Here is a 56,934-nt window from a genome sequence, read left to right as displayed (position 1 = left end):
GGCCATCTCGAAGAGCTTTGCTTCGAAGCATCAGCTCGTAGGCCTTCATCTCATCTGCTGGTTTTTGCGATGATCGGTCGGCAACGTTGTGTTGAACACGTCCCGGAAGGACCGCAACGATGTTGCGGGCCACCTCGTCCTGAACGGACAGGATGTCTTCCAACTCGCGATCATATCGTTCTGACCATAGCTGCGAGCCCGTACTTGCTTCCGCGAGCTGTACGGAAATTCTTACCCGACTACCGGCCTTTCGAACGCTGCCTGTTACGAGATAATCAGCTCCCAATTCTGCTGCGATCTCTGCCGGATCGGTTTCCTGTGTTTTGAAACGGAAAGATGCGTTTCTGGAGACAACCTGGAGAGTACGAAATCGAGACAACCCGGTGATAATGTCTTCCGCGATGCCATCGCTGAAGAAGGCCTGCTCCGGGTCGTCACTTAAACTGTGCAGTGGTAAGACTGCGATGGTGGCTTTGCGGGGTGTAGCTGCTGGCTTCGCGTCAGGCTGTGCTTGCTCCGCCCCTCCAATGCGCCAGGCCCTAACAGGCTCAGCGATGTTCTTGATGATATGTGTGCCTGCATCCTCCCACACGACCGAAATGCGGTTGCCAACCACGCGATAGACAGCGTCCGAGACGAGCACACCTCCCGGCGGGGCAAGTTGCTCTAAACGCGAAGCAAGGTTAACACCGGAGCCAAAGACATCATCCTCTTGCTTGAGGATGTCACCAAGATTGATGCCAATGCGGAAAAGTAACGGGTCTGGCTCTTCCAAGGGTGATTGTTGCCATTCAACGGCGCAAGAAACCGCGTCTGAAGCACTAGTGAAGCTGGCCAAAAGGCCATCACCCATTAGTTTGACAATCCGCCCGTGGTGACGATTGATCAGTGGTGCAACTGTACCATCTATGTGAGCGGTTAACGCCGCAAGCGTGCCGGCTTCGTCTCGCTCCATTCGACGAGTATAGCCGACCATATCGGCGACCAGAATTGCCGCAAGCTGTCGCTCCAAAGTTGCCTCCCTTACTCTGCATAACGACCAGCGTGGTATTAGGCCATCGGTAACTGAATGGTCACATCTATTGATCGGAAGAATTGCGCTCGTTGAGAGCGCTCGTCCGGCACCGGCGTACACAAACGCAGCGAATGACCGGAATGCGGGCTGCGACCGTAGAATTTGAAATGTGTGCCGAGAATCTGGTTTGGGCCGCTTGTTGGACGTGATCACCGATGATGGACTTAAGGTCATAATGGTTGCACAGACAATCGTCGCCCATGGTGTGCATCATCAGTATTTTTTCCGCGATTTATCCGATCAGTGTACCAAGACCGGCCGCTTTGATGGCGGCATAGGCATGCACCGCGATGGCAGTGTCCTGAGCTCCGGTTCCGGTCAGGTCGCAAACAGTAATGGCCGTTGGATCCCGCTGGAAGGCATGCGGCGCTGAGGTGAGCGAACCAAGTTCCAATATGGCATTCCTATTAGAACCCAAATGCTGCAGCTCGCCCCCAATGCGACATTGAGCCTCGACGTCGCAGGCGAGTACATCGCAGCTTTCCAGGATCTTAGTATCCAACTCCTGCTTGTCCGGCAGGTCAGAACCCATGGCCGTTATATGAAGCCCGGGATGTAACCAATCAGCCTGTAAGAGCGGCTCTGTGGCCTGGGTGGTCGTCACCACGATCTGCGATGCGCAGACAAGCTCTTTCAGACTGACACGGGGCTCAACTGCGATGCCAAGGCGTTTCGTCATTTCACTGCAATATGCATTTACCCGTTCTGCGTTTCGACCATACACTAAGAGTCGCTCAAAGGTTCTGACTAGGGCGAGGCTTTCAACTTGGTATCGCGCCTGGACACCTGTTCCAACAACACCGACGGTGGCGACGGCATCAGGCGCAAGATGTTTTGCCGCGACTGCACCCGCCAGACCCGTACGCAAATCCATCAAATAGCCGTTGTCGAGAAAGACGCAGTCAAACAATCCTGTCCGCGCGTTCACCAACGCCATGATGCTGCTGCAGCTGGGAAGCCCATGTGTTGGATTTCGAAAAAAACCGCTTGCAACTTTGACGGCTAAATGGTCAAGCCCCGCAACAAAGGCGCCTTTGGTGTCAACGGCGCTGTCCGCATCCACATCGATATGCATTACCGGTGGCATTGAAACGCGGCCTTCTGCCAACCAGGTGAAAGCTTGTTCTGTCGCATGCAAAGCAGGTTCATCAACCTTCAGACAGGATCGCAACTCGGTTTCAGTTACAAGCAATGTCGGCACTCTAATGTTCCCTTTAGCTAATCTGCTCAAAATAGCCGAGCTTCAAACCAAAGTCAGGACGCTGCGCCAAACCGATCGTCTGTGTATTGCGCCACATCCAACACATTGGGCTCTCAGCCGTTCGACGTATGAGTGGAAACAGGGAGCCCACAAGCGTCCAATGCAATCAGGATGAGAGGGGAAGTTCGAAATATGACCTCCAGTTAGCCAATCAATTTTGATACGAGCAAAACAGAGCAAATTACCAGTTTGGCAAGTTGATCTGCAGCCGTTTCGAAAGGCCAAGCTCATGAACAGTTCAGCAATCACGCCTGAGGGGATCATTAAGTTCTGGTTCCCCGAAGGTCCTGCGCCCGAACCGAAGGAGCACTTGGAGCTTTGGATGTGGCGGATGCGTGGTGGCGCCAATGTCGAAGTTTTGGAGAAATACTCGGAAGTCACGCAATTGGCTGCGGACGGGGAATTTGATTATTGGGCTGAGACTCCGGAAGGCCGATTTGCGTTGATAATCATCTTGGATCAGTTTCCACAAACTGTTTGGGCAGGCACGGCCAAGGCGTTCTCGCAGGACCCGAAAGCCCTGAAACTCTGCCTAGAAGGGTTCGAAAACGGACATTTTGATGCGCTCGAAAACGTGTGGTACAAAACCGCATACAAAATCCCACTTGAGCATTGTGAATGCACCAATCATCTTGCCAATTTGGATCGTGCGGCGGCAATTGCAGAGGCTCTCGCAGAAGAAGCCCCCGCGCACCTGAAAGAATTGTACGAAAGGGCCACACAACAACCCAAACTACATCGTGCAGTAGTGGCAGCTTTCGGTCGTCATCCACACCGAAACGAAGTTCTGGGTCGTCAATCAACGGAGGCAGAACTTGAATATCTGGCAAAGGGGGAATTCCCACACCAGACAGACCTTGGAGAACAGTACAGGGACTTAATGTAGATACCCAGGATCAGATGCTTCCGGTTGAGATTCCAGCCTTTTCTCATTCCATGATTGTTCGCACCGAAATCGCACTCAAGTAAAAGGCTGCCAAGTCCGCGCGGCTTGAGAGCGATTGCAACGAGAATCCAAAATGCAGGGTAATGCAACGCCTCCCATTGTTTGGCGTGATGCGCCCAACTCTGGCGCACCTCCTTCCCAGACCCAGCCGGAAAGGAGTGTGAGAGACTTAGCCCTCTGCCATGTCAGCAGCTTCGCCGCCAAGCTCGGCCCAGAACTCCTCGCGCTGGTTGGTATTCGGGAAGGTTTCATCTGGGATCGGGACATCGAGAAACGCGCGCGCAGCTGCCAGCCTTCAGTGGCGTTAAAAACCAAAAGCCGATTGGCGTGGAACAGTTCCCGTACTCGCTAATTGTCCCTGATGTAAGCGGCAACCCGGGCATAAGTTTTGCAGACATGCACAGCGCGCTGGCCCACGCTATGGCCAGATACGGAGAAAGTCTCGCGATCCTGACAGAAACACAATCGGGTATTTACGGCAGACCTCCCACATCCAATGGAAAGCGCGTGGGATTCGATTGCTAATTAGGATTGGACGGTAGCGCTGCAACAGCTCACTCCGGTCAGGGCGAATCTCGCTCGCCTGGGCAGCAGCTGCGCATAGCGCGACGTTTTGGAACTGACTTACCTGAACGGCCGCTTCGGCCCGCATGTCGACATTGTTCGAAGTTTAGCATCGGAGATGAAGAAGCCACTTTGGGGCAGCACAATAGGGATGTATGTGTAGAATTGTATTGAGGAAGCCGGGTGTCCCTAGTGTGTTACAAAGAGCGCCCTTGATCGATTTGGGAAAAAGATGATGAGTAGCGATTCCGAAACCTTCCAAGGAATCTGTTATTGCGGCGCATGTAGTGTTTCTACTGCCGGTAAGCCGATGGTCATGGCATATTGTCATTGCCACTCTTGCAGAAAATGGCATTCGGCGCCGGTCAATGCCTGGTGCCTCTGGTCGGCAGACAATGTCTCGTTGTCAGGACCGACGGTTCACTCGGACAAGAATGATGAAAGCCATCGTGTTTCCTGTGGTAAATGCGGGGGTGCATTGGTGAATATCAAACCCGGAAAGGACATCGTCGCGGTTTACGCAATGTCGCTAGCCGAATCTGGTTTGAGCTTCGAGCCGGCCTTTCACATCTTCTACGGCGAGCGTGTTTTTGACATCGCCGATGGTCTGCCGAAATGGCAGACGGTCCCAATATCGTTCGGTGGGGATGGGGTTGCTGTGGATGAACCGGATAAAACCGGTTGGATTTCCTTGAACACACGAGCCGAAGGGTGAAACGCAAACTCACCTCGATCTTGGCTGCCGACATCGTCGGCTTCTCGCGGCTTGTGGAAGCCGCCGAGGAAGCCACGCTGGCGCGTCAGAAAGAACTGCGCGTGTCCGTGTTTGATCCCGGCATCAAGCAGGCAGGTGGTAAGATCATCAAGTCAACGGGCGACGGATTTCTGGCCGAGTTTTCAAGCGTAGTGGAAGCGGTACGGTTTGCGATAGCGGCGCAAGAAGCAATTCGCTCAGAGGAAGAATCCGCTCCTCAAAATCGGCAGATCAGTTACCGCATGGGACTTCACATAGGCGATGTAGTTGTTGATGACGGCGATATCTATGGTGACGGTGTGAATCTCGCAGTTCGCTTAGAGGGCGCAGCCCCGACGGGCGGGATTTGCATCTCCGCTGCCGTTCGTGACCAGATCGTTGGCGTAATGGACGAGCTATTTGCGGATGTCGGTGAATTGACATTAAAAAACATCTCGCGCCCGATCCACGCCTTTGTTTGGCACCCGGACCAAGATGGTGCGCAGGACAGTGTCAGCACACCACCCATCGGTGGTACATCCAGGAAACCGACCATAGCCCTCGCGGCATTCGAAGCCCTTGGCAGCAATGATGATGCCAAGATGCTGGCAGAAGCCTGCAATCACACCGTTGAGGCGGCGCTTGCCAATCTGACGGGATTGGATCTGATCGCTCTCAACGCGGACCCGGACCATATCGCTACGGCGGTGTTTCAGGCCTCTGGAAACCAGGTCCGCGCCACACTCAAGCTGCGAGAGACGAGTACATCGGCAACCTACCTGACCCAACGGATGAACGGTGATCTTTCCGATCCTTTCGTGGCAGAAGATCTGTTGTCGGGCGAAATTGCGACAACGATCCGTTACGGAATTCTGCAACGAATTGCTGAGCGCGCAGCTGAGACAGAGACAAACGACCCCGAGGCAATGCTGAATCTTGCGGGGCACTACATGATGGGATCGCAGCCTGAAGAATGGGAGGCTGCGGGCCGTCTGTTGGACAGGATCCTGACACTCCAGCCACGCAATTTCATGGCCGTTGGGATGAAGGCGAACACGTTGATCGGCGAATTGGTATGGGGTTACCGTCCGATACGCCCGGAGGATATCGAAGCCGCCGACGCAGGGCTGAGTAAGGCGGTTTCGCTGAATGATCAAAGCGACTACGTACACTTGATCCGGGGGATTTATCACTACGGTATTACCGGCGATTTGGATGCGGCGGTGCGGTGTGTTGAACGTGGGTTCGAAATCAGTCCGCAGTTTGCCCAGGGGCATATGGTGCTGGGCTGGATTCAGAACCTGATGGGCCAACCAGAGTTAGCGCTGAAGTCCATCAAAAAGGGCTCATTTTCTCTGGCCAAGAACCGGATATATCACCGTGTCCCACAAGCGTTGGCCCAGACATATCTGGTTATGGGCGACTTCGAGAATGCCATCGCCAATGCCAATCGGGCTCTACAAAACTCGCCGGGGTTGCCGGTCGCACAATTATATCTTGCCAGCGCGGCTGGTCAGGCTGGTTTACCTGATCAAGGAGTAAGGGCGCGGGAGGCCCTTTTGGCATCAGATCCGGACTTGCGGATCAGCGGCGTGCGCAGTTTCCATTTTCAGGATCCGGCACGTTGGGACGCTATTCTGGATGGGCTTCGCGCAGTGGGGCTGCCTGAATAGAAGCTCAGACGAGGGGGAATTCGATAGCACGCGCACGCTGAGCGAACTCGCTCGTTTTGTTGCCACTTTGAACCACGGCATTCAGATTGCGTCCCGTGCTCAGGCTGGAGAAGAGAAGCTGGCCGCATCGCGCGGACGGTGGAAGACACCGTTTACTGACTTAGAGTCAAATTACGGGAAAGCCTGACGAATGGCAGATCTGTCCCGCGAGTTGTGAGATTGATCAAACGGCAATTTTGCGAGAGCAGCGAACGACAGGTCCTACGGGTCACGCAGCAGCACATGATGTCTTTGGCGAACCACAATCGTGGTTTCCCGTTTGATCCCCTCAGCGGTAACGAGAGATTTTCACTGTGTGTACGACAATGAAGTGAAAGTCCAATTTGGTTGCGCCCGCATGGACGGGCAAACACAGCGTTAATGGGCCGTTCGGCATGTCATGGTCACCGGGGCAGGGGCTTATACTGCCACCGCTCCAATGTCAGAACTAAGCCCTATACGGGCTTTGCCAACATTTCGAACCAGCATCATCCCCGACCATTTCAGTTCGAGTTTCAATCCTTATCGGGCAAGTCAACCTCGCCTTCCCAGTCAGAAATACGGTGCGGTAGCGCCAGGAGTTTTGACGCCACACGTGTTTTGGTCGTCCCACTTCCAGCCATCCCCGAATATTTGCCGGTAGAGGAAACGATCCGCCAGTTGTTGACGCCGAAGGAAACAACCTCCCATCTCATGGTGAACGTGTCCTCTTCTTCACCATTAACACAGACGCCACCGCCGCTGACACCGCTGGGTCCGCCGAAACCCGAGCCCACGCACCGGACAAAACCAGGATCGATAGGTCCCTCGTCAACGGTATAAGTCCCATAGTTGTCCTCTTTCCAGAACACGTCTTCGCCCGCGGAAATTTGCTCTTGGTTGACGACATAGAAGTTCGTTACCGATACTTTCTCTGCAGCAGCCAGGCAATGAGGTGCAATGAGAACTGCGGGGATTAGCATTGAACGCAACATGTTGTTTCCTTCGACAGTGGGGCAACGCCAGCATGATAGAGCCTACGAAATTTATTGCTAGGAAAGGAACGCATTGGCGGTCCTACAAAGTCTACTTCGTCCGCTAACGGTGAGTTCAATCTACTTTAGTTTTCGCGGTCACGGCGAATGTCCGCTAAGCGGTCTGCGACCGCAGCATCGCGACCACGTGTTCAAGGTCGGCTAAGGGCCGCAGAAAACATCTGACCCTTCTGGTACAACCTACCGGCTCCTTAAAACCTCCCTCGGACTAACGCCTAGAGTTTGTCGGAACATATAGCTGAACGCGCTCATAGATTCGTATCCCATATCGAAGGCAACCGAGGTTACGCTCTTACCCGCCGCGAGCAGTGATACGGCATGCAAGACCCGTGCATGGCGCAACCATTTCGACGGTGGCATGCCTGTTTCTGCGATGAACAGTCGTTCGACGGTCTTTCTGCTCGCGGAGACGCCTGACAACCAAGCTTCGACTGAGCGAATGCTGCCTGGGTCGTTGAGGGCATCACGCGCGACGCCGAGTAGCCGCGCATCTTTCGGCAAAACAAGTGAGAGCGACACGTCCTTCGCTGCGAGTAGCTCGTGTCGAAGCAAGGTCTGCAGCGCTGTGTTGTGCTTAACTGTTCGTGTACTTGTAGCTTCTGGCATCGCCGCAACAAACAATGCATCCAGAAGTGGTGTCATGGCCACGACCCGGCAATCTGGCCCAAGCCACTCTGCCTCTTCGCGATTGACATCGACATAGTGCATGACGTTGTTCGCCCCATAGCGCATCCAATGTTCCTTGTCCGGGGGAATCCAGATCGCCATAGCCGGACTGAGCAGCAGGACCCGGTCCGGGGTTCCGACATACATCGACCCTGAGGCCGCGGAGATGAGTTGACCAAAATCGTGGGAATGCCAGTCGTAGCATTCGCCTGACGCTGGCTCAATCGTTTCCCCGAGATAGCGGGGTCGATCAGATGTTGTCAGCTTGCTGTCCTTCATTGACGAATCCTCGATAACAATTGTCTCCCTGTCGACAGACAGACATATCACCCTTCGCTAACAATCGCCAATCAGTCGGGCACCGTGCCTGAAGTTTCGCACTCAATGGGTTAGGCACTATGACAGAACGATCTCTGATGGCCTGGTTTGCCGCAGGACACTTCGCCATCGACTGGCCAATCGCAGCGCTATGGTTGATCGTGCCGGCCGCTGGCCTCCACATGGACCTTTCCCCCGCTGAGGTCGGTCTACTGTTCACGCTGCTCAGCGTTGGTGGTGCTTTGGCCTATCTGCCTGCGGGCCTCATCGCAGATCGGGTGTCGAGCCGGGGTCGTCTTCTTGTCGGTACCTTTTTCTGGGTCGTCGTGGGATATGCGCTCGCAGCAAAGGCGCTAGGATTTTGGAGCCTTGCGATCCTTCTGGCACTCGCTGGGATGGGCAACGCGGCCTGGCATCCGATTGCAACCGGAGTACTGACCGACGACAACAAGACAACGCGCGCCCGCGCTTTGGGAATACATGCGGTTGGAGGGTCTTTTGCGGAGGTGTTCGCGCCACTGTTGATCGGGTTGCTGTTATCGGTTGTGGATTGGCGCGTTGCTCTGGCGCTTTCGGTACTTCCAACCGCCTGTGTTGGCGTTTGTTTTTTGTGGGTCGCGCGGGCGGTTCCTTTATCCGAAGCTTCGCGTATCAGTAGAAAGGAGCTATTGCTGCTTCTGAATACATGGCGCAGTCAAAGAGGGGTTCGCCTCGTTGCCATGGTCTCATTCAATAACATGGCACTGATTGGTCTGATGAGCATGATCCCGCTCTACTTGGCGACGGTTCACGCACTTACACCCGAAAAGATTGGGGTTATCTTTGCAGCTATGCTTGTGGCCGGGGCGCTCGCCCAGCCGTTGGTTGGATCAATTTCCGACAAGCTCGGCCGCTTTCCGGTACTCGCAACTGGAAACGGGTTTGCTGCCCTGGCTATCGGTTTACTGGTGTTCGAGCCCCCGTTCTTGGTCATGATTGCAATCATGGCCTTTGGGGTTGCCTCGCTGGACGCAGTTCGAGCGACAATGCTGGCAGCCGCAGTTGATCACTCGGATCGCAACGAAAGTACGACGCTGGGTTTCGCGTTCACTTTGCTGGACGGGGTAGGCGCGTTTGGAGCGGTTTTGGCCGGGATCGTCGCTGGCATATCCTGGGGTGCCATGTTTGGCCTTTCTGCGGCGTTTGCCGGCGGTGCGGCCGTTCTTGCCATCGGCACTCTGCCCGCTTCAGCACGACCCAATGATTTTCCATCAATTGATCCGCTTGGTAGAAATCGCATGACTATCGAAGAGGCTAAGGCCGAACATGCGCGGCGATACTGGTTTATATGATCAAATGCGCGAACCGCCGCGACTAAACGCGTCAAGCGACGAATGGGAACAAATCACAAGGATGCTTAACTATGATTGCCTACATCACAATAGGTGCCGATGACATGAAGAGCGCTGAACGCTTCTACTCCGCGTTTCTGCCAGATCTCGGATATCAGCTGGAACACTATCACGGTGACCTGAGCTATGCGCTTCCTACAAAGCCGGGGCAGGCGCCAAACCTCCCTGAGTTCTATGTCAAATCTCCTTTTGACAGGCAGCCCGCATCAACAGGAAATGGCACGATGGTCGCGTTCGAGGCGCGCAGCCAACAACAGGTTCGTGATCTTCATGCCGCTGCACTTGAGGCGGGTGGAAGAGACGATGGAGCGCCGGGCTTCAGAGAGGCCTACGGACCGAACTTTTTTGTCGGCTACCTGCGCGATCCTCAAGGCAACAAGATCGCGTTATTCTCCAGCGATCAGAGCGAACCAGGAAGAGACGGATGAAGGAAACTGTCTGGTTGGGCAGGCAATACAACGATGGGCTTGGCCTCGGTCGCATCGTTTGCTATCTACTTTGCACGGTCGGCAGAAACCGAGGCGTCGCTGCTCCTCTGGGAGAGCTAAACCTGCCAAACAGATCGAACGGCAATGCATTCACTAACACAGTTGAGAGCGCCGCTTCGTTAAGCCAGCGACCGACGATCCAGCATTGGCGCTTGATGTGGAAGCCCCATGCCTAAAATCTCTCTGCCGTTACACGCGGACGACTTGACCGTGTTTGTGCGATCCCTCGCCAAGCAACTCGGTGACGCAAGCCCGCCGCACCTCGTGCTCATGAATATGGCTGCGCGTGCCGCAGGTTTTCAAAACGTCCAACACATGCGCTCGGTCCATGCCGCTGGTCAAAGGCTTGCACGCGCAACCAACGGGCAAACTGTTGATGCGAGAGCCGTTGAGCGCGCCTTGCATCAATTCGACGCCAGCGGATGTCTCCTTCGCTGGCCGTCAAGACGCAGCGTACAAACTCTTGCTCTCTGGGCGCTCTGGGCAAGGCTCCCACCGGCACAGTTGATGATGGAGCAGGAAGTCAACGAGCGTCTGAATCTCGAACACGCGTTCAAAGATCCAGCAACCCTGCGGCGAACAATGATTTCTGCCGGGCTTCTGACGCGTCAAAACGATGGTACCGACTACCGACGCATCGAACAGGAGCCGCCAGTCGAGGCGAAAGCTCTCATTCAAGCACTGAACGTGCGGCGCCGAAACCGTGCGTCAAAAGCAGAGGAGGTCGGCCATGCATAGAGGATCTTGCCTTTGCGGCGCCGTAAAGATCGTCGTCGAAAGTGACCTGCCGCGCCCCACCGCGTGCCACTGCCAGCAATGTCGCAAGCATTCCGGTCATTTTGAGGCCTCCATAGATATTCCCCGTACGGCACTTCGGATTGAAGGCGAGGATGCAGTGCGCTGGTACCAATCTTCTGAAAAGGCGCGACGGGGCTTTTGCGGCACCTGTGGATCAACACTGTTCTGGGATCCGATCCACCATGACTGGACGGCTGTCGCCATGGGCGTATTCGATGGTCCAACGCATACGTCCCTCGCGATGCATATCTTCGTGTCCGAGAAAGGGGACTATTACGAGTTCGCAGACGGACTCCCTCAAAACGAACGTTAGCGCGAAGCAGAATTGGTTTTCGGAAACAGAGATGAGACAAAAGTTGATTTTGCTGACAGGCTGTTCTGGTGGCGGGAAGTCAACGTTACTTCAGGCCCTCGGCGAGCGCGGACACGCCACGGTGACAGAGCCCGGTCGACGGATTGTTGCGGATGAATTGGCCCGATCGGGTCACGCTTTGCCGTGGGTCAACATGCACGCATTCGCATTGCGTGCCATTGAGGTTGCAAGGAGCGACTTGCACGCAGCGCGTGAGTTAGAAGGTTCTGTCTTTTTTGATCGCGGGTTGGTCGATGCAGCTGTTGCTTTAGCGAGTTCCGGCGGACAGGACCTATCAGAAACACTCGGAAAAACGCGGCAATATGCGAAGCAAGTTTTCGTGGCTCCGCCATGGAAAGAGCTTTTCACGCAGGATGGTGAGCGCAGACACGACTTCTGCGCAGCAGTTCAGGAGTATCACCGTATTTTGTGCGCACTAGATACCCTTGGCTACTTGAGAACGGAGCTGCCAAGGGTATCAGTGCAACAACGCGTTGAATTCGTTCTGAGCATATGCGGTGCAGCTTAAACCAGTGGTCCGCTTCTAACCCATCAAGCTCTCGACTTTGCACCCGCAGCGAACGGCGGCAGTACGGGCTTCACCGCAGCGAGTATCTGTATGGGCGAAGGTCGGCTAAGGGCCGTTTACAGTCGTTCTTGAACTTCGATCCCCAGAATTGTGGGTAAATGCCGGGAAATCTCGCGCCAAGATTCACCTTCGTCGTGGCTGGCAAACACTGAACCACTGTTTGTGCCAAAATAGAGTCCAGGCGGATCATCCGTATCGCCGGCCATCGCCTGACGTAGAACGGTGAAGAAGCAACCCGTCTGTGGAAGCCCCTTTCGCATTGCCTCCCATGTCTCACCGCCATCGCGGGACCGCCATACTGCAGCAGCCGCGTTTGGCGGATACCGGCCCACCGAATCTCCGTTGAGTGGCAGGGTCCATATCGTTTTGGAGTCGCGCGGATGCACACGGATCGGAAAGCCAAACGTCGAAGGCAGACCATCCGTTATGTTGTACCAACTGCGGCCACCATCCGATGAACGCCAGACACCATGGTGGTTCTGCTGATAAAGTAAGTCGTCAGCCCCGTTCGCGCGCATCATGTTGTGTACGCAGTGTCCTGTCTCGCAATCACGAGGCGCTGCAGGATGATCGTGGTGACCGCAGTCTTGTGTATTTGATAGCCTGTTACGCCGTTCCCAGGTTTGGCCACCGTCTTCGGAAGCAAATACACCAGCCGCGGATATTCCGACCCAAAGTTTCTGAGGATTGTCGGGATCAGAAATAATTGTGTGCAAAGTCAGCCCAGCTGCGCCCGGGTTCCAGCTGTCGGCTGACTCATGCTCGCTCAGGCTGCGTAAATCTTCCCATGTCTTTCCGCCGTCTGAGCTTTTCAGCAGCTTTGCAGGCTTGGTTCCGGCATAGAGGTTCCCGTCGGTGTAATGCAAAGACCAAATTTGGGAAAACTTGTCTTCAAACGGGAGCTGTTCATCTATCCAACCAATCATTTCGGCGAAATCTGGATCATTGGCAGCCCAATTGTCCAATTCACCTTTGCTGAGCCGCGTGACATTCCACGTTTTGCCGCCATCGTCTGAGCGCCAGACGCCTGCGCCATTCCAATCGCTGCCGCCGCCGGCCCAGATTGTCCCCGTTTCCGGATCGCTCGTAAAATGATTGATGGGCCAGCCGTCGCAGTACGGACCATCAACTATCCATGGACCTTCCGCACCATCGCGCCGAAGCAGAAAAGCGCCTTTTGTTGTGCCAATAAGAATTGTTGTTTCTGAGGACGACATTGCTTTCACTCCACGTTGCCTGAACAGGCTGCTTGCCGCCCGCTAGACCTCGACCAGTGATTGGAAACTCGCAAAAATCATGCGTTTGCCATCAAAGGGCATTGGATTGTTCTCCATAGACGCCTGCATCTCGGACATGACCTTTTCCATGTTTGCATCGTGGGTCTCCTTGTCGGGCCAGATGACGTGCGAATAGGCGACGGTTTCATCCGGTTCGCACTTCACAGCCATTGGGAATGACGTGACTTTGCCGTCCGGAACATCATCGCCCCAAGCGTCCACGGCGGCGAGTGCGCCATGCTTTTTGAACAAAGGCGTCACTTCTTTGGAATGTGCAATGAAGACATCCTTGTTCGCCGTGGGGACGGCATAGGCTGCAACAGTAATATAGGTCACACCAAACTCCTTGATTTATGATGCTGCAAATGCGGCTTCCAATTTGGAAATGTCGATCTTCTTCATCTTGTACATCGCTTGGCGCGCTCGCTCTGCAGCGGCCTGGTCTTTGGCAGCCTGCATATCAAGCAGTACTTGCGGGTAGATTTGCCAGGACAGGCCCCAACGATCTTTGAGCCAACCACACTGAGCTTCCTCACCCCCACCCGAGGTCAGCGCCGCCCAGAGACGGTCGATTTCACCCTGATCCTTTGCAAGCACACTGATCGAAGCCGCTTCGGTCAGCTTAAAGTGAGGACCACCATTCAGAATCTGAAACGGAGCACCTGCAAGTGTGAAGTCCACCAACAACGGCTCCTCCACGTCCGGCGTTAGAACGGTTTCCAACTGGCTATCAGGCAGCAATGACACGTAAAACGCCGCTGCATCCGCGCCGCCACTCTCAAACCAAAGGCAGGTGCGGACCTTTTGCATTATGCAACTCCTGTTTTCTAAGGGTATCCGTTCCAGTTGGAAGCGAGATACTACTGCCATTCCTGACCACCGTTGAACGCGATCTGAGGCCGCCCGATTCAAGCGCCTTGATCCCTTGTCAGGCATAATCGGTGAGCAATCTCATTGCGCACCAACTCAAGAATCTCTGTTCCACAAACAACACAATATTGACAGAAACGTTGATGTCAACGTAAACGGAAAATATGAGATCCGACTTGCCAATTGAAGTTACCCATGAGGTTCGGGATCGGTGCTTGTGTCTACACCTTCAGCGTGCCGCACGGGCAATTGCCAGGCGATTTGATGACGCTCTGAGACCGCTGGGTTTGACCCACGGCCAGTACTCACTTTTGATGGCGTTGAATCGCCCGGGGGCACCGAGACTTGGCGAATTGGCGAAGTTCCTGGCCATGGATCGCACAACCCTGACTGCAAATTTGAAACCATTAGAGCGTCGGGGGCTTCTGAATATGCAACCGGACAGCAGCGACAAACGCAGCAGGCGCGTCGGTTTGTCAGACGCGGGCCGTGACCTACTGGTTCAGGCCGTTCCTGTCTGGCGAAAAACCCATGACGACGTTGATGCACTACTCGGAAGAGACGACACGCAGCTTTTAAAGGCTGACTTATTGTCCCTGTCTTTTGGGGAAACCTAAATGGAACTTCTGGAATAGAAACCCCAAAGCCGGATTAATACCGCAGAATTTAAGTTCGCCAAGGTTCCGATTTTTTTTGTCGCGGCGAATGGCGACTTGGCTGGCTGCATCCGCGGTAACTGAGAGCCGGGTCGAGTGAGCGCTTTGGGCTACTAATTCGGCGATCCACATCTAGAAGATTGGGAACCAAGTCGTGAAACCTTCGATTTCCAACGCAAGATGGGTTGTTTAGGCACACTTGAGTGGCAATCATTGGAAACAGAAAAATCTCAAATGTTGGAGCTGTATATGATCAGAACTGCATTCGTTTCTTCATTATTGTTAATTTCGTCCCTGTCGCCAATATCCGCAGACACGGCCATGGAGTGCGGTGTACAAGTCTCCAGCCAAGTTGAGATTGCCTCCTGCGTCGATGCGCAAGTCCGAATTCTCAATCAAGCGCTGGATGAGGCAATTGGTTTTGCACAAGACGCAGCCAGTGAGTTGGACCGTGTGAACGAACGCGATGTTGCTCTGCCCGCCTTGGAAGCGGCGCAAACGGCTTGGGTTGCTTATCGTGATACACAATGCAGCTATAGTGCTGCATTGTTCGGTGGTGGGTCCGGGGCTGGTATCGCTGAAGGCGCGTGCCATGTTGAGTTGACCCGGTCACGGATCGCTGAGCTAATGGACTCCCTTCCATGAGTCCGCGTCTTCTCCAATTCAGCGTTTCTGCGGCCATCGTCGCTGCAATCGGCGTAAGTATCGCGTTGGCCGAAGTACCTGTTCCTGAGTTTGCAGAAGATGACCCGGCGCGGATATGGATTGAGGGAGATGCAATCCACTATTCGGGTGCAATCTCACTTGCGTCACAGGACGTTTTCTTGGATTTCGTTGCGACGGAAGACACGTCAGCTGCTAGGCGTTTTGTGATCAACTCACTGGGCGGCGATACACACGTTGGTCGTGTCATCGGGCGCTGGATTTATGATCAAGGCCTGTCGGTTGTCGTTGATGCGATCTGCTTTTCTTCCTGCGCCAACTACGTTTTTCCGGCAGGGACATCTCGCAGCATTCGTGCCGACTCTTTCGTGGGTTGGCATGGCTCTGAAACGCAATACGAGGTTACCGCTTTGAGTATTCCCGGAAAGAGTGGCGAGGATCTCGAACGAGAGTCGCTTAGAGCGGCACTCCTCCCAGTCCTGCCAGAAGATGCCTCTGACGCGGACATTGAGCAGGCAGTCGATCAGCAAATCGAGTTGGCAAACGCCTCGCGACAAGACGAAGCGGAATTCTTCGCAACTCTCGGCATTGATGCCGAGTTCACTGTGCATGGCCTTCGTCCCGGCAATATTGAGGCTTGGCGTCAAAGTGGGCGAGCAGGTTGGACATATACCTTGGAGGACATGAAGCGTCTTGGTTTGGGTCCGATTCAGTACCTGGGTGAGGGAGACTATGCGACCAGTCGGCAAGTGATACGAAACGTGTTTGTTGCGCCGCTAGATCCAGAAGAAGCTCCTACGCAGTAGCGATTGAACTCAATCAATCGCCCACAACGTTCAGAAACACTGGAGATCGACGGCAATGCGAACGGGCTGCGCTCCTGCGATATAAGCGTCCAGTTCCTGGTCCGGTTTTGGTGATGCATAACACCCGGTCAAAACCCCTGCTGCCTCCAGTGCCCGCTGCACCATTTTCTGTTGCCCGTCCCAATCGGAGGGGTTTTCTGTATCAAGCGTCACAACAGCTTCATCGCCGGTTTGTTGCACAGTTGCTGCGATACCATCGATCACATAGGCGGGCTGCGCCAGATCATCGGAAGTAACGTCACACCCGGACGTGATTATGAGCAGCAGGGCCAGTACTCGTTTCACTGTTAGTCCTCCAAAAATGCGTGTTGCTCAGAGGCGCATTTGGTCATCGCCGTGCCAATCAGACTTGCCAATCTGCGCTGTCTGTCGCTTGAGCCTCTTAGTTGCTTAAGTTTTCCACCGTGTTCGGGATAAGTTGCAACGCATCCAGCACAATGGTGTCGGTCCGCTTTTCCGAATATCCATGCTGCTGCAATGTGCGTCCTACGAGTTGCACCACTTCGGGTGAGCCCGCAAACTTGGAATGCGACCCGGTCCTGGAATCATCGATGTCGCTGAGATCAATAACAGTGATGCCAAGTCCGGCCAGTTCGTCCACCTCAGCATCTCCAACGCGGTCGATGCCCCCGGCAACCTGGCGCGAGAGCCCCAATGCGGGGTCGCCATCGGAAATGAGGACATAAAGATTTCCAGGGTTGTTGGTAATCTGGCTGAGTTGAGACGCGAACACGTCCACGTCTATATCCGGCGCCGCAAACAGGATGTTCCTTAGACGCCCTGAACTGCCGAGCGATCCCTGTAAGTCCGACTGGACCATGACTTCTGTGACCAAAAGTGTTCCCATGGAATGTGCAAATACATCGAACCCGGAGGCATTTGTTTGAACGATCAGACCGGAGGCCTCTTCCAACAACGGCCTAGCCGCAAGGACGCTGTTCAGGTCATAGGCATATTTCGCAACCTGACCGGCTGATGCCCAGGAAAACAAGACCGGCACGCCTTCAAATCCGGAATCTTCAACGAATTGTGCGACGCGTAGCACCGCGTCACTCAGTGTATTGTTGTAGCCATGGACAAAGACCAACACGTCTCTGTTTTCTCGCGGTCTTTCGGAGAGTGCATTGTTGATTTTTGCCACAAACCCCGAGCTATCCTGAAACACTATTGGATCAACGACCGTAAAGTCCCGGCTGGCGTCCGGAGGGAGCCTCCGGGGGCGCGTGATTTCACCGGGCTGGTGGTTGGGTGGGATCGTCACGGTGACAACCGCCAATCCCAACTTGTCAGATCTTTCTGACGAAAAAAGCTCAGCGGTATCGGGCGAGGGTGAACGTGTTGTGGCTATAAATATATCGTGACGAGAGACCTGCGTTTCCATCTCAGGGCTTCTTTCAGGATCGGCGACACCAATCACGTTAGGAGGACGCGAACAGGCGGCAACCAAAATAGTTGCCGTGAAAAACACAGGAAGTAGTTTCCGAAAGAAATGCGTCGCAATCATACTCTTTCGCACTCGAGAAGCACCTAACTTGCTTCTGACATTATCAAGTGCTGGTTTTCTGGATAGTGCATACGAACGGCAATATGATCGTAGGTTTGAAGTAGGCATAGCCCAAGAGATGTGGAGCCTCAATTGCCAAGCTCCTGTGCCAAATCATGAAATAAGACAGGGTCCAGGGCCGCCGGCATACGATAGGGATTAGACATAGCGTAAGTGGTAAACAGAACAAACCCGGTATATGTCGCAAAAGCCCCCAACAGGATGAGGTTCTCTCTAATCGGCGGGAATGGGAAATACCCGATGGATAAGAGCAGAACGCCGGATATTGCGGCAATCCAAAACAGAGAGCTCAAGGACGATTTTGCTTGATATTCTCTGAGATCGCGGCTGTCAGAGACGAGACTAAGGTTATCGAGTAAGTTGTCTCGGATGGACTCATGGCGTGCGGTCTGGGGATCAAGCTCTAGTGCCGCATCGTAGGCGATGCCCCAGGCTTCCCATCCTGAATCAAGTAAATCTCCTGTTTTTCCCAGGCTCTCCCATTCCGAGTTAGCAGCAATCGACAAATAATTGCGAAGCGCAGCTTGAATCGCCCCCGTTTCTTCCTCACCATATCTGATCGCGTCGTAATACGCATCAGACACAGCGTTGGTTTCGACGGCGCTTTCGAATGACAATTGATGGTAGTCAACTACTTCGGAGGCAAAGACCAAGGCAAGAACCAGGCTGTGCAAAGCGGCAATTCGGAACAAAATTGAGGCTGCAAGGTCTCGCGTTTCTTGGTTTGGGTTCGAGCCCAGTACCAGCCGGGCAAGGAAGTAAACGCCGTAAACCGAAGAAATAGTAGCGAGAACGATCAATACTGCTGTCAGCATTCGGTATCTTGCTCCCACCGGTCCTTTTGTCGAATGATACATCGACGCTGAAACGAAGATGCAACTTGTAGTACTACCCAAAAGGAAACTGGTCTCAACTGCAGCGTCTTCCAGTACAACTGCCAGTTTAGGCGAACTGTTGCCGGAAAGTTGAAACCCAATCGCCGATTAAGATCAACAAGGTCGTCAGGCTAACGATGGTGTGCAGTAGGTGTGGAGCCGCAAACTCCTGTTACATGGGCGACATCGTATCCTGCAAATGCAACAAAACCCCGTATGCGTGAGGGTGCCGGACGATCTTCGCAAATTGCGTGCGTGAACGCCGTGCATGCAGATTGTACAAATGTAGCGAAGGTCCTGCGTGGATGGTTCCTGCATGGCAAGGTATTTTGAGCTGATACGAGCGTCTGTCAGATGCAGTCGTGTGCCCGGCCTGTTTGCGCCGTGCACGCGGCTGCTGGCCCTTATGGTTTCCGCTGACCAAGTCTCAAACCGCTTCGCGGACGACGATGTGTCCCTGATATCCGACGGGGTGTCTAGGTTGGCGGGCTGACATTGCTCCATCATCTCCATGGTCTTGCGTCTCGGATGTTTCTTTGTTTTCCGTTATGCTTTGTCCATGAACATCTACGGCTTCGATCACATCGTGCTCTGCGTTCGCGACGTCGACGCAACGCTTGAGTTCTATCAACACCTGCTAGGTATGTCCCCGCGAGAGGAACGCCCCGGCAAATGGTCCCTACATTTCGGTTCAAACAAAATCAGTCTCCAAGATGCGGGCACAGCACCAAATCTGGCGAAGAAAACTGTTCCGGGAAGCGGCAATTTCTGCCTATTGACAGATACGCCAATCGAAGAAATCACCGAGAAGCTTCGCGCGCATGACGTCACTATCGTCGAAGGGCCTTCTGAGAAACTGGGCGCCGTCGGAAAGCTGATGTCTGTCTACTTCCGCGACCCCGATGACAATTTGGTCGAGGTTAGCAACAGACTGGCATAGCAAACAGAGTGCAACACACTGGCAGCCACGCAACCACGGTCGGGAACAAGCGCCAGCCTTTCGACATTTGCATCTTGTGAAACGCCCAATATAACCTTGATGTCGAATCCAAGAGAAAAAATCAGCTCGCTGATCACGGCACAACGTTAGTGCCACAAGACTAATTAATCTGTGGAGCAGTCATGCCCAGAACGGGGTTCATAGATCATATCGGTGTCGCGGTGCCGGATCTTGCGACGGCGAAGGCCTACTATGACGATCTAATGCCGATCCTTGGTTTCAAGGAGTGGTTCAAAACCGAACCGGAGTTCAACTACGGACCGGATGGAAAACTCGGGACGCAGCTGTTCTTCTACCAAGCGAGGGACAATGGGCACTATTCGCGCCATGCTACGGGGTTACAGCACTTAGCCTTTTCGGTGGAAACGCGTGAGGTCGTGCGTGAGGCGTACAATTGGGCACTCTCGCGGAAGTCACATATTCTGAACGCACCCCAAGAGTTTCCTCAATACGGGACGCACTATGCGGCCTATTGGCTCGACCCACACGGCATCAAGCTTGAGGTCGTCTGCCACAAAGATGGTGAAAGCGATTGAGACATTAGTTTATCACCGAGCTACAAAGCCGGACATTTGATACACAGCCGAAAAGCCTCGCGCTACGTCCACCTAAAAGTCCGGCGACGAAGGTCCGGAGGGAGCCCATAGCTCCAAGGATCGACACCGCAGCAACTTTCAATCCAATGGCAGGTTTGTCCCGCATAGCTGACTTTAAACCCATGTTTTGAGCGATATTGCCCAACCAAAACCATCAGATGACCGCTTCGAGCCCGAAGCGGGACTCAACTGAAGATACGCACAGGCTCGAGTGGGGTCTCAGACTTCAAAAACAGCAATGCTGTTGCCGATGCCCTTCAGGTCGACCGTCCCGGCTGGTTTGGCATCTATCGTGATCTGCCAAACCGTAGCGTGGGAAAGCAGGATTTGCCCATCCTTTGCCAGATCGCAAAGACGCGCTGCCAGGTTCGGGGCAGGACCGATCGCAGAATAGTCGCGACGGCCTTCGAAGCCTATTTGGCCAAGGGTTGCCACACCGGTGCCGATGCCGATTCCAAGACCCAAAGCAGCGTGGTCGGATTGGTATGTAACCATCGCGTCCGGCACCGCATCCCGCATTGAAATCGCGAGCCGCACCGCGCGATCGGCAGCGTCTTCGATCGGGACCGGCGCACCAAAGAGCACCATCAATCCGTCGCCCAGAAATCGTTCCAACGTTCCACCCTCCGCTTCGACCAAGGGTCCACAGGTTTCATGGAATGCGTTCAGCGCTCCCACGACCTGATCGGGGGAAGACGCATTGGCAAAACTGGTAAAGCCTCGCAGATCGGCAAAAAGCACTGTGATCTCACCCCGGCGGGTCGCCAAGGCATCAATTTCGCTGTCAGCAGAAGTTATAAGTTCAGCTACCTGCGTTGGCAGGAACCTGCGCAAACGATTGGTGCGCTCGATCTCGATCACCTGATCCGCGACCTTGCTTTCCAGCGCCTTGTTCCACTCCGCCAGCATCGTCTTTTGCTCTACGACCTTGCCGTAAAGAGCACCAATTCTTTCGCTGGTTTTGTTCACATGAAGGGATAGCTCACCCAATTCATCGCGGTTGGGTACGCTGACAAAGGTGTCGAAGCCACCCTCGGAAATACGGCCCAGTGCGTCACGAATGCGACCGATTGGCCAAAGGAGCGACGACGAAAGCGAAATACCCAGCAACAGCGCTACGCCGACGGCGGCGATACCAAGTGCCACGGTGTTCTGGCGAGACGCCAAGTAAGCTTGTGTCGTGACTGCCGCACGCGCTTCCAGTTCGCTTTCGACTTCTTGCATCCGCGTGTAGAGAGTGCCTTGAGCTTTGCGCGCGACCGGTATGAATTCCTTTACTACGATCCGTTCCGCCGCGGCGAAATCACCATCGGCATGAAGAGTTCTGATGATATTTGCCAACGGCACGAGATCCTGCACATTGCCTCGTATCTCTAAAAAAACCTGACCGTCTAGCGTGTCGGGTCCGCCAAGACTTCGAACACTGCGGCCCAAAAACCCGATCAGGTCACCGACCGACCTTCCGACCCGGTTTCCAGACACAAACCCGAAATCGCCAATTGTTTCTCCAACGTTGTCTCGATCGATGGTTCCGGCCAATGCAAGCGTCGGCAGATCGCTGACATAGCCATAGGCTTCCGAGAACAAGGCGAACCGCTTTTGATCCTGCACCATCGCCTCCGTCCGTACGTTGGCCCGATGCAAGGAGTTGAGACCAAACAGAGCAAGCCCTACCAACAGGCATGTGATACCCAAAAAAGCAATCAACAATTTCGAGCGAAGAGACAAGCCAATCGCCGCGACGCTCCGTGCAATGAAATTCGGACGGTCGGCCATCTTCGGTGTTCCTCCTCAGGAACTGTTAGGGCGCTTCATTTCAATTTATGACCGACTGCGTCCGTTTTACAAATACTTGTCCGAAGGCAAGGAGTTCAGGGAAGCAATGCCCGCTTCGTACGCAGACCGAGAGTTAGGCCAACCCTATTTTTTGCACCTGCAGCGAATGGTGGGTTCGACGGACCACACCGCATAAACTGCACACACCTTCGAGTGTCTTCTTTGGGCCGCCTGCGAAAGCGACCCAACTGCACTAGATTTCAATGGCTTCGGCGATAGCTAGAGCGTCTTCAAGTTCGACGCCCAGATATCTAACCGTGCTGTCCATCTTGGTATGTCCAAGTAGCAACTGTATCGCGCGCAGGTTGCCAGTCTTCTTATAGATCTGGGTTACTTTGGTACGCCGCATTGAATGCGTTCCGTATGAGCTTGCCTCAAGGCCGATGGATGTGACCCACTCACGGACGATCCGTGCATACTGGCGAGTTGAAATGTGCAAGCGCTCATGGAAGCGGCCAGGGTCGGCTCTGGGCCGAACCGTTCAAGTCTTGTCGGCCATAGAGCACGGCTTGTAGTTTAACGATTGAGAAAACAGCTTGAAAACAACAAGTTCGACAAGGAAGGACTTTCCGGAAATTCTCGTCTACGAAATGGAATTGAACGTCAGCTAAAGGTTATCGAAGCCATACTTGGGAAAATGATAATGAGCCTCCCCAACTGAACGGGTTCACGGTTGGGTTTAGGAAACGGAGGACTAAGAATGGCAAACTAGAGACCGAAATCCGTCCGCAAACTGTTGGGTCCGGTCTCGTCCTGATTTTGCACTTGTAGCCAATGGCCGGAAGCGGGCTGCAAACGCAGCATGGAGATTGTGGGGTGAACGTCCGGAAAGGGCCGCGAGCGGTGAGGCCAATGTCTCAATCCGAGAAATACTGCGCTGCCCTGGTGGTCCGGATCGAGCCCATTGTGCTCATTGTACGAGTTGTCGGGGAGATGGAAATGTCTGCCGAAATCCATGCTCGCGCAGCACGCTTACTTGAACCGGATTGAAAACTTTGCCCAACCAGATTTAGTTGACAGAAATCGCGCATCTCGCCGACCGAAACAAAGGACCCGCTCAGAGGACAAACACATGAACGGGATAGAACCGATCAATCTGCAAGAAGGCATTCGCTCCCGTCTGGTGCAAGGCGTGAATGGCTTGACCATGCATATCCTCGAAGCCGGGTATTCCGACCCGTCTCGTCCATGTGTTTTACTGCTGCACGGCTTCCCCGAACTCGCCTACAGTTGGCGAGGCGTCATGAAAGGGCTGGCCGAACAAAGTTACCATGTCGTCGCACCAGACCAACGGGGTTATGGGCGCACATCTAATTCAACCACGGAATATGGCTCGGACCTCCGTCCGTTCTACATGCTTAATTTGGTTCGCGATGCATTGGCGCTTGTATATGCAATCGGAAGAAAATCCGTCTGTGCGGTGGTCGGCCACGACTTCGGTTCGCCAGTCGCCGCATATTGCGCCTTAGTAAGACCGGATGTTTTCCGATCCGTTGCTTTGATGAGCGCGCCTTTCGACGGCCCGCCGCCGATTTCCGAAACTGAGGAAGTCGATATGGCTGCGGGTCTTGCGGCGCTTGCTCCACCCAAGAAGCACTACCAGCACTACTACTGCACGCCAGACGCAAACGCCGATATGCTTGAACCAGATACGGGATTGCCGGACTTTTTGCGCACCTATTTCCATGTCAAAAGCGCCGACTGGGCCAGCAACGAACCATTTGTGCTGAACGGTTGGACACCTGAGGAATTGGCCCGGATGCCGTCGTACTACATCATGGGGATGAACGACAGCATGCCAGAGGCTATCCGTCAACATGCACCGACGAGGAGCGAGATCGATGCTTGCCGCTGGCTCACGCAAAACGACCTTGAGGTCTATGTTGAGGAGTTCGGAAGAACTGGGTTTCAGGGTGGACTCAACTGGTATCGATGCAGCTTTTTGCCGGATCATCAAAATGAGCTACGGCTATTCGCCGGTCGAACAATTGATGTTCCCTCTTGCTGCATCGGCGGAGCAAGTGACTGGGGTGTCTATCAATCGCCCGGTGCACTTGAGAGAATGCAAAGGAGCGCTTGTACTAACATGCGACTTGTCGAACTTGTGGACGGTGCAGGGCATTGGGTTCAGCAGGAAAAGACATGCGAGGTCGTCCAACTGCTGACAACTTTTCTCAAGGGCTACTGCGCCTTCGAGACCTGAAGCAAGGTAGCCGCCGAAAATTACCGCTTCGTCCGCATTTGGCGAGTTCGACCTATCTCAAATTTCGCGCTCGCAGCGAGTGACTGGAAAGTGGGCTGCGAGCGCAGCATTCGAACAAAGCGCTCAAGTTCGGCTTTGGGCCGCCCACGAACCCGACTTTGAACAACGCATCGTATTACAGGATGCCTGCGCTACCTCGGAGGTCCGCAAGAAGCCCATTTCGACAGATGCTGCGTTGTTGCTAAATTTTGTCTTTCCATAAAAAGTAGGTCGTTTATTGAAATGCTCAAAGATGGATAATGCGCTTTGTCAATCCGCGTAAACTCGATACTCCTGTTTCGTGGAGGTTATGAATGACAACAGTTCCAAGCTGGCTAGCTGATCTTGGGCTTGAGAAATACGCTCCAGACTTTCAGAAGGCGGAGATTGATTTCCAAACACTGTCGGACCTGCGAGAAGAGGACCTAGTTGAGTTAGGCTTGCCGCTCGGGCCGCGTCGTAAAATCTGGGCTGCGATTCAGCGGCTCGAAGTCAATCCAGCCAGCACAACTGAAGAAGCTGAGACAAATTCGAAAGCGCAAGTTGCGCCCAACTCATCTGCTGAAGGTGAAAGGCGCCAACTGACAATAATGTTTACCGACCTCGTCGGATCGACAGCTCTTTCTGCCAGATTGGATGCGGAAGAAATGGCCGTATCCATAAAGTCGTACCAGAACGCTGTCGCTGGCGAGATTACTCGAATGAACGGGCACGTGGCCAAATTTATGGGTGACGGCGTTATTGCGTATTTTGGTTGGCCGCAGGCGCATGAAGATGAAGCAGAACGTGCCGTGCGCGCAGCGCTTGCCGTGGTCCAGGCTGTAGCGTATTTGGAAGCGGGTGGGCAAAGCCTCGCTTGTCGCGTGGGTATCGCCACAGGTCTCGTGGTTGTTGGCGAACTGGTTGGCCACGGAACTGCTCTTGAACAGACGGTGGTTGGTGATGCGCCCAATCTGGCTGCACGGCTGGAAGCCGCGGCTGGTGCAGGAGAAATTTTCGTCGCAGAGGCCACGCACAAGCTTGTTTCCGCATCCTTCCAAACGGAGCCAACAGGCCCTCTGGATATCAAGGGAATCGAGGAGCCTGTATCTGCATATAAGGTTTTGGGTGAGCGCTCCCGCGAAAGCCGCTTTGAGCTACGTGCGGACGGTATGGCACCTCCGATCGTGGGCAGAGATCAGGAGTTGGCCCTCCTATTGGAGCGCTGGAAAACTGCACGCAGCGGTGAAGGTCAAGCCGTGCTTCTCGTTGGCGAGGCGGGGATCGGAAAGTCGCGCATCATGCGCGCACTGGAGGACAAGATCGCCGAAGAGCCGCATACCCGACTTCTCTATCAGTGCTCCCCATTTCATAGGGACAGTGCCTTTTGGCCGGTCACGCAACAATTGCGGCGCGCGGCAAGGTTGTCGCGCGACGATACCGATGACAATCGTTTGACCAAGCTAGAGGCATTGTTTGACCGTGCCGATATGCCAATTGTTGCGGAGCTTATGGGGCTTGATGGCAGCGACCGGTATGGCGCACATGGTCTCGCGCTTGGACCGCTGCGGTCAAAAACGCTGGAGGTATTGTCAAGACAGGTACAGCGACTTGCCACGGATAAGCCCGTTGCGTTTTTTTTGGAAGATGCACATTGGATTGATCCAACGACGTTAGAGTTGCTCGAGTTAACGATCGATGCAGTGGCAGACGCCCCGGTGTTGATGGTTTTGACATCGAGGCCAGATAGCCAGCCGGACCTTGCAGCCCATCCGCATGTGACGCGGCTGGCGCTCAACCGGCTTGGCAGGGCCGGCGTCGACGCGATCGTCGAACGACTGGGCGGCGCAGAACTGCCGCCCGAAACCGTCGAGGCGATTATTCAGCGCACGGACGGCGTTCCGCTGTTCGTAGAAGAACTGACCAAAGCGGTGGTTGAAGGTGGAAAGGCAGCAATCCCAGCATCGCTACACGATTCACTGATGGCCCGGTTGGATCGCACCCCCGAAATAAAAGAAATCGCGCAATCCGCGGCATGTATCGGTCGTGAGTTTGATCTTGAACTGCTGATGACAGCCACAAAACGCGACGAAGCTGAACTCAGGCAGGGTCTGGCGGGACTCGCCTCTGCTGAATTGGTGTTCCGACGCGGCGTTGGCGAAAACGAGCGATATGTCTTTAAACACGCGCTGGTCCGCGACGCGGCTTACGAAAGCCTGCTTCTGTCCCGGCGGCGCAAAGTTCACGAACGGCTGGTCGCAGCACTTGCAAGCGCGGCCCCGCCCGAAATCGTCGCACGCCATGCCGAGGCCGCTGGCATGGCCAATACAGCGATCGAGTATTACCACAAGGCGGGTGATCTGGCAGTGCGCCGTCCGGCTTACCGTGAGGGCACAGCCCACTACGCGGCTGCGATGCGTCTGCTCGAGCAGAAGAGCGAAAGTCCACGCGAGATGTTGTCCGTGGCGACAAAGCGGGGCGTGGCTTTGATCGGTGCAGACGGCTACTCTGCAAAGTCGACGGTTGAAGCGTTTGAACGGGCAAGTAGATTGTTGGTCGGTCTGGAAGATACGCCGGAATGGCCCGTTATACGATACGGAGAGTGGGTTGGTCGCTATGTGAGTGCCAGTCTGCCAGAGGCCGAAGCATTAGGACTATCGGTGCTCAGGGACTTGCCTGAGGAAGATCCCCATAACTTCAAAAGCATTGCGCATCGTATGGTCGCGACTTCTCAAACAATGATGGGCAGGTTTCGCGAAAGCCTACCTTACTACAACAAAGCTCTCAGCCAATATGATCCTGTGCGCGATGCAGATCAGGCCAGCCGGTTCGGAACAGACGCCAAAGCAGCTGCGAGTGCTTATATGGCTTTGACGCAGTGGTTTCTCGGTAACATTGCAAGTGCCTACGAACATGCAGAAGCAGCGGCCGAGACCGCGAACCTGCCTGATCATCCGGCCTTGAGTAAAGCCTATTTGTTCGGGCATCTCACTTACCTGAAGTATTTGAACCGCGATCCGGATGCACTTGACTGGTCCCATAAAACACTTGCCGTCAGCGATCTGGCAAAGATTGATATCTGGCGCAGAATAGGCCTTATGCCGCGCGCGGCCATTTACGCGGAAACGGGCGAATACGATGCGGCTCTGGCTGACGTCGCTGACTGCAAATCTGCTCTGTTAAAAGCGAACACATGGGTGTTCATCGGCTGTGTCCTGCGTGCAGAGGCGCGTGCGTACATCGGCCTTAGTGCGTTCGCAAAGGCAGAAAGCGCCCTGAACGAAATTGATCCCATGATGGATAAAACCGGTCAACGGTGGGATGAAGCCGACACAAGATGCGCACAAGCGGAGCTTGCACTCGTTCTGAGCGATACTGACAAAGCTGAGCGTCTTTATCGTGAAGCAATTGTGGTTGCAAAAAATCAGTCGGCACTCAGTTGGGAACGTCGAGCAGCCATTCCTTTAGCAAAACTATTGGCTGCGCGTGGTGCGCAAGCAGAAGCCTTGAACCTTTTGTCTGACGTTCAAGGCAAATTCACATCCGGTTTTGAAACGCCTGATTGTCTCGCGGCTACAGAGATTTTGCATATGCTTGGCGCAGACTAATTTGACCTGACCGCGCTGAAGGAAGACAACAGGTTCACTTTCGTCGCCCGCAGGTAATCGCTAGTTCGCACACGAGATATTTCGCAGACGTCGGCCGCATTTAAAACTACACGTTGCGTTTTCTGAATGCAGATGGCGTTTATTGCGCCAAAGGACGGAGAAGGGCAGGGGGGTTGCGGAACGTGCTCTAAAATTTTCGTCCGTTGGACGTAAGGCAAAAGCTCGAGAACAGGAAGAAAACGTTCAAGTGCCTGTTGCTCCAAGCATAAAGCCGGGTCCGGCCTGGCTCGAAAAAAGAGGTGTCGCCTTAAAGACCGAAACCTACGAAACTGCTCGTCTGCGCCATCTCGAGATACACAAGATCTTTAACCTCGCCGTGCAACGCCCAGGTGCTGCGAAAGTCTTCGCTCGAGCGGTCCACCCAACAGAAGAGAAGGTCCAAGGTCTACTTCAGAAGAACAACACAGCCTTAAAGGCGCTCGTGAAGGAGATGGGTCTTCAAGACGACTGCAACCTCAACGAAAACCCGTCTATGCGGCAAGCTGTCTACCAGAGCGTCGGTGGCAGTCTGTTACTGGAACTTCAAAACGTCCCTCTCAACGATGACAACGGCAAAGCCGTGTGGGGCGCGATCCAAGCTAGACTTCCGCTATATGCATTGTTCCGCTCTGATCGGGCGTCGAGCGACCAAGACCCGGAAGTACAGAACCCGATGAAGGCCGCCGTGCAAAAGGCGCTGGCCGATATTCAGGATGATCTCGCGGATGTTGTTGAGAAGGTGAGGGTTCGGGCCGAAGACACTGCGAAGCGGACTCTCGAACAGCTTCAGGCGGCATATCCCGACCTAGCGAACTCACTGACGCCACAGTTCCGGTCACCGTCTTGGGCCAACATGTTCAAGGTTGATCTTGAGAGCGATGACGGCGTCCCTTTGAACAAGCGCGGTTCAGGCGTCCGGCGATTGATACTCATGAGTTTCTTTCAGGCCGAAGCGGAAAAGAAGCGAAAGGAAGCAGGTGAAGGTGCCTTCGACGGGGAAGTGCCGGTAATCTACGCCATCGAAGAACCTGAGACATCGCAGCATCCGGACAACCAGCGTCGTATCGTTACCGCTCTTATGGAAGTTGCTGAAGCGGGCGACCAAGTCCTTGTCACGACGCACATGCCTGCTTTGGCGGAACTGATGCCGGTGGACTGCCTGCGGTACATTGACCGGGGAGATGACGGAAACGTTCGTATCCGTTCTGGCGACCCAGAAGTATATGCCGAAGTGGCAGAGGCGTTGGGTGTGCTGCCCGACCCGATACTTGGCCAGACTGTGAAGGTTGCGGTGTTGGTGGAAGGTAAGACCGACATCGACGCCCTAGTTTCGCTGTCATTGGTCTTGTCTGAATCTGGCGAGCTGCCGCCTCTGGACCACGACAAAATCTTCTGGGCGCTTGGTGGCGGCGAGACGCTCAAGGACTGGGTTGAGCGGGACTACCTGTCCAACCTTGATCTTCCACAGGTCGTAATCTTTGACTCGGATCGGTCAGCAGAAGCGCTGCCAGCTCATGAAGACAAGCAGCGGCGTTTGAATGAGATCAACGCTTGGAAGGATCGAACGGCATTCATGACCAGTAAGCGCGAAGTGGAGAACTTTGTGCACCCGGACACAATCGCGCGGTTGTCCGATGGATTGATAGAGTTGCCGAACGGCTTTGATCCAGACTTTGGTGACCTACCTACGGCATTTGCCACAGCTATGCGGGACGCTATCGACAACAAGGGGCTCACGTTCAAACCTGTTGACCTCAACGGTGAACGGCTGCGGGCATCCAAGCGCTACACCAAGCACATCCTGACCTCATACGTCATGAGGAACATGACTGTGGATGAGATCAAAGAGCGGTCCAAGTATGAGCGCGATGGCGCAACCCATTATGAAGTTTACGATTATCTAGAAGCCATTCAGGCGTACATATGAAAATCTGGACTTTAGCGACGCCAGGAAAGATGGCACACAGACGAAAGATGCAACGGTCGCGAAGGAATCCGGGGGGGACGCAATGCAGCAGGCGCCAAGAACTAAAATAACGTAGCAGTTGCCCACGTTAGTGATGAAGATCTAAAAGCCGCCAAGAAGGTGACGTATTGCATGCTGGGGGAAGTACCAGAACTGAGCTACCTTTGGCGAAGGTCGGCAATTCGGGCTGCAGAGGCAGTATTAGACTGCTTTGCTCAAGGTCGGCTCTTGGCCGCTACGACTTAAAGCAGTTCTCGCGATGCCAAGTAAGGAACTCAGCCCTTGGGCGATTGGCCGGTCGCCCCGGCGCCAAGAGCTTGCCCGAGGAGTTTATCATCGCCTTCACGGCTTCCGTGTCGTTGCTTTGGCGAGAGACAAGAATGGTCAGATCGTCAGCAAGACCTACCAGCCCGCGGTCGAACATCCAATGCGCTGTCCCTGACAATGCCAGTCCATTGCTCACAATATCTGGACCATCCTGCTCGACCGGCCTGATATGAGCGGCCTCCACCTCAGCGCGCCCTCCGCCGTTGATCAGACGTAGTCCGGTAATTGCGCATCGCTCTCCGTATGCACGCAGAACATTCTTTCTGAAGTTGCGGTCCCTTACGGCGCGGCTGGTCAGTTGCTTGATGCGTTCGCGGTCCGACAGATGCTGGAACGGCATTTGCGCTTCCTGAAATCTGTTTGGAGTGGCCAGGTCCACTCTCGGCAAGACGTCGTAATCTTGTCCAAGACCGCGCTCAACTATCCGCGCGAAATCTTCGGATGAGAGAAGCCGCACCGCAGCCTGGGCGCGCCCGGAGATTTTTCCTCGGTCGTTTAAGAGGCCCCGCTCAACAATTTCATCTGCTTCGCGAAACGGCACTGGATCGCCAAAATCGAGATATGTGCCTGGCTCAATGACGGCGATATGCATGTCGTCATGTTGTGGGTCCGGTATGACTTCCTGAACCTTGGCCACGGCAAAGTAACCCTTGGTATCCTTGACCTTGCTTGGTTCGAGATAAACGATCCAATCGCCCACGCACTGCTGAACGCGCGTCAGATATTGCCGCGGAAACTGATATCGTTCTGAGGGGACATCATCGTAAATTGAATCAGTCCGATGAATGAAAATACCAAACGCCATGTGGCATAGGATGGCCCGGAACGCAGATGAATCCAATCTGTCCAGTGTAGTTTTATCGCCCACTAGATCCGTCTTCGCAAGCCACTGGTTTCAATAGCCCCCGGTCACGAGACTCGTCGATCAAACTTTTGCGTTGTGCCTCAACTGGAGGACGTCTTAGGTTCGGCCCCGGATTTTGAGTCTGTTGAATAGCTATGGCAAAAATAGAAGAAAGATTCTGGGAAGAAAGGTTGGCGGACAGTCTTGTTGCGCTCGCCAAGGCACAAAAGCCATTCCTTAAGCGGTATTGGGAATCTCACGGTTTCCCCACAACGGTGACCTACAACGGACGCGATGAAACTCCCTTTCCGGCCGGCGATCATTTTATGATCTACGAGGACGCGACGCATTCATTTCGCTTTGGAACCAATGAGTATTTCGCACCATTGAAGGCTGCACTCGATCCGGTCCGTGGAGTCTTGCGAGATCACCCGGTTTTGGCCCGTGCCCTAGGAAAGCGGATAAACGTTAATGACGTTCAGGTTGGCGTCTTGAATGGAACTTCGCTCACCAGCCTCAGCGCTCTCATTGTGGGCCAGATGGCGCTGAATCCGGCGACATCAAAAGAAGGCTTTCTCCAAACTGCTTCAAAACTTAACGCGTTGCTTTTGTCGTCTACATCTCAAACCAATCCAGCCGATGAAGACGGCCTAAACATCGGTATGGATGCCGCATTGTTCTACGGACTTCGCAGCCCGCAAGAGATCGACCTTGGTGAGGGTTACGCGCTTGTTCCGCTCTCTCTCATTGAGGAATACATTGATCGCAAATGGCTTCAGGAAGTGGCTCCGGAGCACGCTGAACGGCGGCGCATAGAGGGCATTTATGCCATTGTCCACAGGTTCTCTTGGAAACCAAGCGTCCGCAACAGACATTCGATGGCCAATAGCCCCTACAAAGCACCTCCGCCCTTGTTTCATCGTTGGACAGAGGAGTTTTCAAATCTGCTTGCGGTGACGCTTGGGACACGAACGTCCCGGATCATGACCCTAGAAGGCTGCATTTCACGAACCGCGTCCGAATTACTTGGTCGGCATCACGGGCCAAAGTCACCTCACAAAGGTCGATCCATAAGCCACCTGTTCGATCCGTTCAGAGAGTTCACCGACGCCGACTTTAGCCAACTCGAAAGAGCTAAAGACCTGTTCTCTGGAAGAGCGACAACCGCCTATGCCGATCTCGCATCTACTATGTATCGCATGGCCGAAGCCCATGGTCGCGACGGACGTTTTGGAGCACATGATCGAATTCTAGATTTGGCCATTGTCTTTGAGCGGATATTCAAGCCGCCAAGAAATGAACCCATTAGCAAGTTTCTTCAGAATGGAACGGCAGAACTGCTGGGCGAGAGTGAGGAAGAAAAGGAGCTCATCAAGGCCAAGGTCAAGCATTTGTATGACGTTCGGTCCGCCATCATTCACGGTCCCTCCGACGGCCGAAAAACCCAGCTTCTAAGAGAAGTTGAGAAAGCGTGGACATCTGGCGCTGCACTGGCGAGAGATGCAATGTTGCGGAAACTTGAGTAATCGCAGACCTACAGCCCTGGTGTCGAAGTTTCTTTTTGTGGCTTTCAGGGACAGGTTTCGGTTGGCAACTTCCCGATAGCAGCCACCCAAACCAACGTCCGCTTCGACGAAGCCGCATTGCGGCATTGGCAAACGCGCTCAGTGTCCGGTTTGGGCCACTCTCCATCTGAACCAGTCGGACCTATCGAGCAGATGCTGCGTTCGCCTCTATGGCGGCAGTGAGTTCAAAGCAGTCGTTTTCCCGACGGTCGTTCCATGTCCCACGGCAATAGACTGTTTTGAGCGCAAAAGTGATGTAGGTAAGGATCTTATCACCTTCTGAACAAAGACTTGCCTGGATGGACTACATCATCATCTCACTTGGAAAGTTCATCGTGCAAATATCTGTTCGCTTTTTCTATCCTCCGACTTTAGCGTCCCAGCCATGACCAATTCGACCAATCGCAAACTGGCATCTATCGTTGCAGCCGATGTTGTGGGCTATTCTGCGATGATGGCCGATGACGAAATCGGCACTCTCAATAAAATGCGGGCATTGAAGAAGGACCTGATTGAACCCATCGTCGCAAAACGCGGCGGTCATATCGTTAAGACAATGGGTGATGGTTTTCTGATCGACTTTTCTTCTGCCGTTGGGAGCGTCGAAGCTGCCGTGGAATTGCAAGAGAAACTGAAGGCTCAAAATGCCAATGATGCCTTAACCAAAAGCATTAGCATGCGAGTTGGCGTGCATATTGGCGATGTTGTCATTGAGGACGGCGACATCTTTGGAGACGGTGTTAACATTGCAGCGAGAATAGAGCCGCTCGCCAGTCCCGGTGGGATCAGCGTATCTGATGAAGCCTACAGGCAGATCGTGGGTAAAATTGATGTAGAATGGATTGACGGTGGCGAACACAATGTCAAAAACATCCCACGGCCTGTCCGGATTTGGCATTGGGGCGCAGGGCCGGTGCCTAGCGAAAAAGACTTTGCCGCAGACCTGAGCGTGCCTGATCTTCCATCGATTGCCGTTCTGCCGTTCGACAATATGTCGGCCGACCCCGAACAAGACTATTTTGCTGATGGTTTAACCGAGGACCTGATTACAGATCTGTCCAAGTTATCTGGTTTGTTTGTGGTCGCCAGAAACTCGACCTTTGTCTACAAGGGGCAGGCATTGGATATTCCAAGTGTCGGGCGCACACTAGGAGTTGCAAACATCATTGAAGGAAGCGTGCGGAAACTGGGCGAACGTGTGCGCATAAATGTTCAGTTGATAGATGCAAAGACAGGAGGGCATCTCTGGGCCGAGCGATACGATGGATCTCTTGACGCGGTTTTTGAGCTTCAGGATCAAGTCTGTGAGGAAGTCGTTTCAAAGCTCTCAATACGATTGACCAAGTCTGAAGAGAAACGTCTACACGATGTACACACGCACAATTTGGAAGCATATGAACTTTTTGTTCGCGCCAAAGCGACGCCCTTCCCGCCAATTCCACCCCGCATCTTGGCTGCAAAGGAGCTCTTCGAACAGGTGGTTGAGCAAGCACCTGAATTTGCCGGAGGCTACGCAGGGCTATCTTGGATAGTCAGTTTCGGCGCGTTGTGGGGGCACACGGACCCCGAAATGCTTGGGGCCCGTGCCGAAGCTCTGGCCTACAAAGCGATTGCGTTAGATCCCAATTTTGGATGGTCCCATACTATTCTCGGTGTGGCTCTGCTGGCGCAAAGACGGTTTGATGAGGCGATCGAAGCCGCGAATAAAGGTTTGGATCTCCTGCCCAATGATCCGGACGCGCATATTTTTGTGGCAGTGATCAACGGCATGCGCGGCAAATCCTCAGAGTCCATCGCAGCCGCCGAGGCAGCATTCAGAATAAGCCCAAATTTCGTAAGCGGGCCTTATCTTAATGTCATTAGCCATGCGAACTTCATGGCGGGCAACTACAAAGACTCGTTGGCCGCGTACGAAAGGAACGTTCAACGAGGCGGGCCAGTGGGACCTCCGGCATTATGCTGGGCGGCGGCGTCTTACTATTTAGTAGGTGATTTGACAGCGAGCGAAGAAACGGTGACGCGATTAAGATCTGATTTCCCGGATTTCAGGCTTACCGGATGGAACTTCTTGCAATTGGTAGAGAATGAAGACGATCGGAAGCGTTTGGAACGCGCGTTTCTTCAAGCTGGAATACCAAGCTAAATTGCCCTTGTTGGCTGCTTTGTCCGCGATCTGTGAGTTCGAACCAGACCAGATTTTGCTGCTGCAGCGAATGTCGGCAATGCGGGCTGCGACTGCAGCATTCAGGTACTCAATCGAGCGACCGCTCAGGGCCGCTGCGTGATCAATTGACAGCGGGGCAGGGGTCTGTGCTGCAACAGCACCGAAGTCCGGAATGGAACCGAAGTAGACCCAAAGCGAACTGTCACGGCGGGGCTAGTCGGCATTTGCTCAGCTACAGTCGCCGAAGTGTTTAAGTGCCATCTGCGCAATGGGTTCGCCCCACTCTTGCACAAAATGCCCAGCCTCCTCCAAAACCATCGGTTCCGGACAGTCTCTGATAATCTGGCGCAGTTGGTTCATCACTGGGATGCCCAGAACCGGATCCTTCGATCCGACGGCCATGAAGCTTTCTCCCTCCCATTCAGATTGCCAGAACTTTCTGGCACGCTTTGCTGTGTCGATGCCGTCCATCCCTGGCTCAATCATCACCATTTGCGGAAAGCGGCGAACGCCTGCCTTGTAGCGTTGGTCCGGGAACGGCGCTTCATAGGCTTGCGCTTCTGACTCAGTTAAATGTGGACAGGCCCGTTTCATCAATGCGCTGCAATCCAAGTCGGGCCGGCTTGCCACATAGCCTTTCCAGCTTTTGAAGCCTTCTCCGAGATCCTCTCCGACGGGGATTGCCGTATTCATGACGATCAATCGGGAATACCGGTCGCGTTGATCCACTGGTAATGTCAGTCCCAGGATGCCGCCCCAGTCTTGCACAACCAAGGTGATGTTCTGAAGATCGAGTTTCTCTACGAAGGCAAGCATCATCCTTCGGTGAAAATCGAAGGTGTAGACCGCGTCGTTGGTAGGTTTGTCTGACCTGCCAAAACCCAACCAGTCGGGCACAACCACCCGCGCACCTGAGTTCGAAAAAATGGGTATCATGCGACGATACAGGTAGGCCCAAGTTGGCTCTCCTGGCAGGCACAAGAACGTTCGGCGTGCATCGTCTGCGCCTTCATCCACATAATGCACCCGAAGACCTTCATAGCCCGGCAGGTCATCTACGTAATTCGGTGCATATGTATAACCTGACAGGTTCACGAAACGATCGTCCGATGTTCTCAAATAGTCCAACTACAGAACTCCTCACCACTTCATGTTTTACCATCATGTCTAGTAAGGTCTTCACTAGCAATCTGCTACGATCCATCGACCGATATGTCCGCGATCCAGGCATAGACGTCGCACGGCTCGAACGTCGGCCATGGTCAGTGGTTGACGTTCATTGAGCCTACTGCGATTGGCCGGCCCGGTGTCTCGCGTATCGAACACCTCATGGCAGGTTTTAAACCTTGCTGAATTCCATTCGGTAGACTACTTTTTCACCTGTCCTTGGGTCGACGCCGGGGGCACCGCTAATCACCAACCTGTCCCCCGCTAGCTTGAACGGACGAGACACATCGCCAGCCCATTTTGGGTTCCATGAGCCGTCTACATGGTGAATGACGCGATCCTCTTCTAGTGTGTAAGATGCAACGTAGGCGAGCATGTCATCGAACATCTGCGCCTTCTGCTCCATAGACCAGTCGTCTTTGCCCGGCATGGGCCGATCTCGGCGAAAGACGGTGGCCATCATTCGACCATCAGCATGATATGCGATATACCCGATTGGCGCTGACCCCAAGACGTCGGTCGTCTCCCCAGTCTCGACTGAAGTGCGTGTCCAAGCGTCCATCTTCCAAGATCCGATCAAAGCACTTGCGTTTGCCACGGCACCTCCTGCGAGCGATTGTTCATTCTAAATCATGGTACAACTCGCGAGGACTCAGACGCAATAAGACCCTACCTCTGCACTCAAGCTAAAGTTCGATGCTGTCTCTGGATACCTGGTTAATTGAATGGCTCAATCCAGAATGGTCGCGACATCCGCGATCTACAAGTTCGGACGTCACTTAGATATGCGTTGCAGCGAATTACCGCAAAGCGGACTGCGACCGCAGCATCTTGAAGGTAGGTCGAAGGTTTGGAAAGGGCCGCCCGCGAAGCCGGCCCAAATTCTCAGATTTCAATGGCTTCTGCAATTGCGAGTGCATCCTCAAGTTCGACGCCCAAGTATCTTACGGTACTGTCCATCTTTGTATGCCCAAGCAAAAGCTGAACCGCGCGCAGGTTACCCGTTTTCTTGTAGATCTGGGTAACCTTTGTTCGCCGCATTGAGTGCGTTCCATATGCGCTCGCTTCCAGACCGATCGATGTGACCCAATCGCGGACGATCCGCGCATACTGGCGTGTCGAGATATGAAGCCTCTCATGAAAACGGCCCGGCCAAAGATACTCGGATCCGACCATGAGGTCGTCTTCCATCCACTTCTCGACGGAAGCCCGGGTGCCTTCCGAAATCTCGAAGCGCACCGGTTTCTGCGTTTTGCTTGGCAGGACCGAGGCGCGCTCTTTGATTTGGCCGGACGCCATGACGTCGACCACTTTCATCTTCACAAGATCACAACCTCTGAGCTTGCTATCGATTGCCATGTTGAAGAGTGCGAGGTCGCGGTGGTTCTCGGCAAGCTCCAGTCTAACCCGGATCGCCCAAACATGTTTCGGTTTCAGTGGTCGTTTCTGTCCAACGATACGGCCTTGGTTCCAAGCGGGGCGAAGAGCACGAATGGCTGGCAAGTTTGGTGTTTCCATGACTGATCCTCCGATCCGCCATGCCCTCCCAAAACGACAACCCGACGTTGACAAAGCACTGTATCACGGCGTTGCCGCGCGAGCTCCGAGGTCTGCTTTGAGCCCATTCCGTACAGTTTCACGCTGGTCCCCAATGTCTGCAATCGGAGTTCCGTGCAGGTCGTTGGGGTATCCTATCTATGGGCGTGGTTCCAGGCCTGCTTTTGCGGCTCTGTGCCAACTGTTCGCGTAACGTTGGTAGCTCACGTCGGTCTTGTGAAAATAGGTTTCGATGTTGAAGGCCGCGCGCTCGGGGAGTGCGCCTGTTGCCAAGAGGGCGGCCCCCTGGCTCGTCCCTGTTGCGGTGACGGTCGCGTCGACCCTGCAGTTTGTCGCCGCGGCGAGCATACTGGCGAAGCCTTTGTTCCTTGCAAATGGACCTTCGACGATAATGGGGCCCTTGTGTCCGGTCAGCGACAGGCATTCCGCGGTCATCAATCCGAGGTAAAAACTCACCGCCGCCGCGCGTTCCTGGGTTCCGGGCAAGGGCTCTGACCCCATCCAGCTGTGTTTTTGCCCCTGAAACGGTCCGCTGTCCGGGACCATTGCGGGCAAGAGAATGGGGCCGTCTTTCGCGACCAGGTCAAGGAATTGCTCTGCAGATTGAGTGGTTTGACCGTTCATCGCCAACTCGAACTCGCGTCCCCCCATGAAACGGGCGGAGGGTACCGGGGCACCCAGTGCGTTGACGTTAAGAAGCGTGTCACGCGAGGGTTCCAGAGTTACTTCTTCGCCGCCGATGGTCATGGCAATGACCCATGTCCCGGTCGAAACGACGGAAAACGGCCCGGTTCGGGTCAGTACATGAGGCAAAAGCGATGCGTTTGAATCGTGGATGCCGCAGTGCACAGGCGTGTCAAAGCGCAGGCCGGTTTGCGATGCGACCTGCGGCAACACGGGTCCGAGAACCTCCGCAGATTTGCGCGCGGGCGCCATTTTTTTAGATATGCCCAACCGTTCGACCAACGAAGAATAGTGCGCCTTGGACGGATTCCACAGATCCGTGTGACAACCAAGGGACGACACGTCGCTGGCCGGCACTCCTGTCAGGCGATGCCCCCAGTACTGCGGATAGGTAACAATGGTGGCGGTGCGTTCGCGAAGCGCGGGGTCCTGCTCAAATTGCCAATGCAACTGCGCACCCAGGTTCAGGCCCATCGGCAACCTTGGCGATCCGGTTTCCTCAAAGGGCGGGCGGATGGCGTCGTACGCCGCGGCCAGATCATCAGGACCTGTGTGCTCATAGTCGAGGATCGGGGCAGCAAGCGCGCCGTCTGGCGCGATCAGGGCGCAAGACGCCCCGTGGGTTGTGATGGAAATGGCATCTACGCCGTGCGCCTTCTGAAACTGCTCCAACCCGTCCAGAAGGAAGCGCCAGATCGCCTCAACATCGAAGTGCGGATAGGGTGGAGCGGCGAGAACCATGTTAGGCCGGGTCAGCACCTCCAATTCGGACATGTCAGTCGCATCGACCAGCGTAAGCTTGGCGTTGGTCTTGCCGATGTCGATGACGGCGACGTGCCGGGGGGTCATGGCATGTGGAAGACGGGCGTCAGCGGCACCGCCACGGGTTCGTTGTCGGGCTTGGTTTCCATGATGTCCGCCATATGCGCCCACCATCGCTGCATGATCTCGTGGCGGGGCAAGGCATCCATTTTATGGTCGTCGGTGCGCCAGAGGACGCCAAAAAGAATGTTCGTTTCCTCGTCCAGATGAATCGAATAATCAGACACGCCCGCGTCTTTCAGCAGCGTGGCAAGCTCTGGCCAAATCTCATCGTGGCGCTTTTCGTATTCATCCCTGCAGCCCGGGTTGAGCTTCATCTTGAAGGCGTATTTTTCCATTTCAGCCCCTCCACATCGACCAGAGCCGGGGCAGCGCGATGACCGTGATCAGCAACGCCCCGATAACAATCGACATCACGATACCGGGCACGTTCAGCAAGCCAAGTCCGAAAGTCACAAGCCCCATGACAAAGGCCGCGATCACAACGCCGGGGATGGAGCCGGAGCCGCCGAGGATGTTGACCCCGCCAAGGACGACCATGGTCACGATCTCAAGTTCCCACCCGAAGGCAATGGAGGGCCGGGTCGAGCCGAGGCGGGATGTCAGGCAGACGGCGGCGACCCCGGACATCAGGCCCGTCAGCAGGAACAGGGTGAACTTCACCCGGCCCACCCGAATGCCCGAAAACAGCGCCCCGGTGGCATTGTTTCCGATGGCATAGACCGCGCGGCCGAAATTGGTCATGTGGAGGATGACCGCGTAGATCACCGCAATGATGGCGAAGAGGACGAATTCGAAGGATATCACCCACCAAACATAACCCTGCCCGAAGAAGGCGAAATCGGCTGGATAGCCCTTGTAGACCTGATCGCCCAACACGATGAAGCTGATCCCGCGGAAAAGGCTCATCGTGCCGATGGTGACGACGATGGATGGCAGGCCAAGGCCGGTGACGAGGAAACCGTTTACCGCGCCACAGGCCAGACCGACGGCCAGACCAATCAGGACCAGCCCCTCTGTCCCGACACCCGCCTGCACAGCGGCGCCCATGGCGGTCGAAGCCAGTGCGATGATCGCGGCGACGCTGAGGTCGATTTCGCCAGAGATGATAAGCAGGGCCATGGCAAAGGCGATCATCGCCTTTTCGGTGAAGTTGAAGGTCGCGTCGGAGAGGTTCCAGGCATTCAGGAAATAGGGTGAGGCGAAGCTGTTGGCGATGAAGATGCCGATTGCGACCAGCATCAGCAGGCTTTCCCAGCTTTTCAGGTTCCGCTCCAGCGGCGAGCGCAGGCGATCGGGGATCGCGCGTGTCGTCGTGGTCATGTCGCGTGCTCCGCGCGTTTGAGGATGATGCGGCCCTTCGTCCGGTTGGCCTGGGCATTCAGAACAACTGCGACGATGATCGCGCCGCCCGAGATGGCCATCTGCCAGAAGGGAGAGATGTTCACGACCGGCAGGGCATTGGCAATGATGCCGAGAAACAGCGCGCCCAGCAGCGCGCCGGGGACCGAACCGATGCCACCCATGATCGACACGCCGCCAATGACGCAGGCCGCCACGACGGTCAATTCAAACCCCCCGGCAACATCGACATAAGCAACCGCGAAACGAGAGACCCAGAGGTAGCCGGTCAGACCGGCCAGCGCGCCAGAGATCGTGAAGGCCCAGAACTGGGTCCGGCCCACATTGATCCCGGCATAGGTCGCCGCATGGGGGTTGCCCCCGGCAGCGTAGAAGGCGCGGCCCAGGGTGGTGCGGGTCATGACGATGGTGAAAAGGATCACCACCGCGATGGCAAACCAGCTTAGCACCGGAAGACCAAGAAGCTCGGTGCGCGGGAATGCCTTGAAAGTGTCGCTCATCTCGTGGCTGTTGACCCATTTGCCCTCGGTCAGAAGGAAGATGGTTCCCCGGAAGATGGTCATGGTGCCAAGCGTCACCACGATAGGCGGGATGTCCAGTTTCCACACAAGGATGCCGTTGAACATTCCAAGGCACGCCCCGAACCCGGTGGCCACGACCAGCGTTACGATAATCGGCAGACCGGGTGCCGAGATATTGATCAAGGACACGACCATTCCGGTCAGCGCGAGGTTGGCGGCGACCGAGAGGTCGATGCACTTTGTCAAGATCACGATCATCTGGCCGATGGCTAGCAGGATAAGCGGCGATGTGTCGTTGAAGACGGAAGCCAGGTTCGACAGCGTGATGAACGCCGGGAAGCGGCTTGAGATGATGCCAAGCACCAATGCGATGGCGACCAGCAGCAAAAGTTCGCGGGAGGCGAGGATACGTTTCATTGCGCGGCCTCCCTGATCCCCGCGGCGTGGCTGACAAGCGTTTCGGGCGTGATCTGGTCGCGGGCCAGTTCCGCCACGATGCGCCCTTCGCGCATGACGATCACACGATCCGACATGCCCACGATCTCGGGGATTTCGGAACTGACCATGATGACGGCGAGCCCTTGCGCGGCAAGCTCTGCCATGAATTCATGCACGGCGGCCTTGGACCCGATGTCGATGCCCTTGGTGGGCTCGTCCAGGATGATGACCTTGGGCTGGGTGGCGAGCCATTTGGCGATCACGACCTTCTGCTGGTTGCCGCCCGACAGGTTGCCGACATCGGTGTCCAGCGAAGCGGCGCGCAGGTCGAGACGTTCGGTATACTCCCGCGCCAGCTTGAATTCCTCGGCCAGCTTGATGAACCCCCTGCGCGATGTGCGAGCGAGTGACGGTAGCGTCACGTTCTGAAAAATCGGCAATGCGCCGATTGTGCCTTGTTTGCCCCGGTCCTCCGGGACATAGACGATACCACTTGCGACCGCGTCGGCGGGCGATGCAATCGAAACCGGTGCCCCGTCGACCCTCACGGTTCCGCCCGAGGGGCGGGTGATCCCGAAAAGGGCCTGCATGAATTCGGACCGACCTGCGCCGACCAGCCCGTAGAACCCGAGGATTTCGCCGCGCCCGAGCGTGAAACCGATGTCCGCGAATTCGGTCGGGTGGTCGTACCCCGCGACTTCGAGGATACCGTGGCCGACGTTGTGGTCGCGTTCGGGGAAAATCTGGCTTACGTCGCGGCCCACCATAAGCTTGACCAGTTCCGGCTCACTGACATCTACAATCGCCCCTTCGCCGACCATCTGGCCATCGCGATAGACGGTGTAGAAGTCGGCGATGCGAAAGATCTCGTCAAACTTGTGGCTGATGAAGAGGATCGCCTTGCCTTGCGCCTTCAGGCTTTCGACGAGCTCGTAAAGCTCTTCGATTTCCTTCTGGCTGAGGGCTGCGGTCGGTTCGTCCATGATCACAACGCGCGCGTCGATGGACAGCGCCCGGGAAATGGCAACCAGGTGCTTGTTCGCGGTTCCAAGGTCCTTGAGCGTCGCGCCCGGATCAATGTTAGCCCCGATTCCATCCAGAATCTCGCGCGCGCGGGTCGCCATGGCAGTTTTGTCGATCAGGCCAAATCGCCCCTTTGGCGCATGGCCGAGAAAGATGTTTTCCGCCACCGTCAGTTCGTCGAAAAGGACGGTTTCCTGATGGATGGCGGTCACGCCAGCAGTTTCAGCGGATTGCGGTGTCGGGAAACTGAGAGCCTCGCCATCGATCCGGATGTCACCCTCGTCGGGTTGATAAATGCCCGTCAGAACCTTCACCACGGTAGACTTGCCAGCACCGTTTTCGCCCACCAATGCCGTGACCTTGCCCGGGTAGAGGTTTAGCGAAACATCTGAAAGGGCCCGCACGCCGGGAAATGTCTTGGTCACGCCGGACAGGCTCAGAAGCGGTGTAGGGGCGGAGGCGTTCGACACGTCTGGTCTCAATTCCAACTGCATGGACGGTGTTTCTGGATGTGGGAAGAGTGGGGTGTCGGGGCGTGGGTCATCGCCCACGCCCAGACACGTCGTTCAGATTAGAAGATCGACTTGAACTGTTCGATGTTCGAGCTGTCGTAGGTGAACGGATCAGCCATGGCTGCCGAGCCGGTGTCATCCAGCGTCACCGAGCCCATGCGGCCCATCGGGATTTCGGCACCGGCACCGGTTTCAGCACCGTTGGCGATTGCGTGCGCAAGCATGGTGGCCGAGTAGCCAAGGTCAATCGGGTTCCAGATTGCGAAGCTCTTGGTTGCACCGCTATCAACACAGCCTGCCATCTCGGACGGGAGGCCCAGACCGGTCACGTTGATCTCACCGATCTTGCCCGCGTCGGTCACCGCCTGGCAGGACGCCAGGATGCCAACGGTCGTTGGCGCGATGATCGCCTTCAGGTTAGGGTAGGATGCCATTAGGCCCTGTGCTTCTCGGTAGGATTTGTCGCTGAGGTCGTCGCCATAGACGGTGGCCACCAGATCTACGCCGTCATAGTTCGGAAGAACCTCTTTCGCGGCCTCGATCCAGGCGTTCTGGTTGGTTGCCGTGGCCGACGCCGACAGGATCGCGACTTCACCACCATCCGGCATGTGATCCGCGGCAAGCTTGATGATCGTATTGCCGATCAGTGGTGTCGAGGATGGGTTCAGGTGCATCTGGCGCCCGCCTTCAGCCACACCCGAGTCCCAGGAAATCACGGTGATACCGCGGTCCATCGCGCGTTTCAGCGCTGGCACAAGTGCATCGGGGTCGTTTGCCGAAATCGCGATGGCGTCGACACCCTGCGCGATCAGGGAGTTGATGACCTCGATCTGACCTTCCGCAGTGGTGTCGGTCGGGCCGGTGTAGATGATCTCGACATTGCCAAGCTCTCCGGCAGCCTCTTCAGCGCCTTCGGCGGCCGCTTCAAAGAAGCCGATCCCAAGCGCTTTTACGACCAGAGCGATGCGCATGTTGTCCTGCGCCATCGCCGTGGTGCCAAACATACCGGCAGCAAGGCTCATCCCTGCGACAAGTGATGTGAAAGTACGACGCTTCATGATAGTTCCTCCCAGAAAGTCATGTTTGGGTCTCGGGTTTCGGAGGCGGTCAAGAGGCCACCTCGTTTTCTTGAACGCTGCCCGACTGGACAACGATCAGATTCACATCGGCAGCCTCAAGCATGGCCGCCGCCTTGTCAGGAATTCCTTCGTCGGTGATCACGGTCGTGATCCGGTCCAACTGGCAAAGCACCAGGCTGGAGCGCTGCGCGAATTTCGAACTGTCGACCAGAACGACAAGCTCATCCGCCTGTCCGATCAGTTTCTGTTCTGCCTGGATCAGAAGCGGATCGGCCTCCATCAGGCCGATGGGGCCCAGCCCCTGCGCCCCCATGAACATGCGCTTTGCATAGAAGTTGCGGGTCACGTCGTTGTCAAAGGGCGACAGGATTATGTTCTGTTCCCGGTAGATCGCGCCGCCTGACAACATGATCGTGTTCTTCGAATGCTTCAGCAGGTGCTCGGCAATCGGGAACGAATTGGTAAAGACCTGCATCCTGCGGTTGGCCAGCGGATGCACCATCTGAAAGGTCGTTGTGCCCCCGTTGATGATGATGCTGTCACCTTCGCTACACATCTCAACCGCCGCGCGCGCAATCGCCTGCTTCGCTGCGATATTCATGGTTTCGTTGACGACGAACGGACGGCCCGCCAGCCCGGCGAACTGCGGTGGCGTTATCGCCTCAGCGCCGCCTCTGACACGGCGTACCTTCTGTTTCATGTGAAGTGTTGAAATGTCGCGCCGGATGGTGGCTTCGGACACGCCGGTCAAGGTGCACAGGTCCCCAACCGTCACGACGGGGCGATCCTGCACCGCAGAAATGATGATCCTATGGCGTTCTTTTTCGTGCAAAGCCACCTCCCATTCACTCCACGCTGCGCAGATTCGCCGCAGCTGTCAATCATTTTCGATCACTTTCAATCATTCTGCATTGCAGAATGACTGTTTTTGATTGTTTTTGATTGACATAACGATGCACACTACTAAGCCTAAATGCGATGGTGCAGTACCAACCGCTGCATCGTGAGGAGGGCAGAACGTTGAAATCCATCGAAAATCAGCTTCTTGAGAACCGCTGGGATGACGCTGTGGCAGGTGGTATGTCCGAATCGGAACTGCTTCTCTATCGCTCCAACACGCTGGGATCGGATAAGCGCGTCACAAACTATGGCGGTGGCAATACCTCTGCGAAGGTCATGGAAACCGACCCACTGTCCGGCAAAGAGGTCGAGGTGCTCTGGGTCAAGGGTTCCGGCGGTGACATCGGGTCCATGAAACTTGACGGCTTCTCCACGCTATACATGGACAAGCTGAACGCGCTGAAGGGGCTTTATCGCGGGGTCGAGTTTGAAGATGAAATGGTCGGCTATCTGCCCCACTGCACCTTCAAACTGAACCCGCGCGCGGCTTCAATTGACACGCCCTTGCACGCCTATGTGCCGCGCAAACATGTCGATCACGTCCACGCCGACGCGATTATTGCGATCGCAGCGTCGAAGAATTCGAAGGAGCTGACCCAGGAAATTTTCGGTGACCGGATCGGTTGGCTGCCGTGGAAACGGCCGGGGTATGAACTGGGCCTGTGGCTTGAAAAGTTCTGCCTGGAAAACCCGGGTGCCGATGGCGTTGTCCTTGAAAGTCACGGATTGTTCACATGGGCTGACACGGCGAAACACTGCTATGACTGCACCATCGACGTGATCAACGTCGCGACCAAGTGGTTGGCCGAAAAGACCGCCGATGTTCCGGCATTTGGCGGAGCGGTCCACGAGAGCCTCGCCCCGGAAAGCAGGCGGGCCATTGCCGCCCGGCTGATGCCCGCGATCCGTGGCTTTGTGAGTGGCAACCAGCACATGGTCGGGCATTTCAACGACAGCGACTCGGTGCTTGAGTTCGTGAATTCTAAGGACATGGAGGCGCTGGCGGCCCTTGGTACGTCCTGCCCCGACCACTTCCTGCGCACTAAGATCCGCCCTTTGGTCGTCGGCTTCGACCCGGCCCAGAACAACATCGACGCAGTGCTTGAAGGCCTGCCCGCGCAAGTCGCGGCCTATCGTGAGGACTACACGGCCTACTACAACCGTTGCAAACACGATAACTCGCCTGCGCTTAGGGACCCCAACGCGGTTGTCTACCTGATCCCCGGGGTTGGCATGATCACTTTTGCCAAGGACAAGGGCACGGCCCGCATTTCCGGCGAATTCTACGTCAACGCGATCAATGTTATGCGCGGGGCAAGTGCCGTCAGCGAATACTGCGGCCTGCCAGTGCAGGAAGCTTTTGACATTGAATACTGGCTGTTGGAAGAAGCCAAGTTGCAGCGCATGCCGAAACCAAAATCGCTGGCTGGTCGCGTCGCGCTGGTCACCGGCGGCGCCGGCGGCATAGGGTCGGCAACGGCAGAACGTTATCTGTCCGAGGGCGCCTGTGTCGTGCTGGCCGACATCAATCCTGAAAGCCTCACCGCGACGGAAGGGGTCCTGACCCAGCAGTTCGGCAAGGACGTCGTTTGCACCGTCCTGATGGACGTCACGGATGAAAATGCCGTGGCCCAGGCGTTGGCTGAAACATCCGTCGAATTTGGCGGCATCGACATCCTTGTCTCGAACGCCGGGATCGCATCCTCTGCCCCGGTTGAGGAAACGTCCCTCGACCTTTGGAACAAGAACATGGACATCTTGTCCACGGGGTATTTCCTCGTCAGCCGGGAAACTTTCAAGATCATGCGGGTGCAGGACATGGGCGGATCTATCGTTTTCGTGGCTTCGAAAAACGGGCTTGCCGCCTCGCCCAATGCCTCGGCCTATTGCACGGCGAAGGCCTCGGAAATCCACTTGGCCCGTTGCCTTGCGCTTGAAGGTGCTGAGGCCGGGATCAGGGTCAACGTTGTGAACCCGGATGCGGTGTTGCGGGGTTCCAAGATCTGGGAAGGCGATTGGCTGGATCAGCGGGCTTCGACCTACGGCACGGATAAGGAGGGGCTGGAAGAGATGTACCGCAACCGATCCATGCTGAAACGCTCAGTCCTGCCGGAAGATATTGCCGAGGCCTGTTATTTCTTCGCCGCCGAGACGTCGGCCAAATCCACGGGCAACATTCTGAACGTTGATGCAGGTAACGTTCAGGCCTTCACGCGATAGGGAGACGGTCCATGGGTTATGAGAGCGCCAAAGCGCAATTCGCTGACTGGGGTGTCGACACTGATGCTGCGATCAAGGCTCTGAAAGACATCCCGATTTCCATTCACTGTTGGCAAGGCGATGACGTGGTCGGGTTCGAAAACCAGACCGGCACCTCAGGCGGGGGCATTCAGGCAACCGGAAACCATCCGGGCCGAGCCCGCAATCCCGACGAACTGCGGGCGGATCTTGAGTTTGCCTATGCAAAAATCCCCGGGTCACATCGGTTGAACCTCCACGCGATGTACATGGACACAGACGATACCCCGGACCGGGATGAGATCGAGTACCGCCATTTCGCGCCATGGGTCGACTGGGCCAATGGCATCGGCATCGGGCTGGACTTCAACCCGACCTTTTTTGCCCATAAAAAGGCCGACGACAACCTGACGTTGGCGCACCCCGACAAGGGCATCAGGGACTTTTGGATCGAACATGGGAAACGCACGCGGGACATTGCGGCGCAGATCGGAGCCGCGCTTGGTTCACCCTGCATCAACAACATTTGGGTTCCGGATGGGTTCAAGGATCTTCCTATCGACCGTATGGCGGCACGGGCCCGGCTTGAGGCCTCGCTCGACACCATGCTGGCCGAGGCGAAAACGGATATGCTGGATGCGGTCGAATCCAAGCTTTTTGGCATCGGGGTCGAGGCCTGCACGGTGGGCAGCCATGAGTTCTACATGGGCTATGCGATCCGCAAAAAGACACTGCTGTGCCTCGACATGGGGCACTTCCACCCGACCGAGAATATCGCCGACAAACTGAGCGCCGTGGCCCTGTCTCTGGATGAGCTTCTGCTGCACGTGTCGCGCCCTATGCGTTGGGACAGCGACCATGTGATCATGCTGAACGATGACATCCTGGCGATGGCACATGAACTGGTCAGCGGCGACCTGTTGGGCAAGACCCATATCGGGCTTGATTTCTTCGACGCAACGATCAGTCGCACTGCCGCTTGGGTGATTGGCACGCGCAACATGCAAAAGGCGCTTCTGCAGGCGCTTCTGAAGCCCTGGGATCGTTTGCGAGCAGCGGAGGACGCGCTGGATTTCACAAGCCGGTTTGTTGTGACAGAGGAACTGAAGGACTTGCCCTACGGAGCGGTGTGGTCTGAATTTTGCGTCAGAAACGGCGCGCCTACAGGTACTGAGCTGATCACTGAGCTTGACGCTTATCAGGCCACTGTAGCGGGTCGCTGAGGCACGGCCCAATTTTGTGGAAAGTCTCCGTCTGGACAATCTATGTTGGAAAGAATGCCAAGATTGCATTCGAAAGAAGGCGGTCGTCGCTCCGGTGACCATTGAGCGGCCGCATTGTCCTGCTTACAGTGAGTTCACCAAACCTCAGATTTCGCTTGCGCGGAGAACGGCAGGAATGCGGGCGCAGCCGCAGCATTCGAGGGGTACATTGGATGTCTCCTTTGGGCCGAGCCCGTCTAAATGCTGTTGGTGACTTTCAATGCCGACATTCGCAAAGCGGACAACAACTCTAACAAGTGTTTCTTGTTTTTTGCGCTGTACTTAGCCGCTGTTGAAGAACGCTGGATGAAGTCCGCATACTGATCAACAGTCAGATCACAGCTTTCAATCGCACGTGAATACGGCTCCAGGACACGTGCGATGATCTCGGTGTTTCGTTTTCCGCCGGCCTCCAGCTCTTTCTGACTTGTCGAAGTCACGCCAGAGATGATGTCCTCGGCATTGGGTGAGGACTGTAAGAAGTCGTAGTGCTCGATGACGGCGTGTTTGAAGACGACATCAAGTTGCGCACCAAGGTCATCAACTTTTTCAAGACCGGCCTCGATATCCTGAACAACTCTGTCTGCCAGCGACCGGATCGTGGCCCTCAGAACCTCGTCCTTGTTCGCGAATGCCTTGTAGAGTGTTTGACGCGAGATACCCGCTTCTTCGGCGATATCGTTCATGCCTGTGCGCTTCACGCCGTAGCGAAGAAAAAGCTGCTTCGCGGCCTCGAGGATGTATTCGTAGCGACTTTCCATGATTTACATATTGACAAACGGGCGCATTGTGTCAATATTGACAATCACCCATGATATGTCAACTTGTCAGGCTGCGGAATGTCTAAACAATCTGGAAGAGTCGCGATCGTCACCGGTGCAAACAATGGCATCGGATTTGAAACAACGGTCGGAATGTCCGAAGCAGGTTTCCACGTCGTCATGGCGTGCCGTAGTCTGGAAAAGGCCGAAGCGGCCAAAGCAAATGTTCTCGCGCGGAACCCTTCAGCATCAATCGATATCCTCGTGCTGGACTTGAGCGACTTGACTTCGGTTCGCGCGTTCGTTGAGGCTTTCCGCGCCCGGTACTCCACGCTGGACGTGCTGATAAACAACGCGGGTATTCTGCTTTACTCTGCTCAAACGAACGCTGATGGTGTTGAGTTGCAGTTCGCAACCAACCACCTGGGACATTTTCTGCTGACCGCACTTCTGATCGACATGTTCCCAGACGACCCCGCACCGCGGATCGTCTCGCTCTCCAGTATCGCCCACAAGAATGCGAACATTCACATTGACGATCTGACATGCGACCGGGACGGTGGTGTCGCTTACGGTCAATCAAAGCTCGCCTGCCTTCTGTTCGGCGACGAACTGGACCGACAACTCAAGGCTTCAGGCAAGTTGCTGAAATCTCTGACGGTGCATCCGGGTGGGTCAGACTCCGATCTATTCCAAGATTTGGACGAAGCAACGCGCGCTAACATGAAGGCACAAGTTGAACAACTGCTGCACTCCAATGAAGACGCCGCGAAGCCGTCTCTGTTTGCCGCTTTGTCGGATCAAGTCAAAGGCGGCGAATACTACGGCCCTACTGGCCCAGAAGAGATGAGCGGGAAGACCGGGGTCGCGATCCGCAATCCGATTTGCGACGACCACGATTTGGCCAAAAGTTTGTGGCGTCTCTCCGAAGAGATGACGGGCCAGAAATTCGTGATCTGAGGGGTGGGGATGAACAGGTTCATGGATCGCTTCTCTCAGGGGTTCGAGTATCTGATCGTACTCGCCTCGGGTATCATGCTGGGCTGGGGTTTTCTCGGGTTTTTTGAATACTTCACCGGGCTGGCTCCGCTCATGCCATTGCAAAACGCAACGTTTCCACTGGGTATACAAACCCTCCACTGGGTCCTAATCACCGCATCGGGTGCCACGTTTCTGGCCGGTTACGTCCTGCGCTGGAAATTCACTCCAATTGCCATGTTGATCATGTTCACCGCGCTCGCCACCATGTGCGCTGTGCAAACCTTCGACATGTTGGAAAATCCGGATCGCTACCGGAACTTCGTCCAGGAATGCGTCAATTACATCATCATCTCGATCTACCTTTTTCGATCCAAGCGCATGCGGGATCGTTTTGGGCGGATCACAATTCAGGGCGGGGATCGCGTTTCACCACTGAACGCCTGAGACCCCAAGGGAAAGATTGTCATGGAAGCCGGATCATCGGAAAAAATGAGCCTCTCACACCACAAAATCCACACCGACATTGTGATCGATGCGCCGGCGGACCTGGTCTGGTCGGTTCTGACCGACACGGCAAACTACAAGGACTGGGCTGTGTTCATTGTGGGTATCCGAGGAGAGATTGAAGATGGATCGACAATCACCGTCGACTTTCAGCTCGATTCATCAAAGGAAAAGCTGACCACTCTGGACCACACGATCACAGTCGTAGACGGGACGGAGTTCTTTTGGGCCGAGAAGGGGCCGGGTGGAATTCGCGATAACCACCACTTTTGTGTTAAGCCGTTGGACGGTGGCAAAACTCGCTTCGTACAATCCGATGAAATCATGGGGGGCATCACTTTCTTGATGGGCGGGCGATTGGCAAAGATGTATGTGGAAGGCTACCAAGCTTTCAATCGCGGCTTGAAAGCCGAGGCAGAACGCCGTGCCAAATCCGCCTGACAAGATAACACGACCACTTGGACGCGTCCTGCTGACCGGTGCGACGGGGATGGTGGGTTCCTCGGTACTTGCGGCATTGTTGAACGAAAGAACTGCGCGCGAAGTCGTGTCACTTGGGCGCAGGCCGTGCCATATAGTTCACCCAAATCTGACCGATGTGAGGTTTGCAGCATTCGGCGATACCCAAGCCATCGAACCCTATCTCGATGGCATCGACACCGTCTTCCATTGCCTTGCCACTTATTCCGCGCGCGTCAGTCGAACAGAGTACGAGGAAATCACAGTCGATTGGATGCGCGCTTTGCTGGCGGCTTGCGAGAGGTCTGCGCCCAGTGTGACGTTCTGCTTGTTTTCCGCTCAAGGCGCTCGGTCAGATGGCGGCGGCATGTCCTTTGCATTGAAGATTAAGGGCGAAGCGGAGAGCAAACTGTTTGCATCTGACCTCGAACGGAAATTCGCCTTTCGTCCTGGTTATATTGCGCCGTCAGGCCCGAAGAATACATGGAAGATGGCTGATTGTCTTTTCAAACCGCTCCAAAGGCTGATGCCGTCCATCGGTGTAACTTCCGATGAATTGGCTCATGCCATGCTTCATACTGCGATACACGATCCTCGTCTTACCGCTGTCTTCGAAAACGGTGAGATGCGTAGGTTGCTCGGATGAGGCTGCGCCTCAGTATAATCCACTCATTGCTGCGCCTCGAGCTGTTCGGTTTTCAACAGGCGTCTTTCAATGTCCTCTTCTGGGAAGCCGCAATTCAGCTTCCGCACGGACTGCGGCTTTGGGCCGCCAGTTGACACAAGGTGCAAATGCTACAGGCGGCAGCCTTGAGCCATGAAAACCAGAGTATATCCGTCTATTAGTCGAGAGTTTGTGCCGCCTGAGAGGGCAACTCTGCATAGGATGCGTTATAGAAATAAGTCAGCCATATTGACGACCCATCGAAGAGTATATCGGAAATCCCGCGCGAATGAGACCCAGCGCTCAGCGGATGAATGGTCCCATCAGTTGCAACGCGCAAAAGCTTCGCATTCGGATACTCTTCGTGACCCCGATATCCTCCGACAACAACTGTGTCGTTAATGATTTCAACGGATTCCAAGTTACCGAAACCGTTTGAAACAACCACAGCGGTATCCCCGTTTTCTGTATGCGGAACCCAATATAAGGCACTGTCCCATGCGTCATCTCTGCCCCAGGATACCGCGTAAATCCCTGTCTCCGTGATCGCAAAGCGGGCAAGCCCACCAATGCGCAAATCGTCGAAGTAAGGTTGAATTTGTCCGGTCTGGGCTGTGACGGACAGGAATGCACCCCGCCCAAAATCACTAACGAGGAGAGTGTCCTCGTCGAAGGCTTCGATGTCGTAGAGAAAAACACCATCGTCACCGAGAGCCTGACGCCAGTTTACCGTGCCATCCGAAGCGGTAGAGATGATCTCATTGCCATCCACAATGACAATCTGGTTGCCAGAGCGCACCATTCCTGTCGGGTTACGCAGGCCTTGCCCATCCGAGAGTTTGATTTCTTCGGTCGCGCCGTCAGGAGTGAGCTTGTAGAGCCCCCCATTGGTGGCGTCCGAGCCGAACTCTTCATCTGGCCCTCCCGGTCCAATCGATACGGCATAGACATCGTTTCCCATCGGCAAAACCGCTTCGGTAAAGGGCGGCAGCTCCTGTTCGGCAACAGCAGGGAAGGCCGCGGAGCAAGCGACCAATAACGAAAGAACTTTCATCTCAAATAACTCTCCTGTGGAATTACGCATTGATGTTGCCGCCCGTTTATCCGGCAATGAATGCTCCGGGGCAGCCGCAACGAACCAAGCGGTCTGCATCAAAGGCTTCACCCGAAGGCCAGAAAATGCGGAACAAGCGCGTTGACGGCGGCGTCAATGATCAGCGGGTCTTCATAAAACTGAAGCTGGTTGGCACCGTCGATCCAATGCAATGTCTTCTGCTCTGACGCGGGTGTTGTCACATTAACTTCCGGCGCACCAAGGAATGCTGATGCTCGGATTTCAAGCGGCTCGAGTAGCGGCATTCCAGGCGTCAAATGCCTCGAGGCGGTGATATCGAATTGTTAAGGCTGAACGACGACGAGCGGGGGCACAGAAGCAATTCCGAATGGCTGAATGGGTGGCCACGAACCTCTGCAAACCTTCTGGGGACCGAAATCTCTGCATCGTCCGTTCCCGCTTTCGGAATGGGAGATGGCTATTTTCGGCTCGATTGTTCAAGCCCTTGTGCGACCAATGAGCCAACCCCGGCGCGACTTCTCGCTTGGCAGCGCCATAGGAGCGCAGTTTGTCCGTAATGATCCGCTTGGGAATGAAACCAAGACGCTTTATCAGGCGGCGCAACAGCCGTTTTGCCGCCCGTTTGTCCCGTTTCGGTTGAAGGATTTCCTCCAAAACAACACCATGCTGATCGACCGCGCGCCAAAGCCAATACTTGCGACCTGAAATTCTCACGGCAACTTCATCCAGATGCCAGACATCACCTGGACGACCCTGTCTTTGACGCAAGTTTTGAGCTATCGTCGGCCCGAACTTGATGACCCAACGCCGGACAGTTTCGTAAGACGCATCAATCCCGCGCTGCAACATCATCTCTTCAACTTCCCGCAGGCTCAGATTGAAGCGAACGTACAACCACACCGCGTGCGCGATGATCTGAGGAGGAATCCGATGGCGCTTGTAGCTGATTAGCGATGACTTCATCGATGTCACCTACGTCCAATTACGGACATGAACAACCAAACGGCAAGTTAACGTGACATCACCTGCGGCGGCAGTGATTTCGAACAACTTCACCGTGGTCTTGCAAGCCATCGCCCGCGAAGCCTGGGCGGCTTCCGGCGTACCGGACGATATTGCCCAACGGCTGAATGCAACGCTCCTGCGCGGGACGTATGAGAACGTCTTGGCACACGGTCCTCAAGACGCACTGACGGGTCCCGCATCGCGGGGTGATGAATTTGTTGTCTCCAAGCAAGGAGAAGATGTGGCCAAGTGGCATCCAGCCGCAGGGGTTCTCTACAAAGAACTGAGCGAACTGGCACGAAGCTTGAAAACAAGCGGAACAACGTCAAATGGCAGTTAGCCCGGGGTTTGCGATGTGCGGGGTCTCGGGATCCGCCACCGCTCAACCTCGATTTAACATAATTTAGCTTACACCCAGATATCGCGTGTTTGATAGTACACGCCCGGCTATTGGCGCAATTCAATTAATCTGAGGCTGCGCCAGAAGAGTAGAAGAATGCAATCGCTTGAGCCCGATTTTTGACTGAGAGCTTTTCATATATATTGGACAGGTGAAACTTGACAGTGTTGGTTGAGATTTGCAGCTCTTTCGAAAGATCGCGGTTCGATAAGCCCTTGGCCAGCGCTTCAAGTATGATGCGCTCTTTACGTGACAGGGTATGGATCGGGTTTCTCTGCATCTTACGAACATCGACGAACGGAAACACCATTTTTCCCGCAGCCACGTCCGCGCAGGTTTCCAACAATCCTTCGACCTCACCAGACCGGGATGCGAACCCCGCTGCGCCAGCCTGCATTGCAAGGCGCGGAACATCTCCTGTCTCATCGCCGTAGACGACAAAACGGGGCGCGTTTTCTTGCTCACGCAAAACTTCGATCAGTTTGGCTGCACCCAGGACCGGCAAATTCCAGGCAATTACGCAGACCTTTACCGGTACTCTCATGACCGCGCCCAGGAAGCCTTCGGCGGTTGCAGATGTGGCAACCAGAGAGAATCGTGGATCGCGTTCAAAAATCTCTGACATGGCCGACAACACCAGTGGATTGTTGTCGGCAAGCATTACGTCAATCGGTTGCTCTGATGGGTCTGACATTGTTTTTACATCCAAATTTCCAATTAACTACCCATTAGTATAGGTCTATTCTTGGTATACATCGGCATTCTTGCCAAAACGGGTAGGTTTCTTCCCATCTTATTAGAAGGCCTAAAGCAGTAGTAAGTTACGTTGCGCGATGAAGCAAGCAACGCTTTTCTGATCCACAACACGATATTTGGGCGTGGTCGGCCACCCCGACGATCAAGGAGGATCGAATGACTTTCCAGATTTACCCCACGCTCGAAATCCCCGAGACGCTGGCTGCTGGTCCGGGACCGGGCAACACCGACGCTCGCGTTCTTCAGGCCTTCTCCAACGCCGGAGTTGCGGATCACATGCAGGGCGACGTTCTGCGCGGCATGGTCGAATGCAAGCACATGCTGCGCGAGATCTGGGGCACTTCGAATACATATACATTCGCAGTCGCAGGCACCGGCTGGAGCGCTCTGGACACCATGTTCTCGGCCGTCATGCCCGGCGACAAGGTTGTTGCATTTAACAACGGCACATTTTCAGGCATCGACACGCTGACCCTTCGCATCAAGGCGGCCACGCCGGAAGAGCATGCCGCCAACCCTCTGGACCCGCAGGCCGCCAGTGTCACCGCCATCGACGTGCCGCATGGCCAATCGGTGACCAGTGAAATGGTCGAGGCCGCACTGGCCGAGCACAAGCCCAAATGGGCGTTCATGGCGCATTGGGAAACGGGTTCGGGTCGTATCAATGATCTGCGCGGGTTCTCGGATGCCTGTGAACGTCACGGCGCAATGGGTCTGATCGATGCCGTTTCGTCTTTGGGTATCGAGGATTTCCGGATCGACGATTATCCGGGCATCGCTGGCTGGGCCTCGTGCCCGCAAAAGGGCCTGTGCTGCTTGCCATTGACCTATGCGCCGGTCAGCTTTTCCGATGAATATATCGACAGCCTTAAATCAACAGGTGCCTATAGCTATGTCCACAATCCCATTTTCGAGGCCCGTCATTGGGGAATCGTCGATGGGCAGGACGTCGAGAAAGGTACCTATCATCGGACCCATTCCGGCTACGCTGTGGCAGCCTTCCATGAATCCCTTCGTCTGACGCTGACTGAAGGATTGGCAAAGCGGTCAGCTTCGTACCGCACACATGAAAAGGTGCTGCGCGATGCCGTAACCGCAATGGGATGCGAAGTGACTTCGGACATGCCCAGCCTTCTGGTCCTCAACCTGCCACCGGATCTGGCCGGGCGCGAGATGGAGCTGGTCCAGAATTGCCGGGCGCGTGGGTTCGGTATCTGGCCGACGCTCAGCGCTCCGGTGCAGGTCCGGATCGGCATCCTCAACCAGCTGAACCGCCAGGCGATCAGCCAGATCATCCGTCTATTCGCCGAAGCCATGCGCGAACTGGGCGGCACCATCGATTTCGAAGAGATCGAGGCATTGCTCGAAAGCCGTTACGGCACGTCGATCGCTGCTTGAACGCACTGCATAAACGGGAGGAATGCAGATGGATATTCATGAGTATCAGGCGAAGGAAGTTCTTTCGAACTTCGGTGTTGCCATACCGTCCGGCGCGTTAGCCTATAGCCCTGAACAGGCAGCCTATCGCGCCCGAGAGCTTGGCGGAGACAAGTGGATTGTCAAAGCACAAGTCCACGCAGGCGGCCGCGGCAAGGCGGGCGGCGTCAAGCTGTGTAACAGCGAGAATGAGATACATAAGGCCTGCGATGAGATGTTCGGCCGTAAGCTGGTGACCCACCAGACCGGACCGGAAGGCAAAGGAATCTATCGTGTATATGTCGAATCCGCCGTCCCGATCGATCGCGAGATTTATCTGGGTTTCGTTCTGGACCGTTCCAGCCAGCGGGTCATGATCGTCGCCTCGTCGGAAGGTGGAATGGAAATTGAAGAGATTTCCGCCGAACGCCCTGACAGCATCGTGCGCTCGATCGTGGAGCCCGCCGTTGGGTTGCAGGAATTC

54 protein-coding genes and 1 pseudogene (1 of these 55 only partly in view) are annotated in these 56,934 nt (G+C 55.2%); 27 read left to right on the top strand and 28 right to left on the bottom strand.

What is annotated here, in order from left to right:
* Positions 1-1,012 carry the 5' portion of an adenylate/guanylate cyclase domain-containing protein gene (locus tag ACR0NF_RS16700; protein WP_480473153.1) on the bottom strand. 731 nt of this gene lie to the left of the window's left edge, so the window shows 1,012 of its 1,743 coding nt (coding positions 1-1,012); its start codon is at positions 1,010-1,012; its stop codon lies beyond the left edge, outside the window.
* A 295-nt stretch (positions 1,013-1,307) separates the two neighbouring features.
* Positions 1,308-2,276, bottom strand: a complete 969-nt coding sequence (locus ACR0NF_RS16695; RefSeq protein WP_480778630.1) for an ornithine cyclodeaminase family protein — start codon at positions 2,274-2,276, stop codon at positions 1,308-1,310.
* A 289-nt stretch (positions 2,277-2,565) separates the two neighbouring features.
* On the opposite strand from ACR0NF_RS16695, the gene ACR0NF_RS16690 reads away from it, so the two are divergent.
* From ACR0NF_RS16690 to ACR0NF_RS16680, 3 genes are all read left to right on the top strand, one after another.
* Positions 2,566-3,222 (top strand): DUF924 family protein, encoded by a 657-nt coding sequence (locus tag ACR0NF_RS16690; protein WP_480778629.1) that lies wholly within the window; start codon positions 2,566-2,568, stop codon positions 3,220-3,222.
* Between the two features lie 859 nt (positions 3,223-4,081).
* Entirely contained in the window at positions 4,082-4,561 is a 480-nt protein-coding gene (locus ACR0NF_RS16685) for a GFA family protein (protein WP_480778628.1), read from the top strand.
* On the top strand, positions 4,558-6,252 hold the full coding sequence (locus tag ACR0NF_RS16680; protein WP_480778627.1) for an adenylate/guanylate cyclase domain-containing protein: 1,695 nt from the start codon (positions 4,558-4,560) through the stop codon (positions 6,250-6,252). The genes ACR0NF_RS16685 and ACR0NF_RS16680 overlap by 4 nt, the downstream gene beginning before the upstream one ends.
* 554 nt (positions 6,253-6,806) lie before the next feature.
* On the opposite strand, the gene ACR0NF_RS16675 is transcribed toward ACR0NF_RS16680, so the two are convergent.
* Both ACR0NF_RS16675 and ACR0NF_RS16670 read right to left on the bottom strand, forming a co-directional pair.
* The gene (locus ACR0NF_RS16675) at positions 6,807-7,265 is read right to left on the bottom strand and encodes a hypothetical protein (RefSeq protein WP_480778626.1); all 459 of its coding nucleotides are present in this window, start codon (positions 7,263-7,265) and stop codon (positions 6,807-6,809) included.
* Between the two features lie 240 nt (positions 7,266-7,505).
* Positions 7,506-8,270 carry an AraC family transcriptional regulator gene (locus ACR0NF_RS16670; RefSeq protein WP_480473210.1) on the bottom strand — a complete coding sequence of 255 codons (765 nt, stop codon included), beginning with the start codon at positions 8,268-8,270 and terminating at the stop codon, positions 7,506-7,508.
* Between the two features lie 119 nt (positions 8,271-8,389).
* Between ACR0NF_RS16670 and ACR0NF_RS16665 the strand changes: the two genes are divergently transcribed.
* The 5 genes from ACR0NF_RS16665 to ACR0NF_RS16645 all read left to right on the top strand — a co-directional run bounded on the left by ACR0NF_RS16665 (position 8,390) and on the right by ACR0NF_RS16645 (position 11,867).
* Complete coding sequence (locus tag ACR0NF_RS16665; RefSeq protein ID WP_480778625.1) at positions 8,390-9,640, top strand: MFS transporter; 1,251 nt, start codon at positions 8,390-8,392, stop codon at positions 9,638-9,640.
* Positions 9,641-9,711: 71 nt separating this feature from the next.
* On the top strand, positions 9,712-10,128 hold the full coding sequence (locus ACR0NF_RS16660) for a VOC family protein (RefSeq protein WP_480473206.1): 417 nt from the start codon (positions 9,712-9,714) through the stop codon (positions 10,126-10,128).
* Between the two features lie 228 nt (positions 10,129-10,356).
* Positions 10,357-10,926: a DUF2087 domain-containing protein gene (locus ACR0NF_RS16655; RefSeq protein ID WP_480473204.1), complete on the top strand. Its 570-nt coding sequence runs from the start codon at positions 10,357-10,359 to the stop codon at positions 10,924-10,926.
* Entirely contained in the window at positions 10,919-11,299 is a 381-nt protein-coding gene (locus tag ACR0NF_RS16650; RefSeq protein WP_480473202.1) for a GFA family protein, read from the top strand. The genes ACR0NF_RS16655 and ACR0NF_RS16650 overlap by 8 nt, the downstream gene beginning before the upstream one ends.
* Positions 11,300-11,330: 31 nt before the next feature.
* On the top strand, positions 11,331-11,867 hold the full coding sequence (locus tag ACR0NF_RS16645; protein ID WP_480473200.1) for an AAA family ATPase: 537 nt from the start codon (positions 11,331-11,333) through the stop codon (positions 11,865-11,867).
* Positions 11,868-11,983: 116 nt separating this feature from the next.
* Here ACR0NF_RS16645 and ACR0NF_RS16640 read toward each other — a convergent pair whose 3' ends face one another.
* The 3 genes from ACR0NF_RS16640 to ACR0NF_RS16630 are packed head-to-tail and all read right to left on the bottom strand — an operon-like array spanning position 11,984 to position 14,014.
* Complete coding sequence (locus ACR0NF_RS16640) at positions 11,984-13,144, bottom strand: sialidase family protein (protein ID WP_170720393.1); 1,161 nt, start codon at positions 13,142-13,144, stop codon at positions 11,984-11,986.
* Between the two features lie 42 nt (positions 13,145-13,186).
* Complete coding sequence (locus ACR0NF_RS16635) at positions 13,187-13,540, bottom strand: DUF1428 domain-containing protein (protein ID WP_170720390.1); 354 nt, start codon at positions 13,538-13,540, stop codon at positions 13,187-13,189.
* 15 nt (positions 13,541-13,555) lie between these two features.
* On the bottom strand, positions 13,556-14,014 hold the full coding sequence (locus tag ACR0NF_RS16630; protein ID WP_170720387.1) for a VOC family protein: 459 nt from the start codon (positions 14,012-14,014) through the stop codon (positions 13,556-13,558).
* A 224-nt stretch (positions 14,015-14,238) separates the two neighbouring features.
* Between ACR0NF_RS16630 and ACR0NF_RS16625 the strand changes: the two genes are divergently transcribed.
* The 3 genes from ACR0NF_RS16625 to ACR0NF_RS16615 all read left to right on the top strand — a co-directional run bounded on the left by ACR0NF_RS16625 (position 14,239) and on the right by ACR0NF_RS16615 (position 16,199).
* Complete coding sequence (locus ACR0NF_RS16625) at positions 14,239-14,691, top strand: MarR family transcriptional regulator (protein WP_170720383.1); 453 nt, start codon at positions 14,239-14,241, stop codon at positions 14,689-14,691.
* Positions 14,692-14,964: 273 nt separating this feature from the next.
* The gene (locus ACR0NF_RS16620) at positions 14,965-15,375 is read left to right on the top strand and encodes a lysozyme inhibitor LprI family protein (RefSeq protein WP_480485033.1); all 411 of its coding nucleotides are present in this window, start codon (positions 14,965-14,967) and stop codon (positions 15,373-15,375) included.
* Positions 15,372-16,199 carry a Clp protease/crotonase-like domain-containing protein gene (locus tag ACR0NF_RS16615; protein WP_170720380.1) on the top strand — a complete coding sequence of 276 codons (828 nt, stop codon included), beginning with the start codon at positions 15,372-15,374 and terminating at the stop codon, positions 16,197-16,199. Before ACR0NF_RS16620 ends, ACR0NF_RS16615 begins: the two co-directional genes overlap by 4 nt.
* Before the next feature lie 30 nt (positions 16,200-16,229).
* On the opposite strand, the gene ACR0NF_RS16610 is transcribed toward ACR0NF_RS16615, so the two are convergent.
* The 3 genes from ACR0NF_RS16610 to ACR0NF_RS16600 all read right to left on the bottom strand — a co-directional run bounded on the left by ACR0NF_RS16610 (position 16,230) and on the right by ACR0NF_RS16600 (position 18,638).
* Positions 16,230-16,544 (bottom strand): hypothetical protein, encoded by a 315-nt coding sequence (locus ACR0NF_RS16610; RefSeq protein ID WP_170720377.1) that lies wholly within the window; start codon positions 16,542-16,544, stop codon positions 16,230-16,232.
* Between the two features lie 97 nt (positions 16,545-16,641).
* Positions 16,642-17,763 carry an alpha/beta hydrolase gene (locus ACR0NF_RS16605; RefSeq protein WP_480561620.1) on the bottom strand — a complete coding sequence of 374 codons (1,122 nt, stop codon included), beginning with the start codon at positions 17,761-17,763 and terminating at the stop codon, positions 16,642-16,644.
* A 128-nt stretch (positions 17,764-17,891) separates the two neighbouring features.
* Positions 17,892-18,638 carry a bestrophin-like domain gene (locus tag ACR0NF_RS16600; protein ID WP_170720370.1) on the bottom strand — a complete coding sequence of 249 codons (747 nt, stop codon included), beginning with the start codon at positions 18,636-18,638 and terminating at the stop codon, positions 17,892-17,894.
* Positions 18,639-19,257: 619 nt separating this feature from the next.
* Between ACR0NF_RS16600 and ACR0NF_RS16595 the strand changes: the two genes are divergently transcribed.
* Positions 19,258-19,638: a VOC family protein gene (locus ACR0NF_RS16595; protein ID WP_170720367.1), complete on the top strand. Its 381-nt coding sequence runs from the start codon at positions 19,258-19,260 to the stop codon at positions 19,636-19,638.
* 182 nt (positions 19,639-19,820) lie between these two features.
* On the top strand, positions 19,821-20,234 hold the full coding sequence (locus ACR0NF_RS16590) for a VOC family protein (protein WP_170720362.1): 414 nt from the start codon (positions 19,821-19,823) through the stop codon (positions 20,232-20,234).
* A 279-nt stretch (positions 20,235-20,513) separates the two neighbouring features.
* Here ACR0NF_RS16590 and ACR0NF_RS16585 read toward each other — a convergent pair whose 3' ends face one another.
* Together ACR0NF_RS16585 and ACR0NF_RS16580 are read right to left on the bottom strand one after the other, a co-directional pair.
* Complete coding sequence (locus tag ACR0NF_RS16585) at positions 20,514-22,070, bottom strand: adenylate/guanylate cyclase domain-containing protein (RefSeq protein ID WP_480778624.1); 1,557 nt, start codon at positions 22,068-22,070, stop codon at positions 20,514-20,516.
* Between the two features lie 253 nt (positions 22,071-22,323).
* A pseudogene (locus ACR0NF_RS16580) lies at positions 22,324-22,590 on the bottom strand (tyrosine-type recombinase/integrase); the annotation flags it as partial.
* A 612-nt stretch (positions 22,591-23,202) separates the two neighbouring features.
* Between ACR0NF_RS16580 and ACR0NF_RS16575 the strand changes: the two are divergent.
* The 3 genes from ACR0NF_RS16575 to ACR0NF_RS16565 all read left to right on the top strand — a co-directional run bounded on the left by ACR0NF_RS16575 (position 23,203) and on the right by ACR0NF_RS16565 (position 29,925).
* On the top strand, positions 23,203-24,333 hold the full coding sequence (locus ACR0NF_RS16575) for an alpha/beta hydrolase (protein WP_480778623.1): 1,131 nt from the start codon (positions 23,203-23,205) through the stop codon (positions 24,331-24,333).
* A gap of 353 nt (positions 24,334-24,686) precedes the next feature.
* On the top strand, positions 24,687-27,959 hold the full coding sequence (locus ACR0NF_RS16570) for an AAA family ATPase (RefSeq protein WP_480668217.1): 3,273 nt from the start codon (positions 24,687-24,689) through the stop codon (positions 27,957-27,959).
* 247 nt (positions 27,960-28,206) lie between these two features.
* Positions 28,207-29,925 carry an ATP-dependent nuclease gene (locus tag ACR0NF_RS16565; protein WP_480668218.1) on the top strand — a complete coding sequence of 573 codons (1,719 nt, stop codon included), beginning with the start codon at positions 28,207-28,209 and terminating at the stop codon, positions 29,923-29,925.
* A 274-nt stretch (positions 29,926-30,199) separates the two neighbouring features.
* Here the strand turns inward: ACR0NF_RS16565 and ACR0NF_RS16560 are convergent, their stop codons facing one another.
* A complete protein-coding gene (locus tag ACR0NF_RS16560) occupies positions 30,200-31,096 on the bottom strand; it encodes an HNH endonuclease (RefSeq protein ID WP_480778622.1) in 897 nt (298 codons plus the stop codon).
* A gap of 194 nt (positions 31,097-31,290) precedes the next feature.
* Between ACR0NF_RS16560 and ACR0NF_RS16555 the strand changes: the two genes are divergently transcribed.
* Positions 31,291-32,661, top strand: a complete 1,371-nt coding sequence (locus ACR0NF_RS16555) for a hypothetical protein (RefSeq protein WP_480778621.1) — start codon at positions 31,291-31,293, stop codon at positions 32,659-32,661.
* A gap of 424 nt (positions 32,662-33,085) precedes the next feature.
* Complete coding sequence (locus ACR0NF_RS16550) at positions 33,086-34,843, top strand: adenylate/guanylate cyclase domain-containing protein (protein WP_480668221.1); 1,758 nt, start codon at positions 33,086-33,088, stop codon at positions 34,841-34,843.
* A gap of 249 nt (positions 34,844-35,092) precedes the next feature.
* Here ACR0NF_RS16550 and ACR0NF_RS16545 read toward each other — a convergent pair whose 3' ends face one another.
* The 10 genes from ACR0NF_RS16545 to ACR0NF_RS16500 form a co-directional block, all read right to left on the bottom strand.
* Positions 35,093-35,983: a haloalkane dehalogenase gene (locus ACR0NF_RS16545; RefSeq protein WP_480778663.1), complete on the bottom strand. Its 891-nt coding sequence runs from the start codon at positions 35,981-35,983 to the stop codon at positions 35,093-35,095.
* A 220-nt stretch (positions 35,984-36,203) separates the two neighbouring features.
* Positions 36,204-36,629, bottom strand: a complete 426-nt coding sequence (locus ACR0NF_RS16540) for a lipocalin-like domain-containing protein (RefSeq protein WP_480778620.1) — start codon at positions 36,627-36,629, stop codon at positions 36,204-36,206.
* Positions 36,630-36,916: 287 nt separating this feature from the next.
* The gene (locus tag ACR0NF_RS16535) at positions 36,917-37,549 is read right to left on the bottom strand and encodes a tyrosine-type recombinase/integrase (protein WP_480778619.1); all 633 of its coding nucleotides are present in this window, start codon (positions 37,547-37,549) and stop codon (positions 36,917-36,919) included.
* Between the two features lie 177 nt (positions 37,550-37,726).
* The gene (locus ACR0NF_RS16530; protein ID WP_480778618.1) at positions 37,727-39,121 is read right to left on the bottom strand and encodes an FGGY-family carbohydrate kinase; all 1,395 of its coding nucleotides are present in this window, start codon (positions 39,119-39,121) and stop codon (positions 37,727-37,729) included.
* The gene (rhaM, locus tag ACR0NF_RS16525; protein ID WP_170682743.1) at positions 39,118-39,432 is read right to left on the bottom strand and encodes an L-rhamnose mutarotase; all 315 of its coding nucleotides are present in this window, start codon (positions 39,430-39,432) and stop codon (positions 39,118-39,120) included. Before rhaM ends, ACR0NF_RS16530 begins: the two co-directional genes overlap by 4 nt.
* 1 nt (position 39,433) lies before the next feature.
* The gene (locus ACR0NF_RS16520; protein ID WP_480778617.1) at positions 39,434-40,417 is read right to left on the bottom strand and encodes an ABC transporter permease; all 984 of its coding nucleotides are present in this window, start codon (positions 40,415-40,417) and stop codon (positions 39,434-39,436) included.
* The gene (locus ACR0NF_RS16515; RefSeq protein ID WP_480778616.1) at positions 40,414-41,394 is read right to left on the bottom strand and encodes an ABC transporter permease; all 981 of its coding nucleotides are present in this window, start codon (positions 41,392-41,394) and stop codon (positions 40,414-40,416) included. Before ACR0NF_RS16515 ends, ACR0NF_RS16520 begins: the two co-directional genes overlap by 4 nt.
* A complete protein-coding gene (locus tag ACR0NF_RS16510; protein WP_480778615.1) occupies positions 41,391-42,932 on the bottom strand; it encodes a sugar ABC transporter ATP-binding protein in 1,542 nt (513 codons plus the stop codon). Before ACR0NF_RS16510 ends, ACR0NF_RS16515 begins: the two co-directional genes overlap by 4 nt.
* Positions 42,933-43,009: 77 nt before the next feature.
* Entirely contained in the window at positions 43,010-44,008 is a 999-nt protein-coding gene (gene rhaS / locus ACR0NF_RS16505) for a rhamnose ABC transporter substrate-binding protein (protein ID WP_058272419.1), read from the bottom strand.
* A gap of 49 nt (positions 44,009-44,057) precedes the next feature.
* Positions 44,058-44,861, bottom strand: coding sequence for a DeoR/GlpR family DNA-binding transcription regulator (locus ACR0NF_RS16500; protein ID WP_480778614.1), 804 nt, complete (start codon positions 44,859-44,861; stop codon positions 44,058-44,060).
* Between the two features lie 146 nt (positions 44,862-45,007).
* Between ACR0NF_RS16500 and ACR0NF_RS16495 the strand changes: the two genes are divergently transcribed.
* A complete protein-coding gene (locus ACR0NF_RS16495; RefSeq protein ID WP_480778613.1) occupies positions 45,008-47,149 on the top strand; it encodes a bifunctional rhamnulose-1-phosphate aldolase/short-chain dehydrogenase in 2,142 nt (713 codons plus the stop codon).
* Positions 47,150-47,160: 11 nt separating this feature from the next.
* Positions 47,161-48,390: an L-rhamnose isomerase gene (locus ACR0NF_RS16490; RefSeq protein WP_480778612.1), complete on the top strand. Its 1,230-nt coding sequence runs from the start codon at positions 47,161-47,163 to the stop codon at positions 48,388-48,390.
* 236 nt (positions 48,391-48,626) lie between these two features.
* On the opposite strand, the gene ACR0NF_RS16485 is transcribed toward ACR0NF_RS16490, so the two are convergent.
* Positions 48,627-49,190 carry a TetR/AcrR family transcriptional regulator gene (locus ACR0NF_RS16485; protein ID WP_480778611.1) on the bottom strand — a complete coding sequence of 188 codons (564 nt, stop codon included), beginning with the start codon at positions 49,188-49,190 and terminating at the stop codon, positions 48,627-48,629.
* A gap of 78 nt (positions 49,191-49,268) precedes the next feature.
* On the opposite strand from ACR0NF_RS16485, the gene ACR0NF_RS16480 reads away from it, so the two are divergent.
* Genes ACR0NF_RS16480 through ACR0NF_RS16465 form a run of 4 tightly spaced genes read left to right on the top strand, consistent with a single transcriptional unit; the run spans position 49,269 to position 51,780 of the window.
* Positions 49,269-50,150 carry an oxidoreductase gene (locus ACR0NF_RS16480; protein WP_480778610.1) on the top strand — a complete coding sequence of 294 codons (882 nt, stop codon included), beginning with the start codon at positions 49,269-49,271 and terminating at the stop codon, positions 50,148-50,150.
* 21 nt (positions 50,151-50,171) lie between these two features.
* Positions 50,172-50,615 (top strand): hypothetical protein, encoded by a 444-nt coding sequence (locus ACR0NF_RS16475; protein ID WP_480778609.1) that lies wholly within the window; start codon positions 50,172-50,174, stop codon positions 50,613-50,615.
* 21 nt (positions 50,616-50,636) lie between these two features.
* Positions 50,637-51,116 (top strand): SRPBCC domain-containing protein, encoded by a 480-nt coding sequence (locus ACR0NF_RS16470; protein WP_480778608.1) that lies wholly within the window; start codon positions 50,637-50,639, stop codon positions 51,114-51,116.
* Positions 51,100-51,780 carry an NAD-dependent epimerase/dehydratase family protein gene (locus ACR0NF_RS16465; RefSeq protein WP_480778607.1) on the top strand — a complete coding sequence of 227 codons (681 nt, stop codon included), beginning with the start codon at positions 51,100-51,102 and terminating at the stop codon, positions 51,778-51,780. Before ACR0NF_RS16470 ends, ACR0NF_RS16465 begins: the two co-directional genes overlap by 17 nt.
* 196 nt (positions 51,781-51,976) lie before the next feature.
* Here ACR0NF_RS16465 and ACR0NF_RS16460 read toward each other — a convergent pair whose 3' ends face one another.
* From ACR0NF_RS16460 to ACR0NF_RS16450, 3 genes are all read right to left on the bottom strand, one after another.
* Positions 51,977-52,882 carry a hypothetical protein gene (locus tag ACR0NF_RS16460; RefSeq protein ID WP_480778606.1) on the bottom strand — a complete coding sequence of 302 codons (906 nt, stop codon included), beginning with the start codon at positions 52,880-52,882 and terminating at the stop codon, positions 51,977-51,979.
* A 77-nt stretch (positions 52,883-52,959) separates the two neighbouring features.
* Entirely contained in the window at positions 52,960-53,157 is a 198-nt protein-coding gene (locus ACR0NF_RS16455; protein ID WP_480778664.1) for a hypothetical protein, read from the bottom strand.
* The gene (locus ACR0NF_RS16450; protein WP_480778605.1) at positions 53,135-53,836 is read right to left on the bottom strand and encodes an IS6 family transposase; all 702 of its coding nucleotides are present in this window, start codon (positions 53,834-53,836) and stop codon (positions 53,135-53,137) included. The genes ACR0NF_RS16455 and ACR0NF_RS16450 overlap by 23 nt, the downstream gene beginning before the upstream one ends.
* 52 nt (positions 53,837-53,888) lie before the next feature.
* Here ACR0NF_RS16450 and ACR0NF_RS16445 point away from each other — a divergent pair, with 52 nt between their 5' ends.
* Positions 53,889-54,218 carry a DUF2520 domain-containing protein gene (locus tag ACR0NF_RS16445; RefSeq protein WP_480778604.1) on the top strand — a complete coding sequence of 110 codons (330 nt, stop codon included), beginning with the start codon at positions 53,889-53,891 and terminating at the stop codon, positions 54,216-54,218.
* A 124-nt stretch (positions 54,219-54,342) separates the two neighbouring features.
* Here the strand turns inward: ACR0NF_RS16445 and ACR0NF_RS16440 are convergent, their stop codons facing one another.
* Positions 54,343-54,972 carry a response regulator transcription factor gene (locus tag ACR0NF_RS16440; RefSeq protein WP_480473147.1) on the bottom strand — a complete coding sequence of 210 codons (630 nt, stop codon included), beginning with the start codon at positions 54,970-54,972 and terminating at the stop codon, positions 54,343-54,345.
* 218 nt (positions 54,973-55,190) lie between these two features.
* Between ACR0NF_RS16440 and ACR0NF_RS16435 the strand changes: the two genes are divergently transcribed.
* A complete protein-coding gene (locus ACR0NF_RS16435; protein ID WP_480473145.1) occupies positions 55,191-56,432 on the top strand; it encodes a pyridoxal-phosphate-dependent aminotransferase family protein in 1,242 nt (413 codons plus the stop codon).
* A 28-nt stretch (positions 56,433-56,460) separates the two neighbouring features.
* A partial coding sequence (locus tag ACR0NF_RS16430; protein ID WP_480778603.1) for an ATP-grasp domain-containing protein occupies positions 56,461-56,934 on the top strand: 474 nt, incomplete at its 3' end.

It is taken from the genome of Ruegeria sp. CF4 (assembly GCF_056537345.1).
The sequence above is the reverse complement of the archived record's forward strand: the minus strand, read 5'-3'. Positions and strand labels throughout refer to the sequence as shown.

What these genes read in the sequence shown, in the direction of transcription:
- rhaM (WP_170682743.1), bottom strand. Translation starts at nt 39,432, where the DNA reads ATGGAAAAATACGCCTTCAAGATGAAGCTCAACCCGGGCTGCAGGGAT.
- ACR0NF_RS16555 (WP_480778621.1), top strand. Translation starts at nt 31,291, where the DNA reads ATGGCAAAAATAGAAGAAAGATTCTGGGAAGAAAGGTTGGCGGACAGT.
- ACR0NF_RS16660 (WP_480473206.1), top strand. Translation starts at nt 9,712, where the DNA reads ATGATTGCCTACATCACAATAGGTGCCGATGACATGAAGAGCGCTGAA.
- ACR0NF_RS16645 (WP_480473200.1), top strand. Translation starts at nt 11,331, where the DNA reads ATGAGACAAAAGTTGATTTTGCTGACAGGCTGTTCTGGTGGCGGGAAG.
- rhaS (WP_058272419.1), bottom strand. Translation starts at nt 44,008, where the DNA reads ATGAAGCGTCGTACTTTCACATCACTTGTCGCAGGGATGAGCCTTGCT.
- ACR0NF_RS16670 (WP_480473210.1), bottom strand. Translation starts at nt 8,270, where the DNA reads ATGAAGGACAGCAAGCTGACAACATCTGATCGACCCCGCTATCTCGGG.
- ACR0NF_RS16630 (WP_170720387.1), bottom strand. Translation starts at nt 14,014, where the DNA reads ATGCAAAAGGTCCGCACCTGCCTTTGGTTTGAGAGTGGCGGCGCGGAT.
- ACR0NF_RS16470 (WP_480778608.1), top strand. Translation starts at nt 50,637, where the DNA reads ATGGAAGCCGGATCATCGGAAAAAATGAGCCTCTCACACCACAAAATC.
- ACR0NF_RS16575 (WP_480778623.1), top strand. Translation starts at nt 23,203, where the DNA reads ATGAACGGGATAGAACCGATCAATCTGCAAGAAGGCATTCGCTCCCGT.
- ACR0NF_RS16675 (WP_480778626.1), bottom strand. Translation starts at nt 7,265, where the DNA reads ATGTTGCGTTCAATGCTAATCCCCGCAGTTCTCATTGCACCTCATTGC.
- ACR0NF_RS16655 (WP_480473204.1), top strand. Translation starts at nt 10,357, where the DNA reads ATGCCTAAAATCTCTCTGCCGTTACACGCGGACGACTTGACCGTGTTT.
- ACR0NF_RS16515 (WP_480778616.1), bottom strand. Translation starts at nt 41,394, where the DNA reads ATGAAACGTATCCTCGCCTCCCGCGAACTTTTGCTGCTGGTCGCCATC.
- ACR0NF_RS16510 (WP_480778615.1), bottom strand. Translation starts at nt 42,932, where the DNA reads ATGCAGTTGGAATTGAGACCAGACGTGTCGAACGCCTCCGCCCCTACA.
- ACR0NF_RS16480 (WP_480778610.1), top strand. Translation starts at nt 49,269, where the DNA reads ATGTCTAAACAATCTGGAAGAGTCGCGATCGTCACCGGTGCAAACAAT.
- ACR0NF_RS16475 (WP_480778609.1), top strand. Translation starts at nt 50,172, where the DNA reads ATGGATCGCTTCTCTCAGGGGTTCGAGTATCTGATCGTACTCGCCTCG.
- ACR0NF_RS16585 (WP_480778624.1), bottom strand. Translation starts at nt 22,070, where the DNA reads ATGGCCGACCGTCCGAATTTCATTGCACGGAGCGTCGCGGCGATTGGC.
- ACR0NF_RS16590 (WP_170720362.1), top strand. Translation starts at nt 19,821, where the DNA reads ATGCCCAGAACGGGGTTCATAGATCATATCGGTGTCGCGGTGCCGGAT.
- ACR0NF_RS16535 (WP_480778619.1), bottom strand. Translation starts at nt 37,549, where the DNA reads ATGGAAACACCAAACTTGCCAGCCATTCGTGCTCTTCGCCCCGCTTGG.
- ACR0NF_RS16570 (WP_480668217.1), top strand. Translation starts at nt 24,687, where the DNA reads ATGACAACAGTTCCAAGCTGGCTAGCTGATCTTGGGCTTGAGAAATAC.
- ACR0NF_RS16550 (WP_480668221.1), top strand. Translation starts at nt 33,086, where the DNA reads ATGACCAATTCGACCAATCGCAAACTGGCATCTATCGTTGCAGCCGAT.
- ACR0NF_RS16620 (WP_480485033.1), top strand. Translation starts at nt 14,965, where the DNA reads ATGTTGGAGCTGTATATGATCAGAACTGCATTCGTTTCTTCATTATTG.
- ACR0NF_RS16435 (WP_480473145.1), top strand. Translation starts at nt 55,191, where the DNA reads ATGACTTTCCAGATTTACCCCACGCTCGAAATCCCCGAGACGCTGGCT.
- ACR0NF_RS16665 (WP_480778625.1), top strand. Translation starts at nt 8,390, where the DNA reads ATGACAGAACGATCTCTGATGGCCTGGTTTGCCGCAGGACACTTCGCC.
- ACR0NF_RS16625 (WP_170720383.1), top strand. Translation starts at nt 14,239, where the DNA reads ATGAGATCCGACTTGCCAATTGAAGTTACCCATGAGGTTCGGGATCGG.
- ACR0NF_RS16615 (WP_170720380.1), top strand. Translation starts at nt 15,372, where the DNA reads ATGAGTCCGCGTCTTCTCCAATTCAGCGTTTCTGCGGCCATCGTCGCT.
- ACR0NF_RS16530 (WP_480778618.1), bottom strand. Translation starts at nt 39,121, where the DNA reads ATGACCCCCCGGCACGTCGCCGTCATCGACATCGGCAAGACCAACGCC.
- ACR0NF_RS16460 (WP_480778606.1), bottom strand. Translation starts at nt 52,882, where the DNA reads ATGCGTAATTCCACAGGAGAGTTATTTGAGATGAAAGTTCTTTCGTTA.
- ACR0NF_RS16595 (WP_170720367.1), top strand. Translation starts at nt 19,258, where the DNA reads ATGAACATCTACGGCTTCGATCACATCGTGCTCTGCGTTCGCGACGTC.
- ACR0NF_RS16605 (WP_480561620.1), bottom strand. Translation starts at nt 17,763, where the DNA reads ATGATTGCGACGCATTTCTTTCGGAAACTACTTCCTGTGTTTTTCACG.
- ACR0NF_RS16455 (WP_480778664.1), bottom strand. Translation starts at nt 53,157, where the DNA reads ATGCCGCTACTCGAGCCGCTTGAAATCCGAGCATCAGCATTCCTTGGT.
- ACR0NF_RS16485 (WP_480778611.1), bottom strand. Translation starts at nt 49,190, where the DNA reads ATGGAAAGTCGCTACGAATACATCCTCGAGGCCGCGAAGCAGCTTTTT.
- ACR0NF_RS16600 (WP_170720370.1), bottom strand. Translation starts at nt 18,638, where the DNA reads ATGCTGACAGCAGTATTGATCGTTCTCGCTACTATTTCTTCGGTTTAC.
- ACR0NF_RS16440 (WP_480473147.1), bottom strand. Translation starts at nt 54,972, where the DNA reads ATGTCAGACCCATCAGAGCAACCGATTGACGTAATGCTTGCCGACAAC.
- ACR0NF_RS16490 (WP_480778612.1), top strand. Translation starts at nt 47,161, where the DNA reads ATGGGTTATGAGAGCGCCAAAGCGCAATTCGCTGACTGGGGTGTCGAC.
- ACR0NF_RS16640 (WP_170720393.1), bottom strand. Translation starts at nt 13,144, where the DNA reads ATGTCGTCCTCAGAAACAACAATTCTTATTGGCACAACAAAAGGCGCT.
- ACR0NF_RS16520 (WP_480778617.1), bottom strand. Translation starts at nt 40,417, where the DNA reads ATGACCACGACGACACGCGCGATCCCCGATCGCCTGCGCTCGCCGCTG.
- ACR0NF_RS16690 (WP_480778629.1), top strand. Translation starts at nt 2,566, where the DNA reads ATGAACAGTTCAGCAATCACGCCTGAGGGGATCATTAAGTTCTGGTTC.
- ACR0NF_RS16495 (WP_480778613.1), top strand. Translation starts at nt 45,008, where the DNA reads ATGGTGCAGTACCAACCGCTGCATCGTGAGGAGGGCAGAACGTTGAAA.
- ACR0NF_RS16560 (WP_480778622.1), bottom strand. Translation starts at nt 31,096, where the DNA reads ATGGCGTTTGGTATTTTCATTCATCGGACTGATTCAATTTACGATGAT.
- ACR0NF_RS16650 (WP_480473202.1), top strand. Translation starts at nt 10,919, where the DNA reads ATGCATAGAGGATCTTGCCTTTGCGGCGCCGTAAAGATCGTCGTCGAA.
- ACR0NF_RS16450 (WP_480778605.1), bottom strand. Translation starts at nt 53,836, where the DNA reads ATGAAGTCATCGCTAATCAGCTACAAGCGCCATCGGATTCCTCCTCAG.
- ACR0NF_RS16685 (WP_480778628.1), top strand. Translation starts at nt 4,082, where the DNA reads ATGAGTAGCGATTCCGAAACCTTCCAAGGAATCTGTTATTGCGGCGCA.